Origin of the sequence: Wolbachia endosymbiont (group B) of Cyclophora punctaria, assembly GCF_964028235.1 — a bacterium.
Lineage (GTDB): Bacteria > Pseudomonadota > Alphaproteobacteria > Rickettsiales > Anaplasmataceae > Wolbachia.
In genome coordinates, this window is sequence record NZ_OZ034749.1 from 1,153,283 (window position 1) to 1,210,953 (window position 57,671).

Here is a 57,671-nt window from a genome sequence, read left to right on the forward strand (position 1 = left end):
ATTTTTTTGTCATCACTTCTGTCTTGCCAATAGTTAATTACTAATGACCCTTGATTTTGATATACTAAGTCGTTAGAATTCTCTTTACTATTTAATTTAACCTCACTCATACATATTATTTACCTATTTATAGTGTATTATAATACATATGTAAATTAATAAATTTATATTAGACCTCTTTCATAATTCATATGGATAATTCCAATTTTTTTTGGCCTCTCTATTGATATTTCTGTTCCATCTACTATCCAGAACCTAATACTCTACATTCGAATCTAATAGCTCTTTTTCTTCCAGAAGTGTAAATGTTTTATTAACGTATCCTCAATCCAACCGATAACAGGCACTTTAGCTTATTCCATAGCTTTATCCAATATGAAATATGTCACGCAAATATTCTAGCGCCATTAACAAACATGCATTGTTTATTTGGTTTTCCTCCTCTTGCCTTTTTCTTACTCCATTAAAATTTCTGTTATTTTTTCGAATGTTTTTCTTTTTACTTCTGTTAATCTTCGAAACTCCTCTTCATCTAGTTTACTTATTTGTTCAAATTTCATACCTTCACTAATATTACTTTTGGTATTATTTCCTCAGTTATGCAAGAAGTCTAATCTATTCCTGTTTTACTTCATCATCTAAAAATTCTTAATTTTTGTTGATTTTTTAATGAACAGACTTAGTATGATAAAGAGAATAAAAGTAGGAGGCATGTATCATGAAAATATTTGTCATATATGTTGGAGGTAAAACTGAAACCTCTTTAATCGAGCTACATGATATATTTTTTATAGTAGCAGAAAAGATCGAAGATACTTATGAAGAAGTAAAAGCAAAATGGTGGGGTGTAAAAAAAGGTTTCCATATTGATGCTTGGGGTATATTAGAAAGTGCTGAAGATTATAATATTACCTTAACGAGACAACCTACCCACGTTGAAGAAAAGCTTTATTTTGTCAACCTTGGTGGTTACGATAGTAAAAAATTTAAGGAGTTGCATAAAAATGTATTTGTTATTGCAAAGAATGAATCGAAAGCTAAAGTGAAAGCACTACGCCAAATACTTAATTGGGAATCACATCATAAGGATTACCTGTATGAAGTTGAAAATTGTTGCTGTGTTAACAACGTTACAGAGAATAAAGAACTTTATATTCACTTAGAAAAGACAGATAAACCTAAAGAATTTGAATTTACCTGTAAATATACACCATTATCTAATTAGTATTTCTATAATAGCGTAAAGAATTCTGTCCATAAAAAATCTATTTCAATTGTTTCCTAGCTTGATTGATTTTTTAAATATTCACTTATCTAGTTTTACTACATTCTATTATATGAGCAGTATTTTTTGAAAGAACATCTTTAGGTAAAATATTGCAATAACTAGTAGCAAGAACAATTCAATTATTTACTCCTTAAAAAAAGGTCATATATTTGTGAGAACAAGCTGCGTAAAATAAGGTTATAAAAATAGAAGCTTGAAATCTTTACAACAAAATTAGACAAATCAGTTCGTATGTAGATTTAGCGAAAGTGAGTCAATTTAGATGATTTTGGCGTATAGTAAAATCATTATAAATAAAAGTTCGTGTGTATTACGTGGTAGACCAATCCATTCCAAAAAAACTTGTTCTCACACTAGCTGGTTTTGGTTGTTGGAATTGGCTAGGTTGTTTAAGTTTTTAATGATATATAATATTAAATTAGTATAATTTATTTGAAATGGTAAGATCATTTATTATAACCTTGAACCTACATACATTCCAAAAGGACAATGTAGTTTAGAATCTTGTGCAGCATGTGCGTAAGCTCAGACACAACACTACCTAAACTTATGCCAATTTTTTTTGAGATTTAATATCAAAGGGAAAAATAATTTTAGCTATTTCTCCCTAATATAGTTAACTTTTGGTATTCTCTGAAGATCTACCTAATACAGGAAAGATTGAAGTTACACTATAAATACTTTTCAAGCTGCTTGTGACACTGTTAAGTGCATCTTTTGCATACTTGACTGACGTATCACAAGTACCGCTGAATATTTCTCTTGTTGAATGAGCTGGTAGAATCGCGTCATAAGCATTTTTTAAGCCATCTTTAACAATACGATTTACACGGCCACTAATAAATGCTTCTTTTGTAGATGTCAATGCTTTTCCAAGTGCTGCTTGGATACCCATTTCCTCTTCTTTCTCAGAAATTCTCTGCTTGTAAGCTTTTACTTCATCTTCTTTGTTAGAGAGCTGCTCTTTTAGGCTAGAAATTGTAGTATTTTGTTGATCAAGTTCATTTTCTTTCTCAGCAATAGTTTTATTTTTATCTAATATTTCTCTTTCTTTCTGATTAATGACTTCGTTTTTCTCAGCAATGGTGTTGTTTTTACTAATTGCAGCATATGAAAATGCAATAGTTGCAACAGAAAACACAGCAGCAACAACAATAAGTGGAAGGCCAAGACTATAAAAGCTCAACTGGAGCTAAAAACCCAATGTAAGGGGCTATAGCAAACACTCCTGATGCCAATAAAGCCGAAGTAGCCAAAGCACCGCTCACAAGATAAGGTGCATTAGCTTTATTAAATATACTTTTCATTATATACCTCTCTATAGTTAATTTATTATTTTAATAGTAATATAAATAAATATAGTATGCAATATTTTAAATTAATTAATAAATTAGACCTGCAAATTCAAAGAAAAACAGTTTTCACGATATTTGGTTTTTGTTGCTGTTAATGGTTATATCATTTGGATTTTTACTAACGTACATTAAAGAGTTAATACTGATTTATTTGAAAATAATAGAAAATTTATGACTATTTTATAATTCATTAATGAAATATCTTGATAAATTATCTAATCTCGTATATTATTAGAATATTAACACTGTATTTTAAAGGTAAAAACATGGTACATTCATCTGCGCAAATATTCACAAAGTTTGATAACGATTCAAAACAGAGAAATATAGAAGGGCTAGAAAAGACTTACTTGGGAGTCTTGCTGTCAATTGAATTAAATAGCAAAACTTCTCAAATTGCGAAGGGCATTAAAGAAAAAATAGAAAGTTTGTTGAGTAGCAATAAAGATGCAATAAATGATAAAGTAACAATAGGTGAAAGAGAAATTAGTGTAACTTTAAGGAAGAAGGTACATACAGTGTTAAATTTGATGAAAGTGATCCTTCTTCGGTAGATATTAAAGATACGAAAGATTACACTGCCGAGGATCTACTTACTTTGTGCACACAGCATGAGTTGACAATCAGCAGAGATAAGAAAGGTAATCACCATTATAGTGTAACAATCAAAGGTAAAGAAAAAAGTGCAACAGTAGGTGGGCCTGGTAAAATTGTAATATTTCCACAACATTTATCTTACATCAAAGAAACAATAGAACACTTAAAAGAAGGTAAGAGTCCAACTAAAGAGTTTGCACTTGCAACAGGAACTGGAAAAACATTCATAGAATTACTTGTTGAATATTTGCCTGCTAGGCTAATCGGTGTACCTTATATATCCCTAGCACCTAATGAAGATCTTGTAACACAGAAACGTGATGATTGGAAAAAAGTATTATCTGACTCCGATATTGAAGATATTGAGTTGAAAGAGATAAGCGGTGATAAAGGGTGCTCTATATTGAGCAGAGAAAGCTTGATGAAAAATTGGAATCAATTTTTAAAGGCAATAGATCTTGAACAGCTTCCTGATATTATAAAAGCTCTCAACATTGGAGACAAAGAATTTAAAATAAAGAATGGAAAAATAAATATAGATGGTAAGGATTTTGTGATTCTTGCGGATAAAATTCAGTTTGATAACAAAGAATATAAAATTCAAGATGGTAAAGTTACAATTGATGACCAAGAATTTGAGCTAAATATTGAAAAATCTATATCTCTATCCTTTGATGAAGAGCACCGAGTGGCAGAGCAGGAATTGTATAAACACCATATGGGAATCTTATCTGCACTTGTGCCTACGCTGTTTTTAAGTGCAACGCCTTCAATAAGCACTCATAAATATATTAAAGAAAATGATGGTTTACTTAAAACTCTTTCTTTGACAGATAAAATGAAGTCAGGTGTGTATGGAGCTTTGAATCTACAAGTTCATACAAAGGTAAAAAGTAAGGATCTAGCAAAAGAATACTCTAATGGCGTTGAAGAATATGTAGATTTTAAGCCAGAAGAAAACGATAAGTATAGCAATGCAAATTTAACAGACGATGAGTTAAAAAAAGAAGTAGAGAATTATCTGTATAGAAATGTTCAAAGCGTAATTGGTGAACCAGCATTGATTTTAGCTGAGTCAAATAAGCAGATAGATAACCTGAAAAAAATATTAAAATATGGTAGAAACGAAACCTTACCAAAGTTTAGTGAATCGAAGATTATTGATTTTTTAGAGCGAACGTTCGAACCTAAACCCGGCTATAAGTTAGTAACCCAGTCAAAAAAGTTTGCTCTCATAACAGAGCAAGTTGCTAAGCGGTTCAATATTACAAAAGAAAAAGCAGAAAAAATTGTGAAAGAATATTATGACTTCAGTGGCATTGCTGATTATTCTGCATTTCGTGTAATGCATGGAATAATTGAGAATACACTTTCAGGCTTAACAGGTCTAAATAGACACGAGCTTGATGAGAAGAGGTGTACAGATTTCGAAGGCTTAGTAAAAGAAGTTAAAGCAGCGCTAGAAAACAATTGTGATTTAGAAACATACGTTAAAGATCAAGGTGTTCAAAGCGGTAAATTGAAGAAAGAGCTTGTTCAGCATATGCAGTCTGTAATTGATGTTCTAAAGAAAAATAAAGACTCTGATTTGTTCATAAGATTGATAAGAAATTGGAACCAAGATAAGAAACTTCACATTTTGATGCCATCTAAAGAATTAAAAGAAGTTCCTGAAAAACTAGTAGCTTTGCTAAGAAAAGGCAATTATGCTGTAGTAAGAGACTATCTTGAATATTATGGAGTAGAAGAAAGTGAAATAGATGACTTATGTGAACTGGGAAAAGAAGCATCTGCTGAAAGAAGAAAGTTTATGAATTCTTTGAGAGGGTTGAGTGAGAAAGAACAAGATGAGCGCAGATGTCGCACCTCCCTAGGAGAAAATGAGAAAAAGCTACTTGAAGATCTTGGGGCAGTGCTTGGAATGACATTAGAAAATGGTAGTGAGTTGGTTTATGGTCGGTGGTCCACACCTTCGTATTCTTGTAATGAAAGAGAACATCCATTAATAGCACTACAAGATTTTTGTTACGAAAATAAGTACAAAGTAAAATTAGGAAATTTAGATCGCTCAGGCAATTTATCTGTAGAAGATCTTAAGAGTAAGCTTTCAGACTATATAAGTAGTCAACCATTAGAAGAATTGAAGCTTGTAAAAAAGAAATTGTCCTCGAGTAATAATCAAGACATATATGGAGATCTAATTAACCTAGATACATATCATGCTAAGAGACTCAAGGAAGCAATAACTAAGAAGGATGAGTCTATCAACGATCATAAAGAAAAAATTTTAAAAGACTTAAACCAGGAACAGTTGGCTCAGTTAGCAATTGACTATTTATCAGAAGCTGAGCTAGGAGATTTATATCAAAATCTATTAGAAGAAGAAAATGATTATCATGCTTTGTGCCGTATGGGGTTGGTTGGTAATGATGTAAATCCTAGCAAGGTACAGGGATACAATGACATTAATTTGCAACATGTTGGAATGCTAGTAGACCCAATATCTACTGACTTGAACAAGCCTGCACAGCTTATTCAAGCTCCAGGTAGACTTAGATGCCTAAACTCTAATAGACACTCTGCATTCTTTTGCTACTCCAATGATGAACTGAGCTTTGACATAAACCTACTCAAAAAAGGAGATTATATTGAGGCTTACAATAAATCAGTAGTAAGATTATCAAATCAACAAGGTTATGGAAACAAGCTTGCAACAGAGATAATAGATTATATTAATCAGGAAATAAAGAACTTGAAAAGAATTGACGATCTGGCTGATAAAAGTATTCAAATTGCCTTAAATTTGTTTATAGAAGTTTATAATACCAATGGGCATGACTTAAATAAAAGTAAGAAGGAATTTATTGGTGTATTAAAACATGCACGAAGAAAGCTTAATAACTATGAAAAAGAGTTAAGGGATAATGAAGAAGATGCCACTCCAAATTTCGATGAACATGCACTACTGTTCTTTCCATACAAAAGAAGTGATACTTTGGGCGTAAAAATAATTAAAATACTATATAAGGCTCTTATCACAGCTAAGTATCTTTTGATCCGTTTCGAGTATTACTTGGAAACAAGGAGTACTTATAATGGTTTTTTAAAGAAAGTTAATGGATTAAAAAGTGATCCTAATGTGGATACTTATGCTCATATTATAGCAGAATATAGCGTTAAAAATGTTGAAGAGATTAATTTGTTAAATCAGAAATTTAATGAAGTTTATCAACAGAAAGAAAAAACACAGGACGAAGCTGACACTAAAAGCTTCAATAATTACTTAGAGCATATTAATGCATGTTTGAAACATCCAGTGCATCTTAAATTGTTTGATAAAATAATATCACCATTGATGAAAGGCGATTATTTACTCAAGTTACTTGATCAGATTTATCCAGGAGAAAACAATCAAAATAAAGTGGAGAATTTGAAAAAATTCAGGAAAAATTTAAAAGACAAATCTTTTCAATTCACAAAAGATGACTTAGGAGACATAGAACAGGTGCAATCTTATTTGCAGAGTATAATTGAAAGAATTGGAATGTATAATAATCATTATTATAGAGTAGAAGAGTACAAAGGTGATATTATTCCTGCTAAGTTATTGGATTATAGGGTTAATAGTAGATTTGACGTTATAGAGGACGAGAAGTTACAAAGTAGGAGAAATCTATACTTAGAGTGGCAAAAAGGTAGAGCTAAAAGTGTTTGTAAAAATGACTTAAATGAGCTAAAGGTTTTGTCACAAAGAGAAAATATAAAATTGGCAAAAGAAGCTGCAGATTATGTTATCTCTCCACTGCTTGGTGACTCTTCTCGTGCAGCAAAAAATAAGCAAAGCTCAGAAGAAGATAAAAAAATTATCAATAGTGTTGTTGATAAAGCAAATGAAGTTAAAAATGATCTTGAGAAAAACGTTAAGCCTTTTACTACTGAAGAAATTATTTCACCAAGCACTGAGTTTATTAATCCTATAGCAAAATTGAAAGACACTTCGAGAGGTTTATAGGAGGTAAGAAAAAGGGTTCTGTCGCATCTATAAATCCTGGTATGTAACATTTGTAGGAAAGTAGAAAAGAAGTGATATGATCATCTAAAAAAAAAGCAAAGATGTTTCGTATTAGTTCAAAATTATTGCCATATTTCAAAGGATTTAGCTTTTCAGCAGAGATAATAATGTTATCTGTATATATGAAATGTAGATTCTCTTTGAGCTATTGAGATTTGGAAGAAATGCTGAGTATAAGGGGAGCAAAAATTGATCATGCTACGTTACAAAGGTGGGTTATCAGATTTGTGCCACTGATAGATGAAGCGGTAAGGAAAAGGAAGAAGCAGGTTGGCAGTAGCTGGAGAATGGACGAGACCTACGTTAAATTAAACGGCAAATGGGTTTATCTATACAGAGCACTAGATAGTCTTGGTAATACTGTAGACTTTCTGTTGTGTGCTCGTAGAGACAAGTCTGCGGCACTTGCGTTCTTTCGTAAAGCCTTTAGAGAGAATAACCTTCCTGAGAAAGTAGTAATTGATAAAAGCGGCAGTAATACTGCTGCTCTTGATGATTTGAATACAGAAATTTCTGAAGATTGTAGAATCATGGTTTTTCAAATAAAATATCTAAATAATATTGTCGAACAAGATCATAGATTTATCAAAAAACGAATAAAGCCAATGCTTGGTTTTAAGAGCTTCCACTCCGCAAAGATTACCATTACCGGCATAGAAAATATTCGTATGATTCAAAAAAGACAAATTATCGGGGCTAATGATAATGTTTCTACTTTTGAGAATTTTGCTATGCTAATTGCTCTATAACTCCCATAATCCCAGTTTAACGATCTTCTTGTACCACAATTTATAGATGCGACAGAACCAGCTCGAGAGAGTAGATGAACAATCGATTACTGCTCATCCTCCTTTGAAGATAATATAAACAAGATAATTTCTTCTATACGGACCTCAATGGTGTATGCCTTCAACAAATTGTCAAGTTTTAACTCAAAATTAATTAAAAATTTATGCAAAAAAAAGTTGTTGATTTGTGGTTTAATGATAGTTAAGGTATGCTTATTGTATAGCTAGAGAGGTAAAATGCAGAGTTTTTTTGATAAGCCGTTTGAAGAACAAGTAGAAGAAATAATTAAAACTGGAGATTTGAAACTACTGCAAGCACTAATTGGTACAAGGTCACTAATTGGGTTATCGTTATATTGTTCTAGTTTTTTTCTTACTAGAACGGTTATTGCACAAGCAAAGTATCAAGCATATAATGCTCTGCTTAACGTGCTAACTGAGTATCGAAAACCAGAGAAAGAGATTTTTGTAGACAACATAAAAAGGGATATAGAAAGACAAATAAGAGAGAATGAGGTTAGATTAAGAGAAAAAGCACTTTTACCATCGTCAAGTAGCAATTTAAAATCTCTAACTAATAATAGTGATTCTGATTTAGAAAGTTATGTTCAGAAAACAGATGTATCAAATTTATGTACTTTTGACTTACCAAAAGTCATTGAAATTTATCATAACTATATTTCTCGCGAAGAGGTAAAAGAGTTAGAGAGAGTGCTATTAAAAGCAAAAGAAGTGGAAGATAAGTTCTCTAATTGCATAAAAGTCAACAATAATTTTTTGTATCATGAAAAATATTTTTTGATGTAAAATTCAGCTCTAATACAACCTTTTATTTATTATTGTATTATCTTATTCAATCAAAAGAGGTTTTATTGGCAATAAAAACATCAACACTAATTTCCAATTAATCTCTTTTAAACTATGTAGCCAATGAATATGTGGATAAATACGTCCACACAAACTTAAAGTATTTATCCACATATTCATTAAGCTTATAAAAACTAAGGTATCATTCTTTTCCTCTATAGTCTTAATGATTTTACATAAGTTAAAAGTAGCATGCTTCCATTGTTCTCTCCGCGGTCTAATATGGCTAATTCATATTGTAGCCAAGCCGCACTATACTTGTTAGGCGGAAGTGGACGGCAACATGTACGCCACGAAGTCTATGCTTCAACTTATCCTCTTGCTTATCCCTTCCATCGGCATTGCTATCTTTACTTTCAGTAAAATTATTGTTTTATACTTCTTTAGTGTTTATTGATAGCAAAACTCTTTTCTATCGATTAGCATCTTATGCATAATCACGGCTAATTTTCTTGCTACTGCAACAATTGCTTTTTTCATGCCCTTTTTCTTTTTAAGCTTCAATTGACCTTACCCAGAAAAAGTAGACAGAAAGTTAAGACGTTTTTGAAGTAAAATAAAACGTTTTTTCAAAGAGGTGTGGTATGACAAAAAGAAAAGAATATACAGCAGAATTCAAAATTGAAGCTATAAGACTAGTAAAAGAAACAGGTCAATCATCAGCAAAAATAGCAAGAGATTTGGGTATTAGCGGTGATTCATTAAGCAGATGGGTAAAAACATACAATGATAGAATGTCTGGAGTAGATGCGTTTCCAGGAAAAGGGAAAGTAGCTCATTGTGACAAAGAAAAGTTTTATTTAAAGAAAGAGCTGGCAAGAGTAACGAGGGAAAGAGACATTTTAAAAAAAGCCCTGGGATATTTTGCAAACCAAAAAGAGTAAAATATTCTTTTATAAAAGAACATGAAAACTGCTATAAAATACGGGAATTATGCAGATTTTTGAACGTATCTGCTTGTGGTTATTATAAATGGATTACTAAGGAAAAAAACAACAAAAAATCAATAAGAGAAGAGCTCATACAAGATATTCAGAAGGTATATCGAGCATCACAATGCAGATACGGAGCTCCTAAAATTCACGCTGAATTAAAGGCTTTAGGTAAAAATTATAACATCAAAACAGTGCAAAATGTTATGCAGAAAAATGGCATTCAAGCTAAGCTTAGACGAAAGTTTAAAAGTAAAAAACCACAAATAGACAATAGAGTTATAACTCCTAACATATTAAATCAGAATTTCATCGCTGATCAACCTAACAAGATATGGGTAACTGATATTACGTACATAAAAACTAATGAAGGATGGTTATATTTGGCAGCAATAATAGATTTATATTCACGCATGGTGATTGGCTGGTCAATGAGTAATGCAGTAAATAGGCAATTAGTTATAGATGCGTTATTCATGGCTATTGGTAGGCGCAAATCTGCTAAAAATCTACTATTTCATAGCGATCAAGGATCGCAATACACCTCTAAAAATTATCAATTTTTACTAAGTACAAAAAATATTACTTCTAGTATGAGTCACAAAGGTTGTTGTTATGATAATGCTGTTTCAGAGAGCTTTTTTAGTTCACTTAAGAGAGAGTTACTCATTGATACTTCACAACACTCTGCACAACAAGCTAAAACCGCAATATTTGAATATATAGAAATTTTTTATAATAAACAGCGTAGACATTCTACTATTAACTATTGCATTCCTGAGCTTTTTGATTCATCATTCTCATAGCAAAAACGTCTTAACTTTCTGTCTACTTTTTCTGGGTAAGGTCAAATCCCCAGCTTCTTAATTTAAATGTCCTTTTACATTTTACCAGTAAGACCTGCGCGGCTTCATATAACATATTCCTACAGTCCACTGGTCCCATTTTTGATATACTTCCGTGTCGATCAATCTCACCAGAAGCGTACTGTCTTGGACTTAATCCCATATAGGCTCCAACTGTATAAGATGTTTCAAACCTATGCAGATCATCTATTGCAGCTTTATATGTCATTGCTACTATAATACCAACTCCTGGAACAGTAGTTAATAATTTACAATCCTCATCTTTTTTGCTTTGTTCTGAGAGCATTTTATCAAGTTTTCTTATTGATTCTTCTATTATTTCTAAACTATGTACTAATGATTCAATTGAGGTTTGGCTAATTTCATCTAGATTATTAACCATTTCTTGCACTTTTAAAGCAAAGTTTGCAGAACTAAGACGTTGATTAACTTTTATCCCGTATATTTTCAGTAATCCCCTTATTGTTCCCGCAATTTGCTCTCTGCAACGTATTAATTGTCTTCTGCTTCCAAGTATTATTTTAACCTGACAAGCTTCGTCTGATTTTACTAATACCTCCTTAAATAGCCCAACTCTCATCATTTGTGCTATGCCTCTTGCATCATTTTTATCATTCTTATTGATTCTCGCAGATAATGCTGCTGCCATATGCCTTGCATCTACACAAGTTACTGGTAATCCAAGATTCCTCAACTCTTTGCACATCGATATTGATAATTGCCCGCTTTCTATTCCTATGGACTCGTATTTTTTGTTTTGACCAAGCAGAAACTCAGCTATTGCACTGCTTTCACTTGCAACAACCCCTTCTTTAACAATTTTTCCTTTCTCATCAATGATACTAATAAAAGTTTCTTTGAGTGAGACATCTAACCCGCTATAATGTTTCATGAGACTACTCCTACTGTAAAAGTTTAAATTATTCTTGAAGAACTAATTCATTGAATTTGTTACTTCGTGCTAAAATAATGGAGTATGTCTCTCCATCATTCAATAGCAATTACAGTATGTACTCATATATAGAAAGGCAAAAAACAGAATTACCGTATGATAGTAAAAGAAGAAAAGCGTTTAAAGTGGTTGAAGATAATAAACCTCTGTTACTTAAAATAAAGGACAAGAGTTTTTTTGATAATTGGTATGAACAGTTATTGTGTGAAGTTCTTTATGAAGCAAAAAGGAATAAGAAACATATACTACATAAAGAAATAGTAAAGCGCGGTTCTCCCTATACGGAAGATGAAATCAGTGGTGCAAAGAGCGAGCTAGGTAGTTCCTTTAACAAAGAAGCAATGAGAAGAGTAATAAATAAGTTAGTGGAAGATTATCTTAAGATTTTACCTGATAGTCTTGGAGTAAAAGAATCGTTATTGTCCAACATGGAATGTGTTGATGTCTCTGATTACCGAGGAAGAATGAATCATGAGGGAGTAAATCATAGAATTATCAGTAGAGCGAATGAGGTGATCTTAAGTGAGTCAATTATACAAAATAACCTGAGTGATGATGTAGAAAGAGGTTTACAGTATATAGTAGAAAATATGGATGTATCTCTTGTTGCGGAAGTAGAGCAAGAGATGCTAAATGAAATAGCAGAAAGAGCAGCAAGTCATAGGGAAAGAGACAATAAGAAGAAAGATTTAGAGTTGCTAGCTATATGCAATGGAGGAGAATTTCAAGATAAACTTTCTTTACCAACGGACCTGAGTTTTTCAGAGATTGAACGTCTATATAAAGACATGCTATTAATAAAGTTTACGGAACAACAAAGGGAAGAATCTCTATACGGAAAGTTACCATTGTTGGAATTAGAAGAGATAAAAGAAGCGTTTCCTGCGTCGATTACTGACGATATCTTGAAAAGTATGGAAGCAAGCCTTGGTAAGTATGTGAAGACAGCAGAGGATATAAAAAAAGAAATAGTTAATAATGTTTTTGGAAAGAAAGAGAGTGTAGAAAAGTTATATGAACTAGAGAAAGAGCTAGAATTTAGTTTTATGCAAAGACTTTTTCATCCTATCTATTATGGACAATATCAAGAGATAAAAAGTTTTGTTGAATGTAAAAGCTTTATTCACGATAACATCAAAAGCGAGAAAGATGTAAGATCGCGTGAAAAAGTTGAAGAGGAAATAGGGAAACTAGATAAAACGAAGCGGGAAGAATCAAAAAGATTGTTATTATCCTTAATTGATAATGAATTTCAAGGATTGGCAAATCAGTTAATTTCTTACAAAGATGAATTAGAAAAAAAAGCTAAAAAAGAATTTCGCCTGGCAAAGCTATTTCATCCTTCTTGTTGGGAATCTTATATAGAAAGGGAGAAGAATAGTCTTGAAATATGTGAAAAGGCTTTGAAAAAAAGTGTTGCTGTAGGGGATGATAAGTTGTTCTATAAAGCAATAGAAGATATCGAGAAAGACTCTAAGTATCTGTGGGTATTTCAGGTAAATAAAGCATTGTTTGAAGGTATATACAAAACTCAACATGATTCAAGAAAAAAGACGTTATCATTTAGAGAGCTAGCAGAAAAATTTATTGGCAATCGAAAAAAGTACATAGCTGAGCAACAAGATGAGTGCAAAATAAGAAAGGCAATGTTAGAACAGCATCAAGTCAACAGCGAGCTTACTAAAAAAGATATGAATAATCAGAAAGAACTTTATGCTATGGCAGCGAAAAATGAAGTCTCAGAAAGAAGAGCAGAAGAAGCGGAAATAAGAGCTGAAGAAGAAAGAAGAGCTAAAGAGGAAGAAAGAAGAGCTAAAGAGGAAGCAGAGGCAAAAACAAAAGCAATTGATCTATTATATGATGAAGCAGATGATCAAGAGATATCAAGAAAAAGAATAAAACAAGATAAGGAAGTGCAGAAGTTTTTAGAGTGCCAATATACTTTTCTGGTTTTAAACGAAGGTTATATAACAAAATTTAAGAACCTATGTAAAGAGTATAGGGACTTGAAGAGAGAAATAAAAGAGCCTGACTTTGAAAGGTTATTAAAACTTGCAAATGAGTTTGATAGATTAAGCAGAAGTTTTATTGAAGGCGAGAAGGTAGGGAAAAATGTACCAGAAAGCAGAGACGGTGATATTGATAGATTAAAGCTGAGCATAGTAACGAGAGTAGTACAAGCAAGGGATGTAGCAGAGAAAGAAAAGAGGAAAGTAGAAAAAGAAAAAACAGAGGCAGAAGAGAAAGTAAAACAACTGCAAATGCAAGTACCAGATACTACATTTAGTAGTGTAAGTCATGAGCTAGCTGCAGGAACATCTCAGCAAATATGAGAACGAAAGAATTTCTTAACTTTTTGGAAAAGGAAAAGCTAAAGAGCATTATATATAAAAGGCTAAAGTGGAAAGAAGATCATGTGCCAAAAAGCTCTGAAGAGTTGAAAGCTCTGATTTATGAATTTGGCAAGCAGAGAATAATTTGGTGGATGCCAAGTGTAGCTGATTGTGCTGAAGGCAAAAGATTTGCTAAAGGGCAAGTAGTATTAGCTCTTTTTTTCACCGGACTATCATTATGTTGTTTATCCAAAAAATATAGATTAACGTCAACTCTGTGTTTAATGGCGTTATCTTGCTACATAGGAGGCTCTTTTTTATTCTACAAAGGATATATTAGAGATTATGTGAATATTTATAAAGGAGAGATTATGCCATTTTCTTTTTATGTAGGAGCAGAAGGGTGTGTTCACATAGAACCAAATTGTGAGGAGGCAGAAGAATGTGTTGAAGAGGATTACATAGAATCAATAAAGGGAATAGTAAGCAGTGCAGAGTTTAGTATGCATGTGCACTATTTATTAAAAATAAAAGATGAAGGGTATAAAGATGAGGATGGAATATACCAAGCAGGGTTTAACGACTATGCATCACAATTAAGAAGTAGTAATAGATTTAAGACGAAATTTGAAAAAAGTATAGTAGAGAAGTTTTTAAGTTATGTAGAACAAAAAAGGGAGTTAAGAAGAAATAATAGAGGAGGTGTTGAAGAGGATATAAATAGATTGCGTTATTGTGATGAGAGAAAAGATGAGAGAGGTATTAAAGAAATATACGAAAAGTTATTTAGGTATACAAAAACGTTGTTATGGCATGTAAAGCCATATAAATCACAAGATGTGGAACTAGGTGGATTCTATACGAGAGTAAAACGCTTGAGTGGGGATTTATCACTAGGGCAGGCTTTAAATATAGTATACATTTTACATGATGATCCTGATCAAGTACTAAGGGAACTCAAGGGTTTATTAGTTGTATATCATCCAGATAAAAACAAGCACGAAAAGGCAAGAGAAATATACGAAAAAGTTGAGCTGATATATAAGGCAGTGAGCGCAATATTAAAAGTTCATGAAAGGCATTTTGGTGACACTATATTCTGTAAATTTAAAATGTTTTTAGGAAAGAAGTTAAAAGATATTGATGAGAATAGTGTGTATGAGGAAATTATTTCGACGCATAAGACGTTAGAAATGAAACAATATGTCAAAAAAGAGGAAATAATTGCAGAAATAAGAGATCAATTGCTAGAACAATACAGAGAGTTGATAAAATTAGACGATATAGTTTTAGAGAAGAGAATAACGTACCCTAATCCAAAACAATACATAGGAGCTGAAGGTAAAGAATCACAATTGAAAAGAGAGTACAAAAATCAGGAAGAAGGAATACAGAAGATCTCTAAACTAAAAGAAGAAATAGAGGAAAAGATAGAAGGCTTAAGTAAAAAGTTAAGAGTAGCAGTAGAAGAGATATTAGACGTATGTTCTGTAATAAAAGAGAGGTGCAATGATGAAATAGGAAAACAGAACTCTACTTTGGTTGGTGCTAATAAAGATGCTTTTAATGAGTACTATAGTAAGAAGAAAATAGAGAGCTTCAAAAAGATGTTAGAAAAGCTAGATGAGGAACAAAAAGAGATGGGAACTTTTTTAATAAGGTTAAAAGGCAAGAACTTTTTAAACATGGTAAAGAATTTAAATATTAAAGGGTTAGGTATCTCTGGTTTTAGTGCAATAAAAAGTGCATTAAACAGCAGTTATGAAGCGGCGAAGAAAAGGGAAGTGCTAAATACGTTAAAAAGTGGTTATGAAACAGTAAGAAATGTGCCCTATTTAGCGACAGAGTATGACTATATAGGATATTACTCTAATCTTCATGCAGAGTACTTATCGGCGGAAAAGTGGGTGAAAAATTGTGAGGTAGAATCTGACGGGAAAGGAAAGCTCATTTTTTATGGAAAAGTATCCAAAATACAAGAAACTAATTCATCAAGGGATAAAGTTGAATTTGAGGTAGTAGATTGTAAAGCTAAGTTGGAAGATTTAAGATCAGAAAATAATAAGTTAAGTAAGAAATTTAAGACACAGCAAGAATTGGAGAGAGAAGCGAAAGAGAACTTATTAACGACTAAGGATCTGAAGGAAAAATCAATAGAAACTAGAAAAGAGATTGAGAAGTTAAGAAGTAAGAATGAAATATCAGAAAGAAGAGCAGAAGAAGCGGAAATAAGAGCTGAAGAAGAAAGAAGAGCTAAAGAGGAAGCAGAGGCAAAAACAAAAGCAATTGATCTATTATATGATGAAGCAGATGATCAAGAGATATCAAGAAAAAGAATAAAACAAGATAAGGAAGTGCAGAAGTTTTTAGAGTGCCAATATACTTTTCTGGTTTTAAACGAAGGTTATATAACAAAATTTAAGAACCTATGTAAAGAGTATAGGGACTTGAAGAGAGAAATGAAAGAGCCTGACTTTGAAAGGTTATCAAGACTTGCAAATGAGTTTGATAAATTAAGCAGAAGTTTTATTGAAGGCGAGAAGGTAGGGGAAAATGTACCAGAAAGCAGAGATGGTGATATTGACAGATTAAAGCTGAGCATAGTAACGAGAGTAGTACAAGCAAGGGATGTAGCAGAGAAAGAAAAGAGGAAAGTAGAAAAAGAAAAAACAGAGGCAGAAGAGATAGTAAAACAACTGCAAATGCAAGTACCAGATACTACATTTAGTAGTGTAAGTCATGAACCGGTTGCAGGACCTTCTTGGTGGATATGAAAGACTTAAAATTTTTGAAAGGCTTGAACTAATATAGAAAAGATTTTATAAAAATATCAGCCTATGAGTGCCATGATAAATTGAATTATTTACTTTCTACAAAAACATAAAAAACATCGTATATTTGTGAGAACAAGTTGCGTAAAAATATGATCGTGAAAATAAAGGTGTGAAATTATTGCAACAAAGCCAGGTACGTTAGTTCGTATATAAATGTGACCAAAGTAGGCTAATATTGCGGATTTCGCGGTATAGTAAAATTACTATATAGAAAAGTTTGTACAGATCACTTGGTAGACCATAAGATCCCAAAACAAACTCTTCTCTAACTAGCTGTTTTTGGTGTTGGATATGGCTATATTATTAGGTTATCAAGAATATCTAGTACAAAATTAGTATGATTCATTTATAGATTACGGAAAAATTAGTTGTAGCTTTATATCTAAAAATAGAGCAGGATTCTTTCCATTTATAAAAATAAAATACGAAAATACCTATTATTGAGGAATATAAAATTCATAATTTATTAGCTACTTTATGCTAGAATTAATCTTTTATATAAAAGGTGCTAAGATGAGTTATTCATATTCTGACTTATATAAGTTTGCAAGAGATGGCAATGTTGAAATGGTAAAATCTTTAATAGATGAAGGAGTGGATGTTAATGTACAAACCCAGTCTGGAGAGACTCCTTTACTTGTAGCTGTTAATAAAGACCGTGTAGAAGTAGTAAAGGCTCTGTTAACTTCAGATAAAATCGATGTTAATTTACAAGATAATTCTAAATGGGCTCCTTTACATTTAGCTTGTCTGAAAGGATTTCTACATGTAGTAAAGGCTCTGTTAACTTCAGATAAAATCGATGTTAATTTACAAATCTTTAATGGATGTACTCCTTTACATATTGCTATTGAGAACAACCATTCAAACGTAATAAAGAGTCTATTAAATTCAAATGGAATCGATGTTAATTTACAAGATAATAGTGGAAAGTCTCCTTTACATATTGCTGCTGGGAAAGCCGATTTGCGCCCAATAGAACTTATATTAAATTCAAATGGAATCGATGTTAATTTACAAGATAATAGTGGAAAGTCTCCTTTACATATTGCTGCTGGGAGACAATTTGCAGACGTAGTAGAGAATCTATTAAATTCAAATGGAATCGATGTTAATTTAAAAGATAATGATGGAAAGTCTCCTTTACATATTGCTATTGAGAACAACCATTCAAACGTAATAAAGAGTCTATTAAATTCAAATGGAATCGATGTTAATTTACAAGATAATAGTGGAAAGTCTCCTTTACATATTGCTGCTCAGGAAGGACTTGTAGATGTAGTATATGCTCTATTAAAGTCAGATAAAACCGATGTTAGTTTACAAGATAATTATGGAAAAACTCCCTTATATTATGCTGTTAAGAATGGCCATGGATCATCAATAGGTCTGCTGCTGATAGAGGCGAATAAATCTAAAGATGGAGTAGATGGAAACGATATAGATCTGGAAGAAAAAGGATGGCACGCCGAATATCATCAAAATACTGATACTGAGTTAACGATAATGGGAAAGTATATTGAGAGTGAGTATTTAATTTAGGTAATTCGAGAAGATTATCTATGTTATGTAATTTATCTAATTTTGAAATTTTAATTTTTTATAGGAGTTAATATGAGTGATGACACTAAACAAAGCAATCTAAAAATAATCGATGAAATAGAAGTTAAACATAGACCTGGAAATTTTGAAAACATTCAAAGAAATAGCGCACAAGTTAGTTATGTTCACAGGATTGTGGATAAAGTAGTCAAAGATTTAAACGAAGCATTTCTTTCTCAATTGAATAATAAACTAGCAAAAGACACAACTTCTCTTAAAAATTTAGACGATAATGTAGAAGGAGAGAAAAAGAGAATTGATAAACTAATGAAAGAAGTTGGCAACGATAGTGAAGGTTTAGTGAAAAACCTTAATGATTTGGAGAAAAAGGTAAAAGATATAGAATCAAAAAAATCTGGTGATGAAGACATAACTGATGAATGGCAAGTTCAAGATTTTCAAAATACTGACACTGAATTAATAACAATGTAAGAGCGTTTCCAATATAAGCTTAATTATCCTGACATTAATGTTTGTTAGGATAAAAAAAAACTGCACGGTACAAATTTGATTTTTTATAGGAGTTAATATGAGTGATGACACTAAACAAAGCAATCTAAAAATAATCGATGAAATAGAAGTTAAACATAGACCTCTATCATTTGAGAAAATGAAAGAAAGTAATGTAAAAGTTAGTTATGTTCACAAGATTGTGGATAAAGTAGTCAAAGATTTAAACGAAACATTTGTTCCTCAATTGGATGAGTTATTTTGCCAACATGAGGAAGACTTTTTCAAATATGAACAAGCTCTTTCTGATATACATGATGTATTGTCTGATAATCTAGATTCTTACGATGAATTAATTGCTAATAATAAAAATTATGAGGAATTGATAGAGAAGTTTAACGACCTAAGGAGAGAAATTGAAGAATTAAAAACAGCAATAACTGAACATCGTAACATAGATGAATCAAAAGAGTCATTACACCTGTGGCATATTTTAGTAGCTGAAAAAGCAATGCCTTTGCAAAATGTCATGGAACTAATTTCAGCATGACGTTAATTGTATGATTCATAGAGGTTACTACAACAAAATCGTAAGGTTAAATAAAAATTTGTAATGTGTAATAAATAGTTTAGACCTAACCTGACAAATTAGCTGTAACACTCTCTATGGCTCATACAAAAATAATACGACAGTGGGAAAGCAATTACAAAATGCCATTTACTCCTGAAGTTGTTTAATTTCATCTACCGAAAGGCCAGTGATTTCAGCGATAACATCAATAGATACACCGGCCTTGAGTGAGCTTTTTGCAACTTCAATTTTACCTTCAATTTTACCTTTTTCACGGCCAAAAAGTTCGTATGTATCGTTTGGTAGACCATAAGATCCCAAAACAAACTCTTCTCTCACTAGCCGGTTTTAGTTATTAGAGACGATCAAATTACTCAGGTCATTTAATACCAAACAAGTATAAATTTATTTCATTACTTATCTAATTACAAGATAAGAATTACGTATTAATAAATAACAAAGGTTAATATAGTAATAAATATATTGACGTATTAATAATATTATTATATTCTTAATATAATTAAATAATTAATAAAAGTTATGAGTATTGTATTTTATTGTGAAGAGTTTAATGACTGTGATTTAGACAATGGTAAAACTCCTTTAAGGAAAAAGTTCAATGAAATAATTAAAGATTTAGAGGAAAACAACAGTACAAGCCAAGGAAATATAAAGTTAATAAAAGGTGATGGGAATATTGAATATTTTCGAGCTAGATTAAGTGATAGTGACAGATTACTATTTACGAGGAGAAAACATAATGACAAAGATGCTTTTGTTATTTTAGAAGTAATTCTGAATCATGATTATCATAAGTCTAAATTTTTAACGAATAGAGAGAAAATAAGAAACATAAAAATAATAGGTGAAGAAGTTCCTGATACAGTAGAGATTGAAGATGCTCCACAAGTTAGTTATCTCGGTAAATTTATTACTTTTAGTGCAAAGCAGGAAGATATAGTTGAAAGGATTGAATTGCCTTTAGTTATCAATGGAGCTGCTGGTAGTGGAAAGACATCAGTGGCTTTGGAGAGCCTAAAAAGGATAAAAGAGAAGTTCGAGGAAGGAAAAGTTCTATATATTACCCAGTCTGAAAATCTTATAAAACAATCAAAAGAATTATTTGAATACGAATACTATGATGAAATTGCTGGTGAATTCAAGATTGGCATTCCAGAAAGAATTGAGTTCTTATCTCTTCATGAGTTTCTTGAAAAGAAAGCAGAAGATATAAAAGGAAAGAAGCCAATTGATAGAAATAAGTTTTTTTCATGGTTCGATGAAATATGCAAGAAAGATAAATTTAAGGAGTATAAAAAAGACGGAGATAAAATATTCGAAGAATTTACAGCTGTAATAGGGGGAAAAGGCTTATTAGGAGAGAACGGAAAAGACCTATATGAGAAATTAGGAAAGAGAGAATCTATGTTTCCTGAGAATGAAAGGAGTAATATTTATGATTTTTTTAAAGAGTACAGGAAGTTTATAGAAAAAGATTCAGAGTATTATGATCCTAATCTTGTTACTCATAAATGCATTACAGAAGGAATGTATGATGCGATTGTTGTAGATGAAGTTCAGGATTTAACTGAGAGCACATTAGATCTGGTGTTAAAGAGTTTGAAAGATGAGAATAAGAGTAACTTTTTACTATGTGGTGATGTTAATCAAGTAATACATCCAAGTTTTTTCTCTTTATCTAAGTTAAAATCTTTTCTTTGTCAAAATAGATATATAATGAGCCAAGGATCGGGAGTTTTTTATACCCTTGAGAGGAATTATCGTAATAGTGAGCAAGTTATTGAATTCGCCAATCGTATACTACATCTTAAGAATTATTGTTTTGCTTCAGAAGATAAAATAACAGTAGACAACGCTTTTTTCATGAAGAGTGAGACTAAGAAGAAAGGGAACGTTGGCTTTATTACTGATGATAAAAAAGAAGAAATAGCAAAACAAGTAAATGAATCTATAAATTGCGCTGTTTTAGTTCTGAATGATGAAAGTAAAAAAAGTGCACGTCAGTTATTTGATACTCCACTTGTGTTTAATATACATGAAGCCAAAGGCTTGGAATTTGAAAATGTGATTCTTTACAAGTTTACATCATGTAAAGCTTATAATGAAATATGGAAGATAGCATGTACGGATAAAAGTGACGGGGAGATAGATAATACTATTAATAGAATTCGTGATTCATACAATGAAAAGGAAGTTAACACTTCAAGAAATAAGGATAAGAAAGATAAGTCTTTGGAGAAATATAAATTTTATATGAACGCTCTGTATGTTGGAGTTACTCGTGCTGCTAGTAATGTCTACATTATAGATGATAAAAGTAATTTATTGAAAATAATAGAATCAGGGGAAGAAGATAATGTAAATATTGAGCAAGAAAAATCGAGTCCTGAGGAATGGAGAAAGAAGGCACTAGAGTTAATAGAGAAAGGAAACATAGAGCAAGCTGAACGTATAGCAACAAAATTGCAAAAGGAAGGAAAAAGAGAATATGCTGAAGAGGTTACGAATGCGTTGAAAGCTAATAGAGATCATGAAAAGGATCAGGCCTTAGATAAAAACAAGCGTACAAATTCAGTGTTAGAGAGTGATATAAGTTCTAGGTCTTCACAAAGCTCAGAACATGAAGGAGATGATATTAGCAAACCTCAGAGTAAAGAAAGTAGACATAATAAAAACAAAAAGAAGAAAGCTAAAAAATTTCATCAAGTTCAAGAAGCGAAACCACAGCTTTCTTTAGATGAAAAAGATAGTACTAGTAAGAGTACAAAGACTCAGAATGGAAGGCATAAGCAGGATCTAAATGATAAAAAGGAATCAAAAAGATTAGAAAAGAATACAAAGGAATTATTTTTAGCTTTAAAAAATAAAAATTTGAAAAAGGCTAAAAGATTAATTGAACAAGGAGTTAATGTTTATGCTAGAGATGAAGTAAATCGTACTTCTTTACATTGGGCAGTAGAAAATGGTTATTATGAAGTAGTTAAATCTCTTCTGAGTAATGGAGCTGACGTTCATGCTGTAGCTGGTGTAAATCAGGAAAATTTGACTTCTTTACATACAGCAGCAGGAAATGGTTACGTAGATATAGTTAAACTTCTTCTGGATTATGGAGCTGATATTAATGCTCAGACTAAGGAAGGTATTACTCCTTTATATTTTGCAGCACACAAAGTTGAGCAGAATGTAGTTGAATTTCTTCTGAAGAATGGAGCTGAGGTTAATTATGTAAATAAGAAAGGGGCTACTCTTTTACATATAGCAGCAAAAGAAGGTCACGTTGATGTAGTTAAACTTCTTCTGGATTATAGAGCTGATGTTAATGCTAAAGATGCTTCAGGTAAGACTCCATTACATAACGCTGCTGAGAATGGTCATTTAGAGATAGTTAAATACCTCATCGAAGAAAAAAATGTTGATGTTAATGCTAAGGATCAGAATGGGCTGACTCCTTTACATCTTGCAGCAGGAAAGGATTATAAGTATGTAGTTGAATTCTTTCTGAAGCATGGGGCAAATGTTGATTATAAAGCTACTGGAAACTATCAAGATTTTACTCCTTTGCATTTTGCAGCACACAGTGATGATAGGAATGTAGTTACACTTCTTCTGAATAACAAGGCTGACGTTTATGGTAAGATCGCTGGAAAGTACGAAGAATATACTGCTCTACATTTAGCAACAATATCTGGTTCTGTTGAAACAGTTAAACTTCTTCTGAATTATGGAGTTGATGTTAATGCTAAGTGGATACAAAATGCTACTTTTTTACACTTGGCAGCATTATCTGGTTCTGTTGAAACAGTTAAACTTCTCCTAGATTATGGAGCTGATATTAATGCTAAGACTGAGGAAGGTAACACTCCTTTGTCGTTAGCACTAGAAAATAGCTATTCCAAGATTATTGACCTTCTGCTTGCTGATCCAAATATTAATGTTGGTTGTATAGATCTCAAATCCGTTAAAAATGAAGGAGATAAAAGAAAATGTGTTATAAAAAGAGTTCAAGATGGTGAGTTGTTTAATAAGGTAAAAGAAGCGGCAAATGAAAAGGATACGCGTAAGCTAGATAAATTACTTAAAGAGATAGAAGAATTACTGGAATCAAAAAACAAACATGGTTTCAAACCAAGCTTAAACTACTCTCCAGATGGTAATGATGAAAATACGACTATTGAAATTGCCATTAACGCTGGTGGAAAGTTACTGCATCTTTTATATGATTATGCGGAGAAGAATATAGATAAAAACACTAAAATATTTAAAAAACTAAAACGTGCTAAAGAAAACTCTCAATCTAAGGGAGATCTTTGTGATGTTTCTGTTTTAAAACATTCTACTCCAGATCAAGGCTTTGTATTTAGTAATGGTTATGGAGTAATTTGAGGGTATGATAAAATATGAAGAAATTCCATCAAAGGAGAAGTATAGCTCTTTTCATAATAGTCCGAAAAGCTTATAGAAAAGCGGAATCAACAGCATGACGAAAAGATGTGAATAGAGGGATGTTTTTCCTAGCTCTGTTTTTTATAGCAAACCAATGATGCTCAATTTTGTTAAAATCGGGAGAATAAGGCGGTAGATATAAAATTTCTGCGCCAACTCCTTTAGCAAATCTTATTAGACTTATGAAAAGTAGCATTATCAAGGATAACAGTTTGTCCAGGTTTCACAATCGGTGTCAGAAACTGCTCAAACCATTTATTAAAGATATCCATATTACAGTGGCCTTCAAATGTTAACGGAACAACTATTTTTCTGCCGTTTAAGGCTGCAATCATACTGATTCGTTGAATTTTTTTACCAGATTTTAGAGCATAAAACCTCTGTCCCTTCTGGCAATATCCATAACTCGGTGTTATCAATGCCAGACTCATCTATATAAACTAAGTTTTGAGGTTCTTTTGTTGCTATAATTTTCAAAAATTCAGCGCGTTTTTCTTCGTTTCTTTCTTTGTATCCATATGTCTTTTTTTGCGTGTGAGTCCAATTTTTTTAAGAGCTGGATGGATCGTTGGGATACTAACATTGCTCCAAAGCTTAGCCATTTCCGATACCACCATATTTTTTAGCAAATTCAGTAAATTTATTCCAGTCAGTAATTTTGTGATTATAACCTCCATTTCCAAGTTTTTTTGACTGAAAATCTCCTGCCTTAAGCAAGATAGAGCCAAGTGTGAGTGAAAATACAGAGTTAAGATGGTTTAAAAATGCAGTAGTAAAGGCAAAAAGCGTAGACGAACTGAACAAAGTAATAGATCAAGCACTAAGCGCTGGAATAAGGATAAATGCGTATAGCGAAGGACAGAAGAGTTTTGCTGATACGGTGATATCGAAAATGTCTTTGATCAAATGCAAAGAAAATGAGAAGGAAGACATAATATGTGAATTGATGCTAAATGGAGCAATATTCAGATACGATCTATTGCAGGATAAGGGAATAAGTGAAATGCATAACAAACTCTATCAAGAGATTCGTCCACAGATAGATGAGTGGCTTAAAGAATTGAGAGAAATCGGTGAAAGTGCTATTGAAAATGAAGGAATCATAGAAGACGTGGAAATGGATAATCAGACGTTTTTTATGAAATTTTCTGAGAACAGTAAGGTAAATATTGCAAGAGTATTAGAAGGTACAAAAAATTTAGGATTAACCACAGGAGAGGTAAAATTAGGAGGTGATGTAATAGAAGTAGGAAATAGTAAGGTTGAAGTTAGAAGTGAAAAAGAAGGTGAGAGGAATTACGTTGATGTTTCTGATAATAGTGCTTTTACACTACCGACAATGTTGCAAAAAACATAAAAATAAAACTAGAGAAAACCATTTCTCGAAAACTTCTGTGTCCAGAACCAAGAGTCCGATTTACTTATAGCGCTAATAATCAATTAACCATCGGCTTTAAGGAATGATATGAACATATTATTTCAAGGAAAAGTCATGAGAAACAAGAGATTAGCTATCCAAATTAGCTGTAGCTATGAACCTAATCGGTTAGCAGAACAATGCTTATCAGATGCTTATGAAAAGGTAGTGTCAAAGGAAATAAGTCAAAAAAACTTAAAACATAAAAATGGGATTCAAGGAGGGTCAAATGGTAACAGTATGTTTATATGCGAGAGTTTCTTCGGGGAAACAAGTAGAAGGAAATACGATAGAAACTCAACCACTATCGGCTGAGAGCCGAAAGGTTGGATATAGCGCTGGAAGCGCGGTGAGAAGCTAAAGCTACTCCAATCTTATACTAGATATAGAATGAGGCTGATGTGCATCTGTATGTTTATTGATGTACTCATTAATGACTTCATCTGTGATATGTCCGCTGGTAGCACTAAAGTATCCTCTTCCCCAAAAACGCTTTCCCCAGTACATTTTATTTAGCTCTGGAAATTCTTGTTGAATTTTGCGTGAAGACCTGCCTTTGGCTCTTTGAACAAAATCACTCACAGCTATATGAGGAGGTATTACTACGAATAAATGTAAATGATCTGATGATATTACTCCGTTTTCTATCTTAATCCCCATTTCTTCAGATACTTCTGCTATGATTGTTCGTATTCTCTCCTTCATAGCCTTAGTTAATACTCTGTACCGATATTTTGTAATCCAGACTATATGGTACCTATGATAAAATACAGTGTGTTTTCCTTTGTCATATTCCGTCATAACTATACTTTATAAAGTACAGTTATGACATTGACAAACTAAAGTTTCTCCACCTAGAAGGTGGAGGCTTGTACCATCTTATGGAAAGTCAAATTGCAGCTTTAGAGAAGCAAATTAATCTGGACGGATACAGATTGTTAAGTGAGTATAAATTTATTGATAACGGCTACAGTGGATCTCATTTAGTCCGCCCTGATTTAGAAAAATTACGTGATAAAGTAACAGAAGGTAAAATTGATAAGATTTACATTCATTCTCCTGATCGTTTATCTAGAAAATATGCATATCAAATGGTGCTGATTGAAGAATTTGAAAAAGCAGGAGCAAAAGTGGTTTTTTTAAATTATGAGATTAACGGTAACCCAGAATCTCAATTACTGTTACAAATGCAAGGTATGATAGCAGAATATGAACGTGCGAAAATTATGGAACGAAGTCGTCGTGGTAAAATCTATGCAGCTAACAAAGGCTATGTAAATGTAATGGGAGGAGCTCCTTATGGTTATCGTTATATAGATAAGCATATGGGAGGAGGACAAGCTTTATTTGAGATTAACGAAAAAGAAGCTGATGTCGTTCGTAAAGTATTTTTGTGGATAGGCAGAGAAAGAACAAGTATTGGGGAAGTATGTCGTCGGCTAAATACTATGTCCATTAAGACACAAAAAGGAAAAGAACGCTGGAATAAAGGTACAATTTGGAGTATGTTGAAAAACCCTGCTTACAAAGGACAAGCAGCTTTTGGTAGAAGAAGGTTAGGAGTAAGATTAAAGCAAGTAAGACCACAGAAAGGCTCTTGTGAGCAGCCAAAAAGTAACCACTCTGTCTATCCTGTTGAAAAAGCAAATTGGATTTATATTAAAGTGCCAAATATAGTAGATGAAGATATATTTGATATTGTTCAAGAACAATTAGCTGAAAATAGAAAAGTAGCAAGGACAAGAAAAAGAGGAGCAAAGTACTTACTACAAGGTTTAGTCATATGTAAGCGTTGTAATTACGGATGTTACGGAACTTGCATGAGAAGTAGACGAGAAGAAGAAGGTGGTCATTATGCATATTACCGTTGTAGTGGTAAAGATTCTTACCGTTTTGGTGGTAATAAGATTTGTGACAATAAACCCATTCGCTCAGATGCATTAGAAACAGCTGTGTGGGAAGAGGTTAAGCAGTTATTGAAAAATCCAAACAGGATTTTAGAAGAATACAAGCGTAGGCTTTCAGAACTAAAAAAATCATCATTGGATCAAAAAAGTGACCTGCTAGAGAAACAAGAAAATAAATTAAAACGTGGTATTGCTAGACTTATCGATAGTTATGCTCAAGAATATATCAATCAAGAGGAATTTGAACCACGAATTAAAGCAATGAAACAAAGCTTAAAAACAATTAAAGAAGAGAAGAAAAAGATATTTTATCAAAAGGAATTAGAACAGGAGGTAACTCTGGTTGTGGCCAATTTAGAAGACTTTTCTTCCAATATTACGTTAAACCTTGATAACGCAGACTGGTTAACTAAACGTGATATTATCAGAACATTGGTCAAGAGAATTGAAATTAACCTTGAGGACGTAAATGTGGTATTTCGCGTAAAAGAGCTACCGAACTCTTCTGGACATAATGGAAAGGAAAATAAAAATTTGCAACATTGTCGTAGGTGTATTTGAGATAACATTTCCTACAAGTATTGGTAGCCTAAAAATTGTAGTATACCATAATGCAGAAAATGACAGTCAAGTAGAGGTCAGAGTGGCAGATAAAGAAATGTGGTCTGAACTACAAAAGAGAGGGGAAAATATAGGAAAAGGGTGTTTTTTTGGAGGAATGACGGTCACAGAAGCGGTAGAAAAAGGAAGTTTTCCTAGGAGTGGCAAGTGGAGTAAAGATAAGGTTGAAAAGACAATTAGTAATAGCGAAACATTATCGTGGGTTGATAAGGTATGTGGAGGTAGTAAAGAAACTTCTCGGAAACTTTAAACGAAGGGAGGTTTTCTTCCCTTCTTACTTACAACCATAAAATTGAAAAAGGCTTTCTAACAGATGTTTATTTCGGTAAAATTGTTACGATATGGCAAATATCTCTATAAGATACAAAATAGCACAAAAAGTAAGAAGCTGGAGGCTAAAACAAAAGTATACCCTAAAAGATTTAGTAGATAAAACCGGCATAAAATATCATACATTGCTAAGATATGAGCAAGGAGCATGTGGCATTCCAACTAAAAAATTAAAAGTCATAGCGGAAGCATTATCAATTCACGTTGGTAGCTTGTTTCCTAGACAAAAAGTACTGAGAGAAAATTGTTCTTTTAACAAAGAATGGATGATAGCAAAAATAAAGGGACAAGAGTCATGCAAGTTGATTCGCGATTTAACTGGGTTTATTCAAGCTGAAGAGGAAAATAATGTAAAAGCTGCAAGGGTAAGCATGGCCAAGAACTTAGCGAAAGTAGGGTTTGATAATGATATTATCTATCGGGCAACTGGTTTATCAACTGAAGAATATGATGAGAAAAAAGGCTCTGAGCATTCAAACGAAGGACAAGAGATAAAAAAATGGAGAATAATAAGGGGATATACTCAAGAGGATTTAGCAAGAGAGCTAGATATAGGACCATCACAGATACATCACTATGAACAAGGTAGTGTTACTATTTTAAGCGAAAGATTATGGGAAATAGCAGAGAAGTTATCAGTGAATGCTGAAGATCTGATGAAGAAGTATGAAGAAGATAATTGCAAAGCAGAAAACGAGCTATTAAGTTGGGTGAGAGAGTCTAAAAAAATTGACAATCAAGAATCACGAGATGAACTGGATATATGGGTAGAATTTTTATCGCAAAGAAAGCAAGTTTACAAAGAAAAGATTTATAAAGCAGAGGCAATAAAAGTTGCGAATAATTTACGTATGTTGGACGTTTCTATTGATGCTATTTCTAAAATAACAGATTTATCGATTGATGAGCTTGAAAATTATGCTTTTAAAACTTAGCCTGGTTTAAAAACTGCAGTAGCTTACTGACTCATAAATAATACATTAAAATATCAATAAAATAGTTGTATATTTAATATATCTAAATTACTGAATGAAATTCCTGTGCTTCTGTACTTAATATATAATGTTCAAATAGATTGAAGTGAATTATAGCTTTTTTCACAATAATCCGAACGGACCGTAATATGCTACTGGCCTGCTATAGCCATAAACACATATCTTATCACATTCAGACTATTACAAGAAAGGCTATAACTAAATTAGGTACTAGAAATTTGCTTAATGTAATTCATTGGTATCACAAATGATTATCTTGAGTATGCCAATTTTTCTAAAAATATTGACGGTACTAAAAAAATAAGTTATCCTTTTAACAGATTTATTAAGAAGGTGTGTATGGTTAGTCATGAAAGGAAACATACAGTAGCATTTTGCATTTCAGCTATTGCGTTTTGTGTTGGCATCTCATTAATTGCAGCAGTACTTACAACAATAGCACCTTTAATTGCCATAGTTGTTTCAACTATAATAGGGGCAATAACTATTTTGTCTGCTTGCCAAGCTATTGAAAGCTACTCAGTCATAAAAAATAGCAATAAGGTAACAAGTAGTTTGCATGAAATAAAAGAAGCTTTTACAGGAAAGGAAAGCGAGCTTTTTATTGAAAAGGTTTTTAACCATTTATGTGGATTTTTTAGTAGTGAAAAAGAAAGTAGTACACAAAGATAATAAGATTTCTCAACAAGGCAAATTTGCTTATTTTACTTTTCTGGTTCAACTAAAGCTTTAGATTTTACTTGATGTAAATTAAGATACAATGTCACAAAATTTATCGATTACTTTTTGATTGCCCTCTACCATTGCCTTTGCCTCCTGTTGAAGAAATTTGATATTTTTTGATGTAATGTTATCCATGTCAGCCTACGCTAGCTTCAATTGCGATTGTATTCTTACGTATCTATTGCCTATTACTTGATTCATCTGATAATTTACGCAGTCCAATCCAGAGGCAAACATCACATTTAACAAAGGTTTTATCCAGCCTATTTTTCCAAATCTCTTTGAATTGGCTATGCTTCTGTCTGTTCTTCCAGTACCTATCGATAACAGTAGAATATCATCATTTGGAAATAACCTCTTACCACTTGCATATGCACAAGCCGCTGGATTATTGGCAAATACCCCGCCATCCACTAATACCATTTCCTTTTGGTTGATTTTTAGATGTTTTGGTATGAAATAAGTAGGGGCAGCCGTTGCAGCTCTGAGTGCATCTTTTAGCCTGATAAAATTTCTGTCTTCTCTCCAGCTCTTAAAAAAGAAAGGATAGTTGTTGTTAATATCATAACTTGTTATCAGTACCTTACTTAATGTATTTTTTAGAATATCCTCTCCAAAATATTTATCCAGTACAAATTCAATATTTTTATGTGGGTATTGTGCGCAATTAAGCCAAGAAAATATTGATCTTCTCAAAAATGAAGATTTAAAAATATATGACCCGTATTCTTGGTAAAGCTCGACTAAATCACTAGCTGAATATTGGGGATTTCCTTGTTTATCTTTTTTACATAATCCTGCTATAACAATTCCACCGGTTGAGGTTACTGCCACTAAATCAAAGATTTCAGCTATCGGTTTCCTTGCCCTCTTTTCTATTTCTGCTAGTATAATGGCTGGTATGATGCCTCTTATGCCTCCGCCGTCAACTGAAAGGATGTATTTTGCCATGGTTAGGTATTTATTGATTTTATTAACTTGTTCGCTTTTATCGGGATGTGTTTCCTGCCCAAAAGCCACAGTCTGCTTCACGCCTGGAGAAAATTGCACCAACCTAATAATTGATTCCGTAGACTATGCTAAAAAATCTGTGTTGGTTCAGGCATACCAATTTACCTCAAAGCCTATTGCTGAATCCTTGGTTCAAGCTAAAAAGCGTGGAGTTGATATTAAGGTTATTCTAGATGAATCACAAACTAGTTCAAAACATAGTGTAATTAACGAATTATTTGAGCACAAAATCCCGATATGGATTGACTTTAAACCCGCTATTGCTCATAGCAAGGTAATTATTATTGATGAGCAAAAAATCATAACCGGATCATTTAACTTTTCAGATGCCGCTCAGCAAAGAAATGCTGAAAACCTACTGATCATAACAGGAGATTCTCCACTAGTTGAACAATACGTCAAAAATTGGAAAAATCGCCAATCGCAGTCTAAGCATTATACACCAGACTTTAAGTTATCTTTGAATTCATCTAATTCCTCAGAAAGATTTTTCACCCTTTCCTCAAGTACTAACACTTTTTCCATTAAACCATATTCAATAAGTTTATCGTGAAATTGTACCCTTGAGTCTAACTTGGATAACCACCATATCAATGCTACGGTTTGGATTAATAACGTGATAATTAATGTAATTGGGATTTTTTGATTTTGCATAATGATTTAAAGTATGAATTTATTATGGATAGCTAATTTAGTAACTACTATTTTGATTTATGATTTATGCTGTTCCTCTGCATTTGCAAGTAGCTTAATAATTTCTCTGTAAGGTTTATCTTTGTTGTGCCTTGATTCTATTACAGCTACATCCCGAGGGTTTTTTCCATCTGTATCTCTAATATTAGGATTAGCACCTCTTTCTAATAAGAACTTAACTATCTCTAAATTGCCTCCGTATGCGGCAGAATGTAATACTGTCCATCCTTTATATCTACCTGTATCATTTATATCAACTCCTTCATTCACTAGAAATTTTACTAATTCTAGACATTTTCCTTCTGCTGCACAATGTAGCGCCGTTAATCTAGGAATTTGTGTGTTAATGCTCAATAGGTTCTTTACTGAAAACTTTACTACATCTAGATTACAATTTTTAGAAGCAATGCGTAAGATTGTTTTGCCCATTTAGGAGAAGTAGCTTTATATAAATCAAAGGATAAGGCATACATGGTACAAGTATTAAAGCAACAGCCAGATAAATTATACGAGATTGGTGAAGGACAATTTGTGGGGGAGATGTTGATTTTGGAGGTGAGTGTCTTTGATATATTAAAGCCAATGGTAGGAGATATCTTCGTTATTGGTAACTGTAAGTATAAGGTGCACTCACCGCCACTTAGAGACAAGTCTGGAATAACGTGGAAAATCAAAGCATCTGGAGTGTAAAATGTCTATTCATATAGAAGTTAATAGTATAGAAAGTGTAAACGCTAAAAGAAAAAAAATAGAATTAGCAATAGTGAGAGCATTAAACAGAACGGCACTATGGTTAAAAGCGCAAGCAGCTAAGGAAATCAGTGAGGAAAAGAAGGTAAAATTAAGTTTAATAAGAAAGAGATTAAGAATTTTTAAGGCGAAAACTAGCAGATTAGAAGTGTTAATTAGAGCAAATCTCTATGACATTAGAGCATCGACAATTGGCAAAATACAAAAAACAAGAAGAGGATCGAAAGTAGGAAAGCATGAGTTTATAGGAGGATTTGCAGCAGTTATGCCAAAAGGAAATAGCGGTATGTTTAAACGTGAAGGAAGGGCAGCATTGCCAATACAAGAAGTAAAGCTACCACTGGAACCTGAAGGCTCAAGAATAATAAAAGATCTTGTTGATTATGAGAGTGAGAGAGTGTTTGAGAAATACTTTAAGCATGAGCTAAACTATATGTTAAAGATATGACAAAGTTCTGGAAAGATTTACATCAAGCAATTTGTACTAAGTTAAAGGAAGAAATACCGGCTATACAGACATGTGAAATTTATCCAGCAATAAGAAAAGAATTGATAGCGCCAGCGTTATTTGTAGAGCTTGTGAGTTTAGAATCGGGAAAAGATCCTGGAACAGAGGAATTAGCGTTGAAAGCAAGATTTGAAGCACGAATTGTGATTGATAGCACAATAGAAAATGCAGCTATTATTGTCAGAACACTAGCTGCTGAGGTTGCGAGAGTAGTAAATAAAAATACTTGGAATGTGAAGAATGTTTCGCTAGGAGAATTTATATCAGGAGGAGGAGATGATTTTAGACCAGAGCTAGATGCATATTTAGTGTGGATGGTTGAATGGGTGCATACAATACACGTAGGTCGATCTATTTGGGAAGAAGGAAAAATTAAGCCACATACCATAAACGTAGGAAATATAAATGTTGGATCATAGTTTTGCGATTTCAGAGCTAAATAGGAAGCTAGCAAACATTGTACGAATAGGGCTTGTAAAAGAGGTAAATTATGATAAAGCAAAAGTAAGAGTAAAAATAGGAGAACTTTTAACAGATTATTTACCTTGGATAACGAGCAAAGCAGGAAAAGATAGAGATTGGTCTCCGCCAGATATTGATGAACAAGTTGTGGTGTTTTCTCCTCTTGGTGAACTATCATTAGGAGTGGTGTTAGCAGGAATATATCAAGAAAAATATCCTATACTCGAGAATAAAAAAGAAATAAATAGTGTGAAGTTTCAAGATGGAACAAGATTGTTATATGATAAAGAGAAGCATCATTTAGAGATTGAAGTAGTGGACAAAATAACACTGAAGGCTGGGGGATCAAATATAGAAATGACAAAAAGTGAAATAAAACTGAAAGCAGAAAGGATCGACTTAAATTGAACAAAGGAATAGTGAGGTTAGGAGACTACTGTGGAGAAGCTATACCACATTTCTGCATTAGCGGCAGTAACAATGTTTTTGTAAATGGTAAGCAAATTTGCAGGCAAGGAGATAGTTTTAGTGAAGGAAAAATATTAATAGAAGGATCTAAAACAGTATTTGCCAATGGGTTTGGTATAGGAAGAGTAGAAGATATAGTTTCATGTGGATTTAAAGTAATAAAGGCAGTGAAACCGTGTTTGCAGGCTAAAAATGAAAGGAATGGATGCTAAAAGAGGGAAAGAATTAGAGGGAATAGAGCACTTGAAGCAATCAATAGTTGATATTTTGACTACTCCGAAAGGTAGTAGAATTATGAGAAGAGATTATGGATCAAGATTATTTGAGTTAGTTGATAAGCCAATTAATAGGGATTTAACTTTAGAAATCTATTTGGCAGTAGCAGAAGCTCTACAAAGGTGGGAGGAAAGATTTAAGCTAGAAAAAGTAAAAATGACAGAGGTGAAAGAAGGAAAAGTAACGCTTGACCTAGAAGGATTATACTTACCAAGCGGGAAAAACATTCATTTTGATGGAATTGTAGTGTAAAGATGCAGCAGCCAAATATTATCGAACCACTGAACTTTGAGAAAATCTTTTCAAGAATGAAGGAAGAGTTAGTAAATAGAGATGAAACCTTTTCAGCATTAGTTGAAAGTGATCCAGCGATAAAGATTCTGGAGGTAGCAGCATGGCGAGAACTTTTGCTCAGACAAAGGATAAATGAAGCAGTAAAGAGTAATTTACTTAAATTTGCAACGGGAGAAGATCTTGATAATTTGGCTGAGTTTTATGGAGTGGAGAGGCAGAAAGAAGAAGATGATGAACGATTTAGAAAAAGAATTAAAGCAAAGATAGTAGGCTCAAGCACGTGTGGAAGCAAGGAGTATTATAGGTATTATGCACTGTCAGCAGATAGTAGAGTAAAAGATGCACTAGTGGAATCACCTATACCAGGGAAAGTACAAATTTCAATCTTATCAACACAATTATCCACAACTGGCATAGCTTCAGAAGAGCTACTAGAAATTGTAAAAAAGCAGGTTACTAGAGATGATATAAGGGTTTTAACAGATACAGTAACAGTAATTGGTTGCAATATTACGGAAATAGATATTCACAGCAGAATGAGCATAAGTCCTGTAATATCGAAGGAGGAAATCAAGAAGCAGTTCATTAAGAAGTTTGAAGCAAATAGAAGGCTGGGATGGAATGTTACAAGATCTTGGATAATAGCAAATTTGTTTGTAGAGGGTGTAGAAAACGTAGAATTAATCGAGCCAAGAGAGGATGTTGTGGTTCTGGGGAATGAGTGTGCAGTGCTTGGCTACGTCAAGTTAGATAGGATTTAAAACGTATTTTTTTGCTTTGTGAAATCATACCAGTGAGAGGATTACGTGCAATAAGTGGTTTACTGGATAAAAATGACCGATGTTAGGGAGACGAAAGTATCGATTTTCTTCCAGAAGTTGTAATTTGTTTTTTAAAGTATGGATAATATGGTCAAATATTAAGGAAAGTGTTTTCGATATTAAGAACATCTTTATTTTTGATCAGTTCTGCAATGATCTCTTGCTTACTCATAAGCTACCTAAATAAAGGAAATTAAAGCAACTTGAAAGAAAAGACAAATGAAAAGTTTATTACCGCCAAACGCAACAAAGCAAGAGCAAGCACTGGTTGATGCAATAGATTATAAGGTTGATCCAAGCTGTATCAAAGGATTTAAGTTTAATCTTAAAGAAGAAACATTGCCGTGGTTGATTGAGGAATATGAATTGGGGGAAATTCTACGTTGGATAAAGGATAAAAGAAAAGCCGTAGTAGAAGGAGTAAAATTTCAAAGACTGAGAGGAACTCCAGCATCACTAAAAATAGCATTAAAATGGGCAAATATAGAAGATATTACAATTATTGAAGAGCCACCCGGTAAACACTTTTTTGAGTTGCAAGTAGGGATAAAAGAGGTACCAAATGACTTCTTCGTAGATGCAGTAGTAGAGCTGGCAAAACTATCACTGCCTGTAAGATCCAGATTGATGAGGATTTTTAACGATTATTATAATGTGCAGAGATTTATATTGGATGAGAGTTTATTTGGAGATCTTCTTTCTGATTATTCAGGGGTAAAAATAGAAAAAGATGGACCAGTGTTATCATTTGGAAGAGTAAATTTTTTCAGGTCTAGTGGTCCAGTTATTAGGATTATAGAAAACTATCTACGTAACCATTATGAGCAAGCATTTAGTAATGACATATATCGCTTAGATGTAGCAGTACTTGGAGAAACAGAGCCTCACACAAAGGATTACAAAGGCATTTATGAAAGAAGTTATCAGTGGTATAACTTAAAAGCCCTGTATCCTCTAACTCAAAGCTTATTACCATCGATTAAATTTGCTAAAGCGCAGATAGTATTATCGGACAGTTGGAACTTAGGAGAAACAAATGCGTGCTTTCCGGTTGATAGCATAGAAGAAGAAGGAAATAAATTTGTATTGGGAAACGATAAACTTTCAGGGCAACATTGGAGTTTAAAACACAAGCCAATTTTAGAAAGATTCAGTATTACTCACAACTACAAAGTAGAAAATTATACCGATCAGAAGATTACAAGATACGGTTTAGCAGAACACAATGTTTACTATACGAGAAACAATATGAAGGAAAACATGAAGCGATAATAGAAGAAGAAAAATGGCAAAAAGCACAGGAATTGATAAAGAATCAACCATATAGAAAGGCGAAATACGAGGAAGCGCTACTAAAGGGAATAATTAAGTGCAAGAGCTGTGATGTAAATATGACGCTGACATACTCAAAAAAAGAAAATAAAAGGTACCGATATTATGTGTGCAATAACCATTTAAGGGGGAAGGATTGTGGATCAGTGAACCGAACAATAGTTGCTGGAGAAGTGGAAAAAGAAGTAATGAAGAGAGCAGAAGATTTATATGAAAAATGGGGAGAAAAAGCGGAAGAGTGGAAAAATTTAAGTTTTGGAAAGCAAAAAGAAATAGTGAAAAAGTTAATAAAGGGAGTAATGGTTAAGGAAGATGGAATAGAAGTGAGTTCTGAATCAGAGGAAAAGTTTATACCAATAAGGAAGAAAGGAAATAAATGCACAGTAGTAGAACCAGAAGGTAAAACAAACAATGCATTACTGAAAGCAGTGGTAAGAGCCCATTCCTGGAAACGGCAACTAGAAGAGGGAAAATACGAAAGTGTGAAGGAGCTGAGTGCCAAAATTAATATAGGTACAAGACGTATACAGCAAATTTTAAGGTTGAATTATTTAGCTCCGAGAATTAAAGAAGACATAGTAAATGGGAGGCAGCCAAGAGATTTGAAATTAGTTGATTTGAGAGAAATACCGATGCTGTGGAGTGAGCAAGTGGAGAAATTTTATGGTCTTAATTTACAAAGGCAACAGAAAGAGTATGTGCAAGAAAATTAAAAGTATTGCAGAAGAAGTTGCTATGGAGGGATCAAGCTAAACTATTACACATAGAAACTGACACTCAATTATATAAATATATCAATAAAAGTAGTAGGAATCTTAATATACTTAACCTACATGTGAAACTAGCAAAAAAGCCCAAAATGCTCCAACAGAAACACCACATGCTTCCAATAACCCCTATTCAGCTGACATGTAATACTGCAGAAGAAAAACTCATTATACTCCAAAAATCATAAGCATTGGAATAACTTTTTTAGAAATTATCTTAAGCTATTAACTTAATAGAGTTTTCCCAACAAAAAATACAGAAGGAAGGTAAAAGATCTTCTGCTTGGGCTTTTGTTAGCAGGTTTTTTCAGATACTTGTTGGTTAGTTACTTCTAAGTCAGGTTTATCTAGCTTATCACTGGGCCTTGATACTGAATATGTAATACCACCAGCAATAACTCCTATTACTAACGCAGCTGCTACAGCTATAGCCAATATTGATAATTCAACACCGGCAATACCACATCCAATACCTACTGTCAGTGCAGTTATAATACTCAAAGTAACACCAGTTTTTATTGCTTTGCTAATTATTTGTTTAGTTTCTGCTTCTTTTAAAAGCTGTCTTATATTTTCATCATTAGCTAGGTCTCTTGGAGTTTTACCGCCCTTATCCTTTAATAAAGGATAAATCCCTTTTTCCCTAAGGTATTTAACTATATCTAAGTGACCATTTAAAGCAGCCCAATGTAAAGCAGTTCTGCCATCATTAGCTTTTTGATCAGGACTAACCTTTTTCTCGTCTACAAGGTATTTAACTATATCTAAGTGACCATTTAAAGCAGCCCAATGTAAAGCATTTATGCCATCATTAGCTTTTTGATCAGGACTAACCTTTTTCTCGTCTACAAGGTATTTAACTATATCTAAGTGGCCATTGTAAGCAGCTATATGCAATAATGTTGATTTTAGATTAAGTTGTCGATCATTTGTGGTAAGTGATACATCAAATAAATGATCTACATTAAAGTTTTTTTCTTCCCACTCTTGATATATATCTTCATGTTTTTCCTTTAATTCCTCTTTTATTGCTTCAAGTATATTACCCTCGTTTGAATTTAGTATCTCTTTCCACTGTTCTAATGTTAAAATCATAAATGTCTCCTTTTTACTAAATGATATACTTTAATTATTAAATATTTCAATAAAAAAGTCAAAATTTTACATTTTATATAAGATTATTAATAACCACTTTAGATTGATTAGTATAGAAACATACTAAAAATTAGCGCCATAAAAATCTTGAATGTTTACTTTTTCAAAAACATAAAAACATCGTATATTTGCGAGAACGCGTTGCGTAAAAACATGACCACAAAAATAGAAGCTTAAAATTTTTGCAACAAAATTAGGCAAAACAGTTCGTATATAAATTTAGCAAAAGTAAGCTAGTATAGATGATTTTACGGTATAACAAAGCTATTACGTAAGAAAGTTCGTATGGTACACATGGTAGACCGATCCATTCCAAGAGAAACTCTTCTCATGGTTATAGTCTTTAGTTAGGTAAAAATGATTATATTGTTAATTTAGCAATAAAAAATATTGAAATACATACCAATAAAATAATATTATTAGTCGTAAAAAAATAACTTTCCTTTCTGATTTTTTTCGACTACCCATTGTTAGTGTTTTTTATAACAACTCCTCCAGCTGAAGCAAGGTGGACTAAGTATGAAGATGCTCCAATTGAGATGAAAATTTCTAGTAGTACCATTAATATTAATGGGGATGGTACTTATGAAATAGAATCAGAATTCCAAGCAAAAGTACTCAAGGAACATGGGCGTAGTGCATTCTCTCCATACAGCTTTATTTATAATGGTGATGGTGTAGACCTTACTATTTTAGAAGCTAAAACAGCTTACAATGGGAAGGAATATGTAGTCGCTAAAAACATGATAGAGGACAAGTCATTGGCTGGTCCTAAAGATTTCGATCAGCTAAGGCAAGTAACCATATCATTTCCTAAAGTGAAAATTGGTGCAGAAATATATTTTAAACATAAACAAATTCATAGAAAAGTTCCTATTGATAATTTTTATGGCTTGATCATCTCTTATTATGGACGGTATTTTCAAGCAGAGAATACTAAAATCAATTCTGAGTTGCCTCTAGAGATTAGAGTGAATGATCCAAGAAACGTACTGAAGATCGCTGAGGAGAAAAAGAATGGTGTACATTCTATAAGCATTATTTTAAAAAAGGCAATTTATGAAGGTTTTATAAATGAGCCACATAATGGAATATTGAATTTTAAGCACTATACTTGGGTATCACTGTCAAGCCTATCTAAATGGGAGGATTTAGCTAAAAAATTAGCTCCTAGATATCATAGCGTTATTAATCAAGCAACTCCTATAATTTTCACAGCCATAGCAGAATCTGCTGCAAATAAGAGTACTGATGAAGAAAAAATGGACGTTGTTACTTCTTTGTTGAATGAGGAAATTCAATACACGGGAGATTGGCGTACAGTGTCGGGACAATTTTTTCCAAGAGATTTAGAGAAAATTGCTGATTATCAAACTGGAGATTGTAAGGATTTTTCTGTTAGTGCGGCTGCTATCTTACAAAAACTTGGTTATAAAGTTCAACCCATTCTAGTTATGAGGGGAGTTATTGATACTTCTAACTATGAAGCATTACCTAATATGGTTAATTTTAATCATGTAATGCTCAGAGTAACAAATAAAGGCGGAAAAATATATTGGATTGATCCAACCAATAAAGTTAGTATGGTACAAGGTATTTTCCCAGACATTGCTGATAGGATCGCTTTAGTGTTGGATTCTGAAGAAGCGGGTTACACAAGAGTCCCTCCTGTACAAGCTGAAAATTCAAAAATTATATCCCATAGTGAATTAATTATACAAGATAATGTTGTAAACGAATATGGCCAGCTTACTCTGCGAGGAGAATCAGCCATAAGCTTAGCAAGTGCTGGGTTATATTACTCAAACGAGCAGTTAAGGGATTCTGTTTTTTATATGATTAGTGGAGCATATCTTAATAACAAAGAAAAGAAATTCTTAGAATTGCCTGATCTTACTTCGCGTAATGTAAGGGATCTTACAATTAAGTATGAATTACAACAAAAAAATAAAGTTTTTAGGACAAACCTAGGGCTTGTGTTAATATTAGAAAATAATTCGCTTAATGATGTTGTAAATACAGTTTCTGACCAAGTGTCAGACATTTTTATAGGTATTCCTTATACTCGTGAAACGCATAAAGTAATAAAAGATATTGCAATTAAAAACTGTGCAGAATTGAATTTTGAAATAAGTTCTCCATGGTTATATGTAAATCGGTCATGTAAACATCAAAATGGCAGCACAGAATTAAGTGATATAGTAGCTATAAAGAAAAGCTTTATTACCAATGAAGAGTTAAACACTACTGAGTATAAAAACTTAAAAAGCGAGCTAGAGAATAATTTTTCTAGAGCATCTATAATAATAAGCGAGTAGATGAATTGTTTTACGTACTTATTGGGTAGTCTTCAACTGACCTTACCCAGAAAAAGTAAAGAGAAATTTGGAATGTTTTTTACAAAGAGAATGATGAATCAAAGTGCTCAGGAGTGCAATAATTAGTTGTAGCAGGGTATGAAACTTAAGCAAATAGATAATCTTAATGACAAAGAATTTTATCGGTTAACAGGAGTGAGACCGATGTATCCAAAAACGAAAGATTCTCACGCTTGCTGGTTTTTAGTGCTGTAAGTGGTCATACTATTTAAGTTACTAATAATATACAATACTAAATTAATATTAATTCATTTAGAAACAACAAGAGAAAATCATGTTTAATTTATAATAGAGCTAGAGCCTTAAATTAAGTTAGTGCAGGATTTTTCATAGCATGATTAGTATAATCTTTTCTTGAATAAATAGAAAAATCATAGTAGGATAAACCATTTAGTTTAGACTTGATCTGACAGGCATGAATTATCTGACAGAAGAATTGACAAAGTCAAAACCGATATCAGCATCCTGTTTAATGCTATCAATATTTTTCTGATAAGCAATATGCATACTATCAAAAAAGGTTTGCATAGGCATAGCAATATTTACCTGAATGTGGTCTAGATCTATTGTAAGAATGCACCCAATGGTCTACGTCTAACTGAAGTTCTGCCAAAGAGGTGTAAATTTTCTTTCTAAAGATAATATTGTAACATTCATCTTGCATAGTTCTATGGAACCTTTCACATATGCCATTAGTCTGTGGAGAACGAGCTTTGGTTCGAGAATGATCAATATTTTCTACCCCTAAATATAGCTGGTAAACGTGATTTTCAGGTCTGCCACAATACTCTGTACCACGATCCGTCAAAACACGTAGCAATGATACTTTCTGTTCATCAAAGAACGGTACTACCCTATCATTAAGAAGATCTGCAGCTGTGATAGCAGTCCTTTCTGTGTAAAGCTTAGCAAAAGCAACTCTGGAATAGGTATCAACAAAGGTTTGCTGGTAAATTCGTCCAATACCTTTGATATTACCAACATAATAACTGTCTTGGCTACCTAAGTATCCTGGATGCTCTGTTTCAATTTCTCCATGGGCCTCTTTATTCTTCCTTAGCCTTTTCTAGAGCTGTTATCTGTTCTTCTGTTAAAATGATACCATCCTGAGCTACTTTTGCTTCTAATGCCTTTAACCTCTTTTTAAAATTTTCAAGATCGTTTCTTTGCCACACTGATCTTATTCCACTTGCAGAGATGAGAATTCCTCTCTTTTTCAGTTCGTTTGCTGCTCTTTCTTGTCCGTATGCTGGAAACTCTATTGCTATTTCAACTACTGCTTTTTCTATATCCTCCGACACTCTATTTGCATACAATGGCTTGCTTTTGCTTATCTCGTGTAAAGCCTCTTCTCCTCCTGTTTCATACAGTTCTTTGAAGCGGTAAAATGTATCCCTTGAATATCCCATTACTTTACACGCCTGTGATACATTTCCTAATTGCTTTGCAAGTTCTAGCAATCCCAACTTTGGTTTTAGTATTTTTTCTTGTGTTGTATTCATATCTGACACTCCTTTAAAACTTGTTTATATTTTTATCTTACTTTGTTTGCTTGTCAGATCAAGTCTAAACTATTACAGAAGCAAAAAATTCTTCTAATTCTTCAAAAGGACAACTATTTTTCTCTAATTTTACTTTTATAATATTGCTTAACATTGTAACTCCACTAACCGTTTTATACATGTAGCTTAACACTATTTTAATAACTTATTAAGAAAGTTTAATTATTAATTATAATATTTAATAAAATAAATAGACTCTTTTACATTTCATCTGCAAGAATCTTTTCCTTAGTTTGTAAATAAAGATTTTCTGAATCTAATTGCCGCAGGTTACGTTTAGTAATATAATCTCATATTAAATAAAACTTTACCTAAGTTTATGCCAGACTCTACGTTAGTTTTAACAACTATTCTTACATTCTTCATCTTTACGTTGTCACTTTTTTTTATAAAAAGGATATTTGGATCAACGAACAAGAAGATAATAAAATCTTTCAGAAAAATTGCTCAGCAGATTAATGCGCTAGAGCAAGAAATGCAGAGCTTATCTGATGAGGATCTTGCTAGTAAAACTGCGGAATTAAAACAAGAACTGAAAAATGGAAAAACACTAAATGACCTTCTCGTACCTGCATTTGCGGTTGTACGAGAAGCATCACGAAGATTCCTTAACATGAGGCATTTTGACGTTCAGCTAATTGGTGGCATGGTTCTCCATAATGGCATGATATCAGAAATGAAAACAGGAGAAGGAAAGACACTAGTCGCAACTTTAGCTGCATACCTAAATTCTTTAGAAGGAAAAGGTGTGCACGTCGTAACTGTTAACGATTATCTTGCAAAACGAGATACAGAGTGGATGAGTAAATTATATAATTCTCTTGGAGTTTCTGTTGCATTTATTACAAATAATTTGAAAGACGACGAGAGAAAAAAGGCTTATAGCGCAGATATAGTATACTCAACAAATAATGAACTTGCCTTTGATTATCTACGAGATAATATGAAATTTTCTCAAGAAGATATGGTTCAGAGAGGATTCAATTATGCAATAGTAGACGAAGTAGACTCCATACTGATTGATGAAGCGCGTACTCCGCTCATTATTTCTGGCCCACTTGAGGAAAATAATCAGATATATAAGCATATCAATAAAATAGTAATCAAATTAGTTGATTCTGACTATGAAGTCGATGAAAAGAGTAGAGCAGTGTTCCTCACTGAAAATGGCATTTCACGAGTGGAGGAATTACTAAAATCGTATAACCTCATTCCTGGAAATTCCTCGCTCTATGATACTAGCAATATTATACTGACTCATTATATAGATCAAGCACTTCGTGCACATAAGCTGTTTACTGCTGATAAAGATTATATAGTGAAAAACGGTAAGGTGGTAATTATTGATGAGTTTACTGGGCGCATGATGGAAGGTAGGAGATATTCTGATGGTCTTCACCAGGCACTGGAGGCAAAGGAGAATCTTGAAATTCAGCATGAAAGTCAAACTTTAGCATCAGTCACATTTCAGAACTACTTTCGTATGTACAACAAACTTTCTGGTATGACAGGAACAGCAGCAACAGAGGCAGAAGAATTTCGTGATATATATAGATTAAATGTAGTAAAAATTCCAACTAATGTGCCTGTTAAAAGAATAGATGTTGATGATGAAATTTATGGCACAGAAAAAGAAAAATTTAGTGCTGTATTGAAGTTTATAGCGGAATGTCACAAACGTCTTCAACCAGTGCTTGTTGGCACTGTGAGTATTGAAAATTCTGAAAAACTTTCCGATCTTTTGAAAAGCCATTCCCTTAAGCATTCAGTATTGAATGCTCGTTATCATGAACAAGAAGCGTATATAATAGCGCAAGCTGGAATACCAGGCAGCATTACTATAGCAACAAACATGGCAGGACGTGGAACTGATATTCAGCTTGGTGGAAATGTTGAAATGATTGCAAAAATAGAGCTCGAGAAAATAAAAAATGCTGATGAAAGAGAAAAAAAATATCAAGAAATAGTCGAAAGAGTAAAAAAAGATAAGGAAATTGCTATAAAAGCTGGTGGCTTATGTGTTATTGGAACCGAAAGGCATGAAAGCAGGAGAATAGATGATCAATTACGTGGACGTTCTGGCCGCCAAGGTGACCCTGGACTTTCTAAGTTCTTTCTATCACTTGAAGATGATTTAATGAGGATATTTGGTTCTGATAGAATGAGGAATTTTTTGCAAAAAGTGGGACTAAAGAACAACGAGGCTATTCATCATCCATGGATTAATAAAGCACTTGAAAAAGCACAGAAGAAAGTTGAAGTTAGAAATTATGATGTGCGGAAGTCTTTGCTAAAGTTTGATGATGTAATCAACAATCAACGTAAAGTTATTTTTAAGCAGAGAAATCATATTTTAAACAATGAAATCAATGATTTAGTTGAAGTATATAGTGAAGTAAATGAGGATATAATAGAAGGTATAGTACAAAGTGGTTATTACGAAGATTATGTTGAAGATATTGCAAAAGAATTCCACATAAGATACGGGATAACGCTTAATCTAGCAGAGTTTTTGAATAAACAAGAAGCCTTGGATTATATAAATGACAAGATACAAGAATTTTTTACTGAGAAAGAAAAATATTTCAATAGTCAACAAACTACAGATTTGTGGAATACGATAGTGAAACAAGTGATGATCATGACACTTGATCATTTATGGAGGGAGAACCTTTCGGTCTTAGAGAGCCTAAGACAAAGCATAAATTTGCGTGCCATGGGGCAAAAAGACCCACTGAATGAATTTAAACGCGAAGCTTTCTTAATGTTTGAGTCGATGCTTGAAAAGTGGAGGGAGCTTACCATTCACCGCCTAGCGCACTTTAAGTTGCTAGACAATCAAGAAATAGGCAATAGGTCACGCTCTACTAAAAATAGCAGACTTCCAAAAGTTTCAAGAAATGACAAGTGCCCTTGTAACTCTGGAAAAAAATACAAACACTGTCACGGTTCAGTTGCCGTAGTGAATTAGTTGTTGCAAGCACATTATAGCTGCTATAGCTAACCGAAGTAAGATCTGCTCGAGCACTCTGAAAGACAAAATCAATAGCCGAATTAATATTGGGCCAAAAGGTTTGTAGAGACTTTCTTATGGCGTGCTTGATCAGAACTTCTCAATCGGATTTAAATCTCACTTTTACCCACAAATAAAAAAGTGAGTAAAATGGATACCAAATAAATTTGGGATTAAAATGAGTGAAGTAAGTACAAATGTGCAATATACTGATGGCTTAGGGGATAAATGGCTGGAAAGAGAGTTAAAACACGTTAATTTAGGAGATACAAGACTTAATAAGAGACTTATTAAAACAGGCTATTGTATATAGGGTAAGGCGTCTGAATCAAAGCTGTAGTGGATGGAAAGAAGCTAAGGGTGCATACAGATTATTTAGCAATGAAAAGCTTAAGGATAAGGAAATTTATTCTTCCCATTACAAAGAAACTATGGAGAGAATGAAAGGAAATCAGTTTGTTTTTTCAGTTCAAGATACAAGTTATTTGGATTTTGACTCTCATATAAAAACCAAGAGGCTAGGTAGTATTTCTAAAGCTTATACGAAGCATAAAATGGGTTTACTGTTGCACAGTGCCTTAATAGTCAGCAAAGACGGATTACCTTTAGGTCTATCTCTCAACAATGTTGGGCACGTTCTATTAGGGAAAAAGAAACGGCACAAGAAAAAGCAAACAGGAAATACCGTACCTCCATAGAAGAAAAAGAAAGTTATAAGTGGATAACAGCTCTCAAAGAAAGCATAAACAACCTTCCTGCAAATGTACAACTTGTTACCCTTGGTGATAGAGAGGCAGATATCTTCAAATTTTTATGGATCACTGAGACATTAGGTAGTTTTTTGTGTAATAGTTTAGACTTGATCTGACAAGCAAACAAAGTAAGATAAAAATATAAACAAGTTTTAAAGGAGTGTCAGATATGAATACAACACAAGAAAAAATACTAAAACCAAAGTTGGGATTGCTAGAACTTGCAAAGCAATTAGGAAATGTATCACAGGCGTGTAAAGTAATGGGATATTCAAGGGATACATTTTACCGCTTCAAAGAACTGTATGAAACAGGAGGAGAAGAGGCTTTACACGAGATAAGCAAAAGCAAGCCATTGTATGCAAATAGAGTGTCGGAGGATATAGAAAAAGCAGTAGTTGAAATAGCAATAGAGTTTCCAGCATACGGACAAGAAAGAGCAGCAAACGAACTGAAAAAGAGAGGAATTCTCATCTCTGCAAGTGGAATAAGATCAGTGTGGCAAAGAAACGATCTTGAAAATTTTAAAAAGAGGTTAAAGGCATTAGAAGCAAAAGTAGCTCAGGATGGTATCATTTTAACAGAAGAACAGATAACAGCTCTAGAAAAGGCTAAGGAAGAATAAAGAGGCCCATGGAGAAATTGAAACAGAGCATCCAGGATACTTAGGTAGCCAAGACAGTTATTATGTTGGTAATATCAAAGGTATTGGACGAATTTACCAGCAAACCTTTGTTGATACCTATTCCAGAGTTGCTTTTGCTAAGCTTTACACAGAAAGGACTGCTATCACAGCTGCAGATCTTCTTAATGATAGGGTAGTACCGTTCTTTGATGAACAGAAAGTATCATTGCTACGTGTTTTGACGGATCGTGGTACAGAGTATTGTGGCAGACCTGAAAATCACGTTTACCAGCTATATTTAGGGGTAGAAAATATTGATCATTCTCGAACCAAAGCTCGTTCTCCACAGACTAATGGCATATGTGAAAGGTTCCATAGAACTATGCAAGATGAATGTTACAATATTATCTTTAGAAAGAAAATTTACACCTCTTTGGCAGAACTTCAGTTAGACGTAGACCATTGGGTGCATTCTTACAATAGATCTAGACCACATTCAGGTAAATATTGCTATGCCTATGCAAACCTTTTTTGATAGTATGCATATTGCTTATCAGAAAAATATTGATAGCATTAAACAGGATGCTGATATCGGTTTTGACTTTGTCAATTCTTCTGTCAGATAATTCATGCCTGTCAGATCAAGTCTAAACTATTACATTGCCAAATGGTCTAACAATAACTTACACGGCACTGGTATCCTGTATATTAGAGAAAAATAGTAAAGCTGTTAGAGGAGTTCTAGAAGCTTCTAAAAAGAATGGTATTTTGAAAGAAATTCTCAACCAAAAAGTGAAAGTAAAGAAAGCAGAAGGTAAAGAGATAAGCCATACACTACTTGACTATGCTAATAAACACAATTGCAAAGAAAGTGCACTGATTCTGAAGGAGTTTGAGGAAATTCTGAATATAGAAGTTGAAGCTGCAAGTAGTAATGTTGAAACTAGATGTGAGGGTATCAATAAAGACTGTAGAGATCTTGAAATACACGAAACTATGTTTGCAAATAGTGAAGAAACCCAAAATATTTCAACAGGAAGCAAAGATATTAAGCCCACATGTGAAACCAGTGTAAAAGAGGAAAACAAAGGCGAAGAAAATTCTTTAAATTTTATTACTGATGAGCAAGAAGAAATCGTTAATATATTTGAGAAAGATGCAGAAAATAACACTGAGTGGCACAGAGAAAATCGTCATACAAATCAACCCATCTGTAAAATCAATAAGAAAGACCAAAATACTTTTACGCAAACTAATATGCAAGAGCCAAATAGGTCATTTCAAGCTGAACCATATTTTAATATTGGATATGGCATTACTAAAGATGGAAAATCATCAAATCAACCAATTTTAGCTGGAGTTATTGGTGCAGTGTTATTAGTAAGTGGTATTGTGTTTTATATTATGGAAATACATATACTAGGGATAGTTATTGGAATTGCTGGGTTAGCTTGCGTAAGTTTTGGATTGTGTAGTAATTTAGAGCCTAATACCAGGCTTGAAAAAGTAGAGCAGCCTACTATCCACTCTTCAAACCCGATTTCTGGATTAGATTTTAGATAAATTATTGAAAATCTCGATTTTTTTAGCTAAGTCTAATCGAATTTAAAAGATGCTCATTAACTTTTCCATCGTAAATCTCGTAATTATAAGTTATCGATCTCTTTTTAATTATTAATACATAATTCAGGTTTCAGGAGTTATTAATAATTCCACAATAATATCTGCATAAAGTATGCAATAAACTAAGATTTTTAACAACTTATCTAAAATATAATAGAAAATCTATATTGTAATAAGAAATAAAAGGACATTACTGAATAAGTAACATCCTTTTGAAGAAGGTGAGCTGTTTTGTTTATCTTGATGTTTGCAAAGATTGTGTCACCTGAATTGGCTCTTGACCAGACATGAATGTAGAAGGCTGTTGTTCACCTATTTTTTCCTGCGAATTTACTTTTCTCAATTGTGACCTAGTTTTAATTAAGTCGTCCGAAGAAATAATCATCCTCTCTGGTGTAGAAGGAATAGATGTACCTTTTCCACTATCAGAACCACCAAGGTAACTGAAAGAACTGCTTTTAGACTCAATACTGCCATCCATACTACTACTAAAACTTGAATGGATATTATTAGAAGCTAAACTACTAACAGAATTACTGCGAGTTGGAGTTCTATTAGATAAAATATCTAGATTTCGTTTGACAGTGGGATGATTGAAAACATCTTCACTCAGAGAATTTTGTGAAAATGAATTTATAACCTCATTCAAATTAGTCAGTGAAGCACTTATATTTGGTACTTTTGGAGTTAATACCTTAGTAAGGTTACCAGTGCTATTACGTCGCGTTGTTCCTATTTTACCTCCTATTGTTGCAGTTGGTGTTTCACCTTGATACTTCACATTACTTACTTTTTTGCTTTTACTACACTTACTTGCTGCCTTATTAAGGTTCTCTATAGAGTTAGAAAGTTTATGCTCTATTTTACATTCTCTAATAATCCTCTCAATTTCATCATGATGTTCAGAGAAAATTTCATAGAGATTGTTATCATTTTGAGCTAACAAATTTTGCAACTTTTTAGCATCTAATTTATCGACAAAACTTGCTTGCTGTGTCAATTGATAAACTAATTGGTCCTTTTTGAAACCTTGTGGACCATCAATAGAACCAGCTTTTTCTGATATTTTTCTGTTTAATTCAGAGAATATTTCCTTAATTAAAGCAGACTTATTTACAGTCTTGTCTTGCAAAATTTCACTAACAAGCATCTCCTTCACACTGTTGAAATTTTTCGTTTTTTCTTCTGTTTTTAAAACAACAGTTTGACTCTGTAAGTCTATTGAATATGGAATGCTATCCAAATTAGATATACTTGAACCCAAATTACCCAATTTACTTCCCACTTTTTTAAGTGTATCACTTGTGCCCTCCCTTGTTTTCTGTGCTACAGAACTTCCAGCTTCTTTTAATGAATCTCTAGCATTTATAAAGCCTTTTTTTATTGTGCCTGCAGTATATTGTGCTCCTTCAACAGTTTTTTCAGCTGACCATTTGAGTCCTTTATATCCAGATTGAACTGATTTTACAGCTACTTTTACAGCGAAATATAAAGTAAGACCAACTATAGCACCTGGTATAGCAAGTGTTACACCAACTGCTAAAAGTGGTAATAATGCTGTAAATAATCCACTTGCTGTACCTACTACAAGAGCCTGATCTCCTTGTTTCATTCGAGAGAATTCTGTATCTCCTTTTAACAGGTCAGTGATTCTTTCCTTTAGCTTTTTGTGATTATTAACACTCTTCATATTCGATAGATCTTCAGTAAATTTCTTAAAATCAAGATCATTTTCTTGTTGAGTTACAAGAGAATATGAATTTGTTTCATTAGGTAACATTTTTAACCTCACTATTAATTCAATATATTATATTTTATATATGTCATCATTAAATTAGTGTTAACTTGATTACTAATATTGGTATAGCTTAAAATAATTTAGCTGGACATGATTTTATAGAGACTCAAATTTACGATTAGAGCCTAGAGTATAGTAATTATAAATGACTCAAGAGACTTTGTTCAGCCAAAATAATTAGATTCAAACTGATAAGGCTGTATATAGAATATCAGAGGATTATCCTGATAATAGTGTTAAATCAAGATTGGAATATACGAGTAATTATGCTATTTATTAGGAATGATTTTGTTAAAAAGTAATTGTGCAAAAAAGTGAGAATTTGACTGAAGATAAAAAATTAGCATCTGATATTCTACAAGAGGTTGCAGATGCTGGTAATACTAATAGTGACAAAGTGACGTTGTTTGAAATTAAAACATCTCTACAAGAACGTGGTTTTGGTATTTTAATAATTATTTTCTCCTTGCCACTATCTGTACCTATACCAGTTCCACCTGGCTATACAACTATACTTTCCATACCTTTAATCTTATTTTCACTGCAGCTTCTGCTTGGGTTTCATTTTCCTTGGATGCTAAATTGGTTGGAAAGCAAATCCTTTAAACGTTCAACACTAGACCTTGTGGTCAAAAAAACTTTACCTGCATTAAAAAAAAATAGAAAAGTTCATGAAACCAAGAATGTCCTTTATCTTCCTAGAGCCAGGTGAAAAGATTTTGGCATTTATAATGTTAGTTTGTGCGTTGGTGATAGCCAATCCGTTTCCGTTAACTCACTTTATTCCAGCAATCGGTACAACTCTTATTTCACTTGGTATTATGAGTAAGGATGGGCTTGTCTCGATACTTGGAGTGTTGGTATCTTTATGTGGAATATTATTTGCTCTTATTGTAATGGTTAAAGGACCACAGCTTATAATTAGTACGTTTTCTTTTCTCAAAAGTTGTGTATATGGTTAATTTTTAACTGTGAGAACCTATTTTGAAAGTGAATAAAGAAGGGAATAAGATGAGGTAAGCAAAAAATAGGAGGGTAACAAGCGATATAAGTGACAAAGAATGAGAGCCAAGTGTTGCACAAGGAGCGATAGGTCGGCTAAGAAAGCACAATATCAGAATAATTATCAATACAATAAGGTATATAATGAGAGGTGGTTGCCAGTGGAGCAAAAGATTTTCCGCATGGAAAACAGTGTACGACTATTTTCTCAGGTAGTGGCAAATTGGAAAAAATACATGATATGCTAGTAAAAGAGGTAAGAAAAATGGTTGGCAAAAATGAAACACCATCAGTAGGAATAATTGATAGTCAATCAGTGAAGACTACTCAAAAAGGGGATCTATAGCTGGCAAGAAAATAAAGGGTAGAGAACGTCATATTGTTGTAGACACAGTAGGCCTAGTTATTATGGCAGATGTTCACAGTGCAAGCGTTCAAGATCGTCATGTTGCTCTAGATCTTTTTATTCGAGCTAAAGTAAAGCCTTAAAAGATAATTATATCATAAGGATTATTAATATTACCATAATAATATCTGCCATATATAATGAAAATTAACCTTGTTCATAGAAACTAAAACAAAATGAAGAATGTTTCTAAAATATTCCATATACCTTCACACTATAGTGTAATACATCTAAGTTACTACTGATCACTTGCAAAAAATATTTAAGTGTAATATACTCAAAGTACTATGTATTTGTGTGGGGGCAAAAATGAATCAACATTTAAAATTAACTGATCAAGAATTTAACAATAATACCGAGCTATTCAGTTTATTAGAACTAAAAGCTGTACAGGTTGTAGGCAAGAATTATCAGGAGATTAGTAGAATTTTAAAGAAACAATATATAAGCTAGTGCTTGTAAATCACCCTGATAAAGGTGGAGATAAAAATAGATTTAATCAAATTTATAATGCTTATCAAGGACTAAAAAAATACATTGAACCTTTAGAGTCAGGTAATCCTTGTATTAAAGTGAGTGTTAATGCTGAAAGTAATGGTCGTTTAACAGAAAGAGAATTTTGCTATAGGCAGAAATTGTTTGTAAAGCTGGGAATAGGTAAAGAAGCTATAGGCGAAGATTATGAAAAATTGAATTCCATGTTAGAAAAAAAGCTTTCTGAGGATTTTTTATCAAGAGATTGTATTACGCAATTACATTCTTACATTTTTCCTCTAAGCAAAAAAGAGGATCTAATAAGAGAAGACAAAAAAGCATTAGCATTAAAGTTTATAGAACGTAAAAATGCTTTATTAACTCTTCAAAATTTTGCTTATTTGCCCTTGTCTCTACTAATTACTATTACTATAGCTTGCTACTTTTCATGTGTGATCATACTACTCAACTTCTTTGTCAACAAAGTCACTGGTTTATTACTAAATTACTATATGAAAAAATATGAAAATTCAGAGATTTCTACCGATGAATTTATAAGTAAAATGAGCTATATTGTGCTAGGCAGCAAATTTCTTATTATATATCCTTCAGCTGCTTTTTCTATCTATTTAATTACAACAAATTTCATTGCTAATGGAATAACTGTTGGTGGAGCTATACTTGGTCCAATATTGTTGTTAGCAATATTTATTGAAATACTAGCTCCTGTTTTTTCGAAAGCTTGTGAAATATATACTGAAAAACATACAAAAGATTTGTTAGAAGAGGATCCAAGGGATAGAGTGGAAAAGGAAACTGACTTATTGAAATGGTACGATCCAAGAAAACTACTAATGCCAATTATTATGCCTCTTGTTAGAAAATGCTTTGCAGAGGTAACAAATGAACTTGCTGAGAGAAATTTTTATGAAATAAGCACTGATCTATCTAGTGCTCGCACTGAGCAGTTACCTAAAAAACCTCAAACAATTGAATTTGCAGGGGAATGTTCAAAAAAGTGTGTCAAACCGAAAAAAAGTAATAAATTGATATAAAAAAATGGAGGTTTGACAATGAGTCAAAAAGTAGTAAACAGAACTAACGGATTGGTAGATTATAAAGAGTTGGAAACAAATATCCTGTCGTCTATACGAGAAGGAAGACCGTTGACAGGAAAGGAGGGAGCATTAACACCATTTATAAAAAAGCTGCTGGAGGCGAGTCTAGAAGGTGAAATAGAAAACCATTTATTAGCTGAAAGTGAAGAAAATAATCGCAGAAATGGGAGGAATGGAAAGACTTTACGTACAAGTGCAGGTTCATTTGAGCTGTTAACGCCAAGAGATAGAGAAGGAAGTTTTGAGCCGCAAATAGTCAAAAAAAGGCAAAAAAGCTTACATCCAGAGCTTGAAACGAAGATTTTGAGCACATTTGCCAGTGGTATGAGCTATAGAGTCACACGTTGAGGAAATTTATGATCACAAAATATCGGCAGCAGAGATATCAAGTATTACCGACAAATTACTGCCTATAATCAATGAATGGCGTAGTCGTCCACTGCAATCAGTATACCCGATAGTATTTATGGTTCTTTAAGGTCAAGGAGGATGGACATTGCGTAAGTAAATGTATGTACAATATATTGGGCATAGACCAAAATGGCAGAAAAGAAGTCCTGGGCTTTTATTTGGCTGAAAGTGAAGGAGCTAACTTTTGGTTGGGAGTGCTAAATAACCTCAAAGAAAGAGGAGTAGAAGATATTCTGATTGCATGTGTAGATGTGCTAAAAAGCTTTCCTGCAGCCATCAACAGTGTATTTCCCAGTGCAGAAGTGCAGCTATGTATAGTACACCAAATAAGAAATTCTCTGAAATATGTATCCAGTAAAGATGTAAAAGTTTTCATGAATGATCTGAAAAAAATATATCGTGCTTCAAGTAAAGAAATTGCTGAGAATTATCTGCTTGAGCTGGAAGAAAAATGGGGAGAAAAGTATCCTTTAGTTATAAAATCCTTGCAGAACAATTGGGAAAACTTATCCAGTTATTTTAAGTATTCTGGGCCAGTTAGGAAGCTGATTTACACCACTAATCCAATTGAGGGGTTGCATAGACAAATCAGGAAATTTACTAAAACTAAGGGTTCATTTACTAGTACAAATGCCTTGTACAAACAGGTATATTGTGCTATAAAAAAGGTAGAGCAAAAGTGGATTATGGCTCTCCCTAATTGGGCTTTAACTATGTCTCAACTTGATATTTTCTTTCCAGATAGATTGAAAATTGAGTTGAACTAAAAATGCGGCTTGACACACTTTTTTGAACATTCCCATTTGCAGAGCAGAGTATTACAGTATAGTGTGAGTTCCTTTATTATGTAGAGTAGCTTGCGTTTCTTGGAGATTGGAGACTACTATCATCTTTGCAAGCTCTTTCCAAAGATCGACTTTTGTCTCATCAGATTGACCGATCTTTTCAGAATGAATTAATGCTCTAGATCTATTGAAAGAACCTAGGTTTATAGCTTCATTTACTGACAACCCTCCTAGCAAGCAATTCTTGCCTATTTTTTCGTTATAGTTTTCTATTTTATCCAGCAGATCTTTATCATTCACCTCTACTGTTATCAAATTTTCATTTTCCTTATCAGGATATAATCTCACTTCTAACTCCCCAAAACTAGTATCGAAAGTCAGTACTATATCACTACCATCTGCAAGGTCTGTATAATTTCTTATTCCTCCTTGAGTAATAATTTCTACCTCACTTTCACCAATCTTTATTATATTTCTCCCACACCCTACTTCCTGAGTGAATCCTAAATCTCTTTCTCCATCTGTAATCTTCGCAACATCTATCGTGCTATCCTCTGAATATTCTAAATAAAAAGATGAGTTATCCATTTTTGCATTTTTTATCCTACCATTGGTTGCACTTTTAGCAATTTCCATAAATTTTGTAGTACGATTGATATAATCTTCATAGGCTTTTACTATATTGGTTTTGTGGCCTTCAAATTCCCATTCCAGAGTATCAAATAAATCCTCAGCATCTACGCTATATAACATTGCTCCTCTTGATAACAATTTACATACTATTTCACTAGCAATCTCAAAGTTACTGTCTAATTCGCCAATTTTGTTCACTACAAGATCCATAAAATTATATATTTCTTCTCCAAATTCATCATAAAATGACCTGGGAAAATTAAATCTTACTCCAGACTGTATAGCTTGATCTACAATTTCTGATAGTTGGTACATATTTTGAACTTTAGATGCTTTTTTAAATAATTCATCTAGCTCCATATTTTGATTTAATATTAAATTATACCATAAGCTAGATTCTGGAACATATTCTTCCATTCTATAGCCCATTTTGTAAGTTACTCCTACTTCTGAAAAAAGTAATCTTCTTACTTCAGGGACGATTGCAAATTCACAAAGATTGAAAACCACTTTTAAATCTTGATCATTTTTATGTTTATGTAAAAACTGCTTGAGACCTTCAGTAAGGCCAACTGAATCACCTTGAAAGTGCAACTCATTAGATAATTCCTTTTTTAATCTTTTCTGATTGTCAGTGAAAAAGCACTCTATATATTTGTTATCATTATCAATTGCAACATCTAGAGGAGTTTTTCCCTGTTTATCAAGTATATTGAGCTTAGCCCTGCTCTCTAGAAACAAATTTATACTTTCTTTATCTAACCCAACTTTAGCAGCATAATGCAAAGGAGTTTTCCCTTGATTATCCTGCTGATTAGGATTAGCTCCTGCTTTTAGAAGAGAAGCTATACTGTTAAATCCATTAGCACAATGCAAGGGTGTCTGCCCTCTATCATTATGTATATTAGGGTCAGCTCCTGCTTTTAAAAGCAAACCCACAGCATTATCATAGTCTTTATCTTTATCAGCTACGCTTGATAATGCATGTAGTACAGTTAATCTAGACTCTCCCCTTCTGAGATTCAGAACAGTTTTTAAATCTTGATTGTCTTTGTTGTCGAGTAAAAACCTCTCAAGATTCTTAGCATAATTATTTCCTGTAGAGCTTAAAATACTTAACAATTCTTCATTTAACTTCTTTTCATTTTCACTTTTTATTAAGTTAGATCTGTGAACAAACCATATACGCATTAAGTTATCAAACGTATCTTCAGTAATATCCATTAAAGAGCAATCACGAAATGTGAAACTGCAACGTTCAAATGAAGAGCATAAATATTCTTTAATCAGTTGATACTTGTTATTGACTTGCTCTTCCTTGAACTTTTTTAGTAGCCTTTTCAAGGTTTTATCTTTTTTTGAACGTTCTTGATCAGTACTTAGTTCTGTTTCTTGCTCAGAAAAACTGTAATAACCTTTATCGAGTAATTTACCTGCTTCATTAATTTTTTCCTGGTGACAACTACCTCTATTATAACTGATTTCCTTGTGAGTAAACTTGTCTGCCTTGATCTTTACCTCACTGAGTTCATCTGAGAGTAACATTCCAGTCTGAAAACATAGAGGTTTAGACTTTAGATCATCATTTTCTTTTTGTAATGTACTCAACTCTCTAGTTAAATCCTGCTTTTCTAAATTCAATGGTCTATTTGGTTCTAGACACTTTTGCTCAGAACTCGACTCTGGTTTTATTCCATCAAGAAAAGAAGCGTAACCTAAATCTGATTCCTGACTAAACGCACCTTTAATCATAATCATTTTCTGTTTGAGTAAATTTGTCTGCTTTGATATTTGCCTCACTGAAATCATCTAAGAGTGATTTTCCGGGTTGAAAATGTAGAGTTTTTAATTTTAGATCATCATTTTCTTTTTGTAATCTATTCAACTCTTCAATCAAATCATGATTTTTTAATTTCTCTTGATTTACATCACCTCTCAGATATTCAACTTCTTGTAAATACTTATTATCATCTGTTAAATTCTTTATTAAATCTTCCAGCTGCTTTTCCTTCTCTTCAGACTGATCTTTTAACCTATTTATTAAAGTCTCAGCTTGATCCAAATCTTTGTTTAGCTTTTGATTTGTTATGTTCATGAAATGAATTTCATCTTTTTGATCCTTTAACTCCTCATTTAAGAGGTTAATTGTAGAATTCTTAATAGAGACCTCATTTCGCAGACATCCTTCTAATTTTTCTAGCTGTTGTTCTAATCTTTCATTTTCTTCATAGATGTTACGTGCATTTCTTTCCTGTTTCTCCATTGTAACTTCAAGCCTTTTAATTTTCCCTTCTAGGGTTTGCTTATCTTCGGTAAGCTGACTTACTTCTTCGTAATACTCTTCTGCTCTTTCCTTATAGTGTCTGTGTAACTCTACTTTTTGTTTAAGATCAAAATTTTCTTGTTGTAGATTTTCTATTGTACTTTCCGAACTATCTATTACTTGATTTTCTTCACTGCTAATCTCAAATACCTCTTCAGGAAAATGTGCAAATTCACGAGACGTAGTGTCTTCAAAATCATTACTACCATGTGCTATCTGATTTGAATTAAGCATACCTATACCCCCCTACTAAAATAAACAGATAAC

44 protein-coding genes and 12 pseudogenes (1 of these 56 cut by a window edge) are annotated in these 57,671 nt (G+C 32.9%); 41 read left to right on the plus strand and 15 right to left on the minus strand.

Annotated elements, in window-relative coordinates; all coding sequences use genetic code 11:
- Positions 1–110, minus strand: the 5' end (the start) of a protein-coding gene (locus ABWU33_RS05530) for a hypothetical protein (RefSeq protein WP_353280542.1). It extends 1,258 nt beyond the left edge of the window; 110 of the gene's 1,368 nt are visible here — the first part of the coding sequence; the start codon lies at positions 108–110; the stop codon falls past the left edge of the window.
- A 608-nt stretch (positions 111–718) separates the two neighbouring features.
- On the opposite strand from ABWU33_RS05530, the gene ABWU33_RS05540 reads away from it, so the two are divergent.
- Positions 719–1,225 carry a DUF1543 domain-containing protein gene (locus ABWU33_RS05540; RefSeq protein ID WP_265041138.1) on the plus strand — a complete coding sequence of 169 codons (507 nt, stop codon included), beginning with the start codon at positions 719–721 and terminating at the stop codon, positions 1,223–1,225.
- Between the two features lie 679 nt (positions 1,226–1,904).
- Here the strand turns inward: ABWU33_RS05540 and ABWU33_RS05545 are convergent.
- Both ABWU33_RS05545 and ABWU33_RS05550 read right to left on the minus strand, forming a co-directional pair.
- Positions 1,905–2,474, minus strand: coding sequence for a hypothetical protein (locus tag ABWU33_RS05545; RefSeq protein WP_353280544.1), 570 nt, complete (start codon positions 2,472–2,474; stop codon positions 1,905–1,907).
- Positions 2,461–2,595 carry a hypothetical protein gene (locus tag ABWU33_RS05550; protein WP_007302921.1) on the minus strand — a complete coding sequence of 45 codons (135 nt, stop codon included), beginning with the start codon at positions 2,593–2,595 and terminating at the stop codon, positions 2,461–2,463. Before ABWU33_RS05550 ends, ABWU33_RS05545 begins: the two co-directional genes overlap by 14 nt.
- Before the next feature lie 314 nt (positions 2,596–2,909).
- Here ABWU33_RS05550 and ABWU33_RS05555 point away from each other — a divergent pair, with 314 nt between their 5' ends.
- The 6 genes and pseudogenes from ABWU33_RS05555 to ABWU33_RS05580 all read left to right on the plus strand — a co-directional run bounded on the left by ABWU33_RS05555 (position 2,910) and on the right by ABWU33_RS05580 (position 10,705).
- Positions 2,910–3,197: a hypothetical protein gene (locus tag ABWU33_RS05555; RefSeq protein WP_353280546.1), complete on the plus strand. Its 288-nt coding sequence runs from the start codon at positions 2,910–2,912 to the stop codon at positions 3,195–3,197.
- A gap of 62 nt (positions 3,198–3,259) precedes the next feature.
- The gene (locus ABWU33_RS05560) at positions 3,260–7,252 is read left to right on the plus strand and encodes a DEAD/DEAH box helicase family protein (protein WP_353280547.1); all 3,993 of its coding nucleotides are present in this window, start codon (positions 3,260–3,262) and stop codon (positions 7,250–7,252) included.
- A gap of 101 nt (positions 7,253–7,353) precedes the next feature.
- A pseudogene (locus ABWU33_RS05565) lies at positions 7,354–8,061 on the plus strand (IS6 family transposase).
- 276 nt (positions 8,062–8,337) lie between these two features.
- Positions 8,338–8,907, plus strand: a complete 570-nt coding sequence (locus ABWU33_RS05570; protein ID WP_286231265.1) for a hypothetical protein — start codon at positions 8,338–8,340, stop codon at positions 8,905–8,907.
- A gap of 644 nt (positions 8,908–9,551) precedes the next feature.
- Entirely contained in the window at positions 9,552–9,851 is a 300-nt protein-coding gene (locus tag ABWU33_RS05575; protein WP_353280344.1) for a transposase, read from the plus strand.
- Positions 9,827–10,705 (plus strand): IS3 family transposase, encoded by an 879-nt coding sequence (locus ABWU33_RS05580; protein WP_353273672.1) that lies wholly within the window; start codon positions 9,827–9,829, stop codon positions 10,703–10,705. The genes ABWU33_RS05575 and ABWU33_RS05580 overlap by 25 nt, the downstream gene beginning before the upstream one ends.
- A 22-nt stretch (positions 10,706–10,727) precedes the next feature.
- On the opposite strand, the gene ABWU33_RS05585 is transcribed toward ABWU33_RS05580, so the two are convergent.
- The gene (locus tag ABWU33_RS05585; protein WP_353280549.1) at positions 10,728–11,657 is read right to left on the minus strand and encodes an IS110 family transposase; all 930 of its coding nucleotides are present in this window, start codon (positions 11,655–11,657) and stop codon (positions 10,728–10,730) included.
- 50 nt (positions 11,658–11,707) lie between these two features.
- On the opposite strand from ABWU33_RS05585, the gene ABWU33_RS05590 reads away from it, so the two are divergent.
- From ABWU33_RS05590 to ABWU33_RS05610, 5 genes are all read left to right on the plus strand, one after another.
- Entirely contained in the window at positions 11,708–14,050 is a 2,343-nt protein-coding gene (locus ABWU33_RS05590) for a hypothetical protein (RefSeq protein ID WP_353280551.1), read from the plus strand.
- A complete protein-coding gene (locus ABWU33_RS05595; RefSeq protein WP_353280553.1) occupies positions 14,047–16,824 on the plus strand; it encodes a hypothetical protein in 2,778 nt (925 codons plus the stop codon). The genes ABWU33_RS05590 and ABWU33_RS05595 overlap by 4 nt, the downstream gene beginning before the upstream one ends.
- Before the next feature lie 537 nt (positions 16,825–17,361).
- The gene (locus ABWU33_RS05600; protein WP_353280555.1) at positions 17,362–18,426 is read left to right on the plus strand and encodes an ankyrin repeat domain-containing protein; all 1,065 of its coding nucleotides are present in this window, start codon (positions 17,362–17,364) and stop codon (positions 18,424–18,426) included.
- A 72-nt stretch (positions 18,427–18,498) separates the two neighbouring features.
- Entirely contained in the window at positions 18,499–18,918 is a 420-nt protein-coding gene (locus ABWU33_RS05605) for a hypothetical protein (protein WP_353280556.1), read from the plus strand.
- Between the two features lie 97 nt (positions 18,919–19,015).
- Positions 19,016–19,486: a hypothetical protein gene (locus ABWU33_RS05610; RefSeq protein ID WP_353280558.1), complete on the plus strand. Its 471-nt coding sequence runs from the start codon at positions 19,016–19,018 to the stop codon at positions 19,484–19,486.
- 168 nt (positions 19,487–19,654) lie between these two features.
- On the opposite strand, the pseudogene ABWU33_RS05615 reads toward ABWU33_RS05610, so the two are convergent.
- A pseudogene (locus ABWU33_RS05615) lies at positions 19,655–19,786 on the minus strand (transposase); the annotation flags it as partial.
- A gap of 261 nt (positions 19,787–20,047) precedes the next feature.
- Here ABWU33_RS05615 and ABWU33_RS05620 point away from each other — a divergent pair.
- Entirely contained in the window at positions 20,048–23,911 is a 3,864-nt protein-coding gene (locus ABWU33_RS05620) for an ankyrin repeat domain-containing protein (RefSeq protein WP_353280559.1), read from the plus strand.
- Positions 23,912–23,981: 70 nt separating this feature from the next.
- Here ABWU33_RS05620 and ABWU33_RS05625 read toward each other — a convergent pair.
- Positions 23,982–24,682 (minus strand): annotated as a pseudogene (locus tag ABWU33_RS05625) (IS630 family transposase); the annotation flags it as partial.
- A gap of 19 nt (positions 24,683–24,701) precedes the next feature.
- Between ABWU33_RS05625 and ABWU33_RS05630 the strand changes: the two are divergent.
- Both ABWU33_RS05630 and ABWU33_RS05635 read left to right on the plus strand, forming a co-directional pair.
- The gene (locus ABWU33_RS05630) at positions 24,702–25,328 is read left to right on the plus strand and encodes a hypothetical protein (RefSeq protein ID WP_353280561.1); all 627 of its coding nucleotides are present in this window, start codon (positions 24,702–24,704) and stop codon (positions 25,326–25,328) included.
- A gap of 289 nt (positions 25,329–25,617) precedes the next feature.
- The gene (locus ABWU33_RS05635; protein ID WP_353280562.1) at positions 25,618–25,749 is read left to right on the plus strand and encodes a hypothetical protein; all 132 of its coding nucleotides are present in this window, start codon (positions 25,618–25,620) and stop codon (positions 25,747–25,749) included.
- 2 nt (positions 25,750–25,751) lie between these two features.
- On the opposite strand, the gene tnpA is transcribed toward ABWU33_RS05635, so the two are convergent.
- Positions 25,752–26,189 (minus strand): IS200/IS605 family transposase, encoded by a 438-nt coding sequence (gene tnpA / locus ABWU33_RS05640; protein ID WP_265024376.1) that lies wholly within the window; start codon positions 26,187–26,189, stop codon positions 25,752–25,754.
- 80 nt (positions 26,190–26,269) lie between these two features.
- On the opposite strand from tnpA, the gene ABWU33_RS05645 reads away from it, so the two are divergent.
- The 4 genes from ABWU33_RS05645 to ABWU33_RS05660 all read left to right on the plus strand — a co-directional run bounded on the left by ABWU33_RS05645 (position 26,270) and on the right by ABWU33_RS05660 (position 29,913).
- Entirely contained in the window at positions 26,270–27,856 is a 1,587-nt protein-coding gene (locus ABWU33_RS05645; RefSeq protein WP_353280563.1) for a recombinase family protein, read from the plus strand.
- An 82-nt stretch (positions 27,857–27,938) separates the two neighbouring features.
- Positions 27,939–28,166: a hypothetical protein gene (locus ABWU33_RS05650; RefSeq protein ID WP_341815162.1), complete on the plus strand. Its 228-nt coding sequence runs from the start codon at positions 27,939–27,941 to the stop codon at positions 28,164–28,166.
- Positions 28,167–28,257: 91 nt separating this feature from the next.
- A complete protein-coding gene (locus tag ABWU33_RS05655; RefSeq protein ID WP_353280565.1) occupies positions 28,258–29,181 on the plus strand; it encodes a helix-turn-helix domain-containing protein in 924 nt (307 codons plus the stop codon).
- Positions 29,182–29,580: 399 nt separating this feature from the next.
- Positions 29,581–29,913, plus strand: coding sequence for a hypothetical protein (locus ABWU33_RS05660; protein WP_353280567.1), 333 nt, complete (start codon positions 29,581–29,583; stop codon positions 29,911–29,913).
- Between the two features lie 78 nt (positions 29,914–29,991).
- Here ABWU33_RS05660 and ABWU33_RS05665 read toward each other — a convergent pair.
- A pseudogene (locus ABWU33_RS05665) lies at positions 29,992–30,915 on the minus strand (patatin-like phospholipase family protein).
- On the opposite strand from ABWU33_RS05665, the pseudogene ABWU33_RS05670 reads away from it, so the two are divergent.
- Positions 30,914–31,420, plus strand: a pseudogene (locus ABWU33_RS05670) (phospholipase D family protein); the annotation flags it as partial. The pseudogenes ABWU33_RS05665 and ABWU33_RS05670 overlap by 2 nt on opposite strands.
- Here the strand turns inward: ABWU33_RS05670 and ABWU33_RS05675 are convergent.
- Together ABWU33_RS05675 and ABWU33_RS05680 are read right to left on the minus strand one after the other, a co-directional pair.
- Positions 31,411–31,629 (minus strand): hypothetical protein, encoded by a 219-nt coding sequence (locus tag ABWU33_RS05675; RefSeq protein ID WP_264331023.1) that lies wholly within the window; start codon positions 31,627–31,629, stop codon positions 31,411–31,413. The pseudogene ABWU33_RS05670 and the gene ABWU33_RS05675 sit on opposite strands and share 10 nt — an antisense overlap.
- Positions 31,630–31,686: 57 nt before the next feature.
- Positions 31,687–32,091 (minus strand): annotated as a pseudogene (locus ABWU33_RS05680) (ankyrin repeat domain-containing protein); the annotation flags it as partial.
- 48 nt (positions 32,092–32,139) lie between these two features.
- Between ABWU33_RS05680 and ABWU33_RS05685 the strand changes: the two are divergent.
- From ABWU33_RS05685 to ABWU33_RS05725, 9 genes and pseudogenes are all read left to right on the plus strand, one after another.
- Positions 32,140–32,358: a hypothetical protein gene (locus ABWU33_RS05685; RefSeq protein WP_353280569.1), complete on the plus strand. Its 219-nt coding sequence runs from the start codon at positions 32,140–32,142 to the stop codon at positions 32,356–32,358.
- Between the two features lies 1 nt (position 32,359).
- Positions 32,360–32,866, plus strand: coding sequence for a phage tail protein (locus ABWU33_RS05690; RefSeq protein WP_353280571.1), 507 nt, complete (start codon positions 32,360–32,362; stop codon positions 32,864–32,866).
- The gene (locus ABWU33_RS05695) at positions 32,863–33,345 is read left to right on the plus strand and encodes a hypothetical protein (protein WP_353280573.1); all 483 of its coding nucleotides are present in this window, start codon (positions 32,863–32,865) and stop codon (positions 33,343–33,345) included. The genes ABWU33_RS05690 and ABWU33_RS05695 overlap by 4 nt, the downstream gene beginning before the upstream one ends.
- Complete coding sequence (locus ABWU33_RS05700; RefSeq protein WP_353280575.1) at positions 33,332–33,796, plus strand: phage baseplate assembly protein V; 465 nt, start codon at positions 33,332–33,334, stop codon at positions 33,794–33,796. Before ABWU33_RS05695 ends, ABWU33_RS05700 begins: the two co-directional genes overlap by 14 nt.
- A pseudogene (locus ABWU33_RS05705) lies at positions 33,793–34,046 on the plus strand (PAAR domain-containing protein). The gene ABWU33_RS05700 and the pseudogene ABWU33_RS05705 overlap by 4 nt, the downstream one beginning before the upstream one ends.
- Positions 34,047–34,048: 2 nt before the next feature.
- Positions 34,049–34,384, plus strand: coding sequence for a GPW/gp25 family protein (locus ABWU33_RS05710; RefSeq protein ID WP_353280579.1), 336 nt, complete (start codon positions 34,049–34,051; stop codon positions 34,382–34,384).
- 2 nt (positions 34,385–34,386) lie between these two features.
- A complete protein-coding gene (locus ABWU33_RS05715; protein WP_353280580.1) occupies positions 34,387–35,187 on the plus strand; it encodes a baseplate J/gp47 family protein in 801 nt (266 codons plus the stop codon).
- Positions 35,188–35,466: 279 nt separating this feature from the next.
- A complete protein-coding gene (locus ABWU33_RS05720; protein ID WP_353280582.1) occupies positions 35,467–36,519 on the plus strand; it encodes a phage tail protein in 1,053 nt (350 codons plus the stop codon).
- Positions 36,483–37,292 (plus strand): annotated as a pseudogene (locus ABWU33_RS05725) (zinc ribbon domain-containing protein); the annotation flags it as partial. The gene ABWU33_RS05720 and the pseudogene ABWU33_RS05725, both read left to right, overlap by 37 nt.
- 348 nt (positions 37,293–37,640) lie before the next feature.
- Here the strand turns inward: ABWU33_RS05725 and ABWU33_RS05730 are convergent.
- Positions 37,641–38,441, minus strand: coding sequence for an ankyrin repeat domain-containing protein (locus ABWU33_RS05730; protein WP_353280584.1), 801 nt, complete (start codon positions 38,439–38,441; stop codon positions 37,641–37,643).
- A 533-nt stretch (positions 38,442–38,974) separates the two neighbouring features.
- Between ABWU33_RS05730 and ABWU33_RS05735 the strand changes: the two genes are divergently transcribed.
- Positions 38,975–40,819, plus strand: coding sequence for a DUF3857 domain-containing protein (locus ABWU33_RS05735; RefSeq protein ID WP_353280585.1), 1,845 nt, complete (start codon positions 38,975–38,977; stop codon positions 40,817–40,819).
- Between the two features lie 480 nt (positions 40,820–41,299).
- Here ABWU33_RS05735 and ABWU33_RS05740 read toward each other — a convergent pair.
- Positions 41,300–42,381 (minus strand): annotated as a pseudogene (locus ABWU33_RS05740) (IS481 family transposase).
- Between the two features lie 379 nt (positions 42,382–42,760).
- On the opposite strand from ABWU33_RS05740, the gene secA reads away from it, so the two are divergent.
- From secA to ABWU33_RS05765, 5 genes and pseudogenes are all read left to right on the plus strand, one after another.
- Complete coding sequence (gene secA, locus ABWU33_RS05745; protein ID WP_264337532.1) at positions 42,761–45,412, plus strand: preprotein translocase subunit SecA; 2,652 nt, start codon at positions 42,761–42,763, stop codon at positions 45,410–45,412.
- Between the two features lie 220 nt (positions 45,413–45,632).
- The gene (locus tag ABWU33_RS05750; RefSeq protein WP_353280587.1) at positions 45,633–45,767 is read left to right on the plus strand and encodes a transposase DNA-binding-containing protein; all 135 of its coding nucleotides are present in this window, start codon (positions 45,633–45,635) and stop codon (positions 45,765–45,767) included.
- A 118-nt stretch (positions 45,768–45,885) separates the two neighbouring features.
- On the plus strand, positions 45,886–46,152 hold the full coding sequence (locus ABWU33_RS05755) for a hypothetical protein (RefSeq protein ID WP_353280589.1): 267 nt from the start codon (positions 45,886–45,888) through the stop codon (positions 46,150–46,152).
- A 223-nt stretch (positions 46,153–46,375) separates the two neighbouring features.
- Positions 46,376–47,457 (plus strand): annotated as a pseudogene (locus ABWU33_RS05760) (IS481 family transposase).
- A gap of 34 nt (positions 47,458–47,491) precedes the next feature.
- Positions 47,492–48,394 carry a hypothetical protein gene (locus tag ABWU33_RS05765; RefSeq protein ID WP_353280591.1) on the plus strand — a complete coding sequence of 301 codons (903 nt, stop codon included), beginning with the start codon at positions 47,492–47,494 and terminating at the stop codon, positions 48,392–48,394.
- Between the two features lie 295 nt (positions 48,395–48,689).
- Here ABWU33_RS05765 and ABWU33_RS05770 read toward each other — a convergent pair whose 3' ends face one another.
- Complete coding sequence (locus ABWU33_RS05770) at positions 48,690–50,234, minus strand: hypothetical protein (RefSeq protein ID WP_353280592.1); 1,545 nt, start codon at positions 50,232–50,234, stop codon at positions 48,690–48,692.
- A 322-nt stretch (positions 50,235–50,556) separates the two neighbouring features.
- Here ABWU33_RS05770 and ABWU33_RS05775 point away from each other — a divergent pair.
- The 6 genes and pseudogenes from ABWU33_RS05775 to ABWU33_RS05800 all read left to right on the plus strand — a co-directional run bounded on the left by ABWU33_RS05775 (position 50,557) and on the right by ABWU33_RS05800 (position 54,430).
- A pseudogene (locus tag ABWU33_RS05775) lies at positions 50,557–51,214 on the plus strand (exopolysaccharide biosynthesis protein).
- A 172-nt stretch (positions 51,215–51,386) separates the two neighbouring features.
- On the plus strand, positions 51,387–51,470 hold the full coding sequence (locus tag ABWU33_RS05780) for a hypothetical protein (RefSeq protein WP_353281068.1): 84 nt from the start codon (positions 51,387–51,389) through the stop codon (positions 51,468–51,470).
- A 162-nt stretch (positions 51,471–51,632) separates the two neighbouring features.
- Entirely contained in the window at positions 51,633–51,743 is a 111-nt protein-coding gene (locus ABWU33_RS05785) for a hypothetical protein (protein ID WP_353281069.1), read from the plus strand.
- A gap of 226 nt (positions 51,744–51,969) precedes the next feature.
- Positions 51,970–52,113 (plus strand): hypothetical protein, encoded by a 144-nt coding sequence (locus ABWU33_RS05790; protein WP_264337520.1) that lies wholly within the window; start codon positions 51,970–51,972, stop codon positions 52,111–52,113.
- Positions 52,113–53,189, plus strand: a complete 1,077-nt coding sequence (locus ABWU33_RS05795) for a molecular chaperone DnaJ (protein ID WP_353280594.1) — start codon at positions 52,113–52,115, stop codon at positions 53,187–53,189. The genes ABWU33_RS05790 and ABWU33_RS05795 overlap by 1 nt, the downstream gene beginning before the upstream one ends.
- 18 nt (positions 53,190–53,207) lie before the next feature.
- Positions 53,208–54,430, plus strand: a pseudogene (locus tag ABWU33_RS05800) (IS256 family transposase).
- Positions 54,431–54,481: 51 nt separating this feature from the next.
- Here ABWU33_RS05800 and ABWU33_RS05805 read toward each other — a convergent pair.
- Positions 54,482–56,833, minus strand: a complete 2,352-nt coding sequence (locus ABWU33_RS05805; protein WP_353280596.1) for an ankyrin repeat domain-containing protein — start codon at positions 56,831–56,833, stop codon at positions 54,482–54,484.
- On the minus strand, positions 56,826–57,638 hold the full coding sequence (locus ABWU33_RS05810) for a hypothetical protein (RefSeq protein ID WP_353280598.1): 813 nt from the start codon (positions 57,636–57,638) through the stop codon (positions 56,826–56,828). The genes ABWU33_RS05805 and ABWU33_RS05810 overlap by 8 nt, the downstream gene beginning before the upstream one ends.
- Between the last annotated feature and the right edge of the window lie 33 nt (positions 57,639–57,671).

Bases quoted from the DNA above. Each gene is read 5' to 3' on its own strand.
- ABWU33_RS05540 (WP_265041138.1), top strand. From the start codon at position 719: ATGAAAATATTTGTCATATATGTTGGAGGTAAAACTGAAACCTCTTTA.
- ABWU33_RS05550 (WP_007302921.1), bottom strand. From the start codon at position 2,595: ATGAAAAGTATATTTAATAAAGCTAATGCACCTTATCTTGTGAGCGGT.
- ABWU33_RS05555 (WP_353280546.1), top strand. From the start codon at position 2,910: ATGGTACATTCATCTGCGCAAATATTCACAAAGTTTGATAACGATTCA.
- ABWU33_RS05570 (WP_286231265.1), top strand. From the start codon at position 8,338: ATGCAGAGTTTTTTTGATAAGCCGTTTGAAGAACAAGTAGAAGAAATA.
- ABWU33_RS05575 (WP_353280344.1), top strand. From the start codon at position 9,552: ATGACAAAAAGAAAAGAATATACAGCAGAATTCAAAATTGAAGCTATA.
- ABWU33_RS05585 (WP_353280549.1), bottom strand. From the start codon at position 11,657: ATGAAACATTATAGCGGGTTAGATGTCTCACTCAAAGAAACTTTTATT.
- ABWU33_RS05595 (WP_353280553.1), top strand. From the start codon at position 14,047: ATGAGAACGAAAGAATTTCTTAACTTTTTGGAAAAGGAAAAGCTAAAG.
- ABWU33_RS05600 (WP_353280555.1), top strand. From the start codon at position 17,362: ATGCTAGAATTAATCTTTTATATAAAAGGTGCTAAGATGAGTTATTCA.
- ABWU33_RS05605 (WP_353280556.1), top strand. From the start codon at position 18,499: ATGAGTGATGACACTAAACAAAGCAATCTAAAAATAATCGATGAAATA.
- ABWU33_RS05610 (WP_353280558.1), top strand. From the start codon at position 19,016: ATGAGTGATGACACTAAACAAAGCAATCTAAAAATAATCGATGAAATA.
- ABWU33_RS05620 (WP_353280559.1), top strand. From the start codon at position 20,048: ATGAGTATTGTATTTTATTGTGAAGAGTTTAATGACTGTGATTTAGAC.
- ABWU33_RS05635 (WP_353280562.1), top strand. From the start codon at position 25,618: ATGGTAACAGTATGTTTATATGCGAGAGTTTCTTCGGGGAAACAAGTA.
- tnpA (WP_265024376.1), bottom strand. From the start codon at position 26,189: ATGACGGAATATGACAAAGGAAAACACACTGTATTTTATCATAGGTAC.
- ABWU33_RS05645 (WP_353280563.1), top strand. From the start codon at position 26,270: ATGGAAAGTCAAATTGCAGCTTTAGAGAAGCAAATTAATCTGGACGGA.
- ABWU33_RS05655 (WP_353280565.1), top strand. From the start codon at position 28,258: ATGGCAAATATCTCTATAAGATACAAAATAGCACAAAAAGTAAGAAGC.
- ABWU33_RS05660 (WP_353280567.1), top strand. From the start codon at position 29,581: ATGGTTAGTCATGAAAGGAAACATACAGTAGCATTTTGCATTTCAGCT.
- ABWU33_RS05675 (WP_264331023.1), bottom strand. From the start codon at position 31,629: ATGCAAAATCAAAAAATCCCAATTACATTAATTATCACGTTATTAATC.
- ABWU33_RS05685 (WP_353280569.1), top strand. From the start codon at position 32,140: ATGGTACAAGTATTAAAGCAACAGCCAGATAAATTATACGAGATTGGT.
- ABWU33_RS05690 (WP_353280571.1), top strand. From the start codon at position 32,360: ATGTCTATTCATATAGAAGTTAATAGTATAGAAAGTGTAAACGCTAAA.
- ABWU33_RS05695 (WP_353280573.1), top strand. From the start codon at position 32,863: ATGACAAAGTTCTGGAAAGATTTACATCAAGCAATTTGTACTAAGTTA.
- ABWU33_RS05700 (WP_353280575.1), top strand. From the start codon at position 33,332: ATGTTGGATCATAGTTTTGCGATTTCAGAGCTAAATAGGAAGCTAGCA.
- ABWU33_RS05710 (WP_353280579.1), top strand. From the start codon at position 34,049: ATGAAAGGAATGGATGCTAAAAGAGGGAAAGAATTAGAGGGAATAGAG.
- ABWU33_RS05715 (WP_353280580.1), top strand. From the start codon at position 34,387: ATGCAGCAGCCAAATATTATCGAACCACTGAACTTTGAGAAAATCTTT.
- ABWU33_RS05720 (WP_353280582.1), top strand. From the start codon at position 35,467: ATGAAAAGTTTATTACCGCCAAACGCAACAAAGCAAGAGCAAGCACTG.
- ABWU33_RS05730 (WP_353280584.1), bottom strand. From the start codon at position 38,441: ATGATTTTAACATTAGAACAGTGGAAAGAGATACTAAATTCAAACGAG.
- secA (WP_264337532.1), top strand. From the start codon at position 42,761: ATGCCAGACTCTACGTTAGTTTTAACAACTATTCTTACATTCTTCATC.
- ABWU33_RS05750 (WP_353280587.1), top strand. From the start codon at position 45,633: ATGAGTGAAGTAAGTACAAATGTGCAATATACTGATGGCTTAGGGGAT.
- ABWU33_RS05755 (WP_353280589.1), top strand. From the start codon at position 45,886: ATGGAGAGAATGAAAGGAAATCAGTTTGTTTTTTCAGTTCAAGATACA.
- ABWU33_RS05770 (WP_353280592.1), bottom strand. From the start codon at position 50,234: ATGTTACCTAATGAAACAAATTCATATTCTCTTGTAACTCAACAAGAA.
- ABWU33_RS05790 (WP_264337520.1), top strand. From the start codon at position 51,970: ATGAATCAACATTTAAAATTAACTGATCAAGAATTTAACAATAATACC.
- ABWU33_RS05805 (WP_353280596.1), bottom strand. From the start codon at position 56,833: ATGATTAAAGGTGCGTTTAGTCAGGAATCAGATTTAGGTTACGCTTCT.
- ABWU33_RS05810 (WP_353280598.1), bottom strand. From the start codon at position 57,638: ATGCTTAATTCAAATCAGATAGCACATGGTAGTAATGATTTTGAAGAC.